Annotated in this window: 50 protein-coding genes (2 of these 50 cut by a window edge); 15 read left to right on the top strand and 35 right to left on the bottom strand. The window is 64.5% G+C overall.

Going from position 1 to position 56865, the window contains the following annotated elements; all coding sequences use genetic code 11:
* Positions 1-1323: the 3' portion of a heavy metal sensor histidine kinase gene (locus P0D80_RS04940; RefSeq protein WP_408281736.1), read on the top strand. Its footprint begins 135 nt before the window's first position; the window shows 1323 of its 1458 coding nt (coding positions 136-1458); its start codon lies off the left edge, out of view; it ends in the stop codon at positions 1321-1323.
* On the opposite strand, the gene dinB is transcribed toward P0D80_RS04940, so the two are convergent.
* The 4 genes from dinB to P0D80_RS04920 form a co-directional block, all read right to left on the bottom strand.
* Positions 1290-2456, bottom strand: a complete 1167-nt coding sequence (gene dinB / locus P0D80_RS04935; RefSeq protein ID WP_408281734.1) for a DNA polymerase IV — start codon at positions 2454-2456, stop codon at positions 1290-1292. The genes P0D80_RS04940 and dinB overlap by 34 nt on opposite strands.
* 367 nt (positions 2457-2823) lie before the next feature.
* Complete coding sequence (locus tag P0D80_RS04930; RefSeq protein WP_132382471.1) at positions 2824-3402, bottom strand: YceI family protein; 579 nt, start codon at positions 3400-3402, stop codon at positions 2824-2826.
* Between the two features lie 45 nt (positions 3403-3447).
* Complete coding sequence (locus P0D80_RS04925) at positions 3448-4023, bottom strand: YceI family protein (protein ID WP_408281732.1); 576 nt, start codon at positions 4021-4023, stop codon at positions 3448-3450.
* Between the two features lie 126 nt (positions 4024-4149).
* Positions 4150-4704, bottom strand: a complete 555-nt coding sequence (locus tag P0D80_RS04920) for a cytochrome b (RefSeq protein ID WP_132382474.1) — start codon at positions 4702-4704, stop codon at positions 4150-4152.
* A gap of 208 nt (positions 4705-4912) precedes the next feature.
* On the opposite strand from P0D80_RS04920, the gene P0D80_RS04915 reads away from it, so the two are divergent.
* Positions 4913-5938 (top strand): sensor domain-containing diguanylate cyclase, encoded by a 1026-nt coding sequence (locus P0D80_RS04915; RefSeq protein WP_408281730.1) that lies wholly within the window; start codon positions 4913-4915, stop codon positions 5936-5938.
* A gap of 133 nt (positions 5939-6071) precedes the next feature.
* Positions 6072-7322 (top strand): arsenic transporter, encoded by a 1251-nt coding sequence (locus P0D80_RS04910; protein WP_408281729.1) that lies wholly within the window; start codon positions 6072-6074, stop codon positions 7320-7322.
* A gap of 48 nt (positions 7323-7370) precedes the next feature.
* Here P0D80_RS04910 and P0D80_RS04905 read toward each other — a convergent pair whose 3' ends face one another.
* Entirely contained in the window at positions 7371-7625 is a 255-nt protein-coding gene (locus P0D80_RS04905; RefSeq protein ID WP_408177105.1) for a hypothetical protein, read from the bottom strand.
* 373 nt (positions 7626-7998) lie between these two features.
* Complete coding sequence (locus tag P0D80_RS04900) at positions 7999-8334, bottom strand: hypothetical protein (RefSeq protein ID WP_132383280.1); 336 nt, start codon at positions 8332-8334, stop codon at positions 7999-8001.
* A gap of 399 nt (positions 8335-8733) precedes the next feature.
* Here P0D80_RS04900 and P0D80_RS04895 point away from each other — a divergent pair, with 399 nt between their 5' ends.
* The 4 genes from P0D80_RS04895 (at position 8734) to P0D80_RS04880 (ending at position 11606) form a co-directional block, all read left to right on the top strand.
* Complete coding sequence (locus P0D80_RS04895; protein WP_132382480.1) at positions 8734-9024, top strand: EF-hand domain-containing protein; 291 nt, start codon at positions 8734-8736, stop codon at positions 9022-9024.
* Between the two features lie 113 nt (positions 9025-9137).
* On the top strand, positions 9138-9524 hold the full coding sequence (locus P0D80_RS04890; RefSeq protein ID WP_408281726.1) for a hypothetical protein: 387 nt from the start codon (positions 9138-9140) through the stop codon (positions 9522-9524).
* 16 nt (positions 9525-9540) lie between these two features.
* On the top strand, positions 9541-10254 hold the full coding sequence (locus tag P0D80_RS04885) for a response regulator (protein ID WP_408177108.1): 714 nt from the start codon (positions 9541-9543) through the stop codon (positions 10252-10254).
* Positions 10251-11606 (top strand): ATP-binding protein, encoded by a 1356-nt coding sequence (locus P0D80_RS04880; protein WP_408281724.1) that lies wholly within the window; start codon positions 10251-10253, stop codon positions 11604-11606. Before P0D80_RS04885 ends, P0D80_RS04880 begins: the two co-directional genes overlap by 4 nt.
* Positions 11607-11651: 45 nt before the next feature.
* Here P0D80_RS04880 and P0D80_RS04875 read toward each other — a convergent pair whose 3' ends face one another.
* The 6 genes from P0D80_RS04875 to P0D80_RS04850 all read right to left on the bottom strand — a co-directional run bounded on the left by P0D80_RS04875 (position 11652) and on the right by P0D80_RS04850 (position 17763).
* A complete protein-coding gene (locus tag P0D80_RS04875) occupies positions 11652-11918 on the bottom strand; it encodes a hypothetical protein (protein ID WP_132382485.1) in 267 nt (88 codons plus the stop codon).
* 106 nt (positions 11919-12024) lie between these two features.
* Positions 12025-12348, bottom strand: a complete 324-nt coding sequence (locus P0D80_RS04870) for a DUF1634 domain-containing protein (protein WP_408281722.1) — start codon at positions 12346-12348, stop codon at positions 12025-12027.
* Complete coding sequence (locus tag P0D80_RS04865) at positions 12345-13217, bottom strand: sulfite exporter TauE/SafE family protein (protein WP_408281954.1); 873 nt, start codon at positions 13215-13217, stop codon at positions 12345-12347. The genes P0D80_RS04870 and P0D80_RS04865 overlap by 4 nt, the downstream gene beginning before the upstream one ends.
* A 14-nt stretch (positions 13218-13231) precedes the next feature.
* The gene (locus tag P0D80_RS04860; protein WP_408281719.1) at positions 13232-13978 is read right to left on the bottom strand and encodes a GntR family transcriptional regulator; all 747 of its coding nucleotides are present in this window, start codon (positions 13976-13978) and stop codon (positions 13232-13234) included.
* Between the two features lie 172 nt (positions 13979-14150).
* Entirely contained in the window at positions 14151-15065 is a 915-nt protein-coding gene (locus tag P0D80_RS04855) for a DUF72 domain-containing protein (RefSeq protein ID WP_408281718.1), read from the bottom strand.
* A 34-nt stretch (positions 15066-15099) separates the two neighbouring features.
* Entirely contained in the window at positions 15100-17763 is a 2664-nt protein-coding gene (locus P0D80_RS04850) for a hybrid sensor histidine kinase/response regulator (RefSeq protein WP_408281717.1), read from the bottom strand.
* 458 nt (positions 17764-18221) lie between these two features.
* On the opposite strand from P0D80_RS04850, the gene P0D80_RS04845 reads away from it, so the two are divergent.
* Complete coding sequence (locus P0D80_RS04845; RefSeq protein ID WP_408281715.1) at positions 18222-19454, top strand: DUF2252 domain-containing protein; 1233 nt, start codon at positions 18222-18224, stop codon at positions 19452-19454.
* A gap of 62 nt (positions 19455-19516) precedes the next feature.
* Here the strand turns inward: P0D80_RS04845 and P0D80_RS04840 are convergent, their stop codons facing one another.
* The 7 genes from P0D80_RS04840 to bcsD all read right to left on the bottom strand — a co-directional run bounded on the left by P0D80_RS04840 (position 19517) and on the right by bcsD (position 32501).
* On the bottom strand, positions 19517-24244 hold the full coding sequence (locus tag P0D80_RS04840; protein WP_408281713.1) for a cellulose synthase subunit BcsC-related outer membrane protein: 4728 nt from the start codon (positions 24242-24244) through the stop codon (positions 19517-19519).
* Positions 24235-25416: a cellulose synthase complex periplasmic endoglucanase BcsZ gene (gene bcsZ, locus P0D80_RS04835; RefSeq protein WP_408281712.1), complete on the bottom strand. Its 1182-nt coding sequence runs from the start codon at positions 25414-25416 to the stop codon at positions 24235-24237. The genes P0D80_RS04840 and bcsZ overlap by 10 nt, the downstream gene beginning before the upstream one ends.
* Positions 25417-25426: 10 nt before the next feature.
* On the bottom strand, positions 25427-27970 hold the full coding sequence (gene bcsB, locus P0D80_RS04830) for a cellulose biosynthesis cyclic di-GMP-binding regulatory protein BcsB (RefSeq protein ID WP_408281711.1): 2544 nt from the start codon (positions 27968-27970) through the stop codon (positions 25427-25429).
* 3 nt (positions 27971-27973) lie between these two features.
* Positions 27974-30178 carry a UDP-forming cellulose synthase catalytic subunit gene (gene bcsA, locus P0D80_RS04825; protein ID WP_132382499.1) on the bottom strand — a complete coding sequence of 735 codons (2205 nt, stop codon included), beginning with the start codon at positions 30176-30178 and terminating at the stop codon, positions 27974-27976.
* The gene (gene bcsQ / locus P0D80_RS04820; protein WP_132382501.1) at positions 30175-30963 is read right to left on the bottom strand and encodes a cellulose biosynthesis protein BcsQ; all 789 of its coding nucleotides are present in this window, start codon (positions 30961-30963) and stop codon (positions 30175-30177) included. Before bcsQ ends, bcsA begins: the two co-directional genes overlap by 4 nt.
* Entirely contained in the window at positions 30960-31841 is an 882-nt protein-coding gene (gene bcsP, locus P0D80_RS04815) for a cellulose biosynthesis protein BcsP (RefSeq protein ID WP_408281709.1), read from the bottom strand. Before bcsP ends, bcsQ begins: the two co-directional genes overlap by 4 nt.
* 204 nt (positions 31842-32045) lie before the next feature.
* On the bottom strand, positions 32046-32501 hold the full coding sequence (gene bcsD, locus P0D80_RS04810; protein ID WP_408281706.1) for a cellulose biosynthesis protein BcsD: 456 nt from the start codon (positions 32499-32501) through the stop codon (positions 32046-32048).
* Between the two features lie 557 nt (positions 32502-33058).
* Here bcsD and P0D80_RS04805 point away from each other — a divergent pair.
* Positions 33059-34204, top strand: coding sequence for a GGDEF domain-containing protein (locus P0D80_RS04805; RefSeq protein WP_408281704.1), 1146 nt, complete (start codon positions 33059-33061; stop codon positions 34202-34204).
* 118 nt (positions 34205-34322) lie between these two features.
* Entirely contained in the window at positions 34323-36656 is a 2334-nt protein-coding gene (locus P0D80_RS04800) for a diguanylate cyclase (protein WP_408281699.1), read from the top strand.
* 48 nt (positions 36657-36704) lie between these two features.
* Here P0D80_RS04800 and hpaI read toward each other — a convergent pair whose 3' ends face one another.
* The 7 genes from hpaI to P0D80_RS04765 all read right to left on the bottom strand — a co-directional run bounded on the left by hpaI (position 36705) and on the right by P0D80_RS04765 (position 42855).
* Complete coding sequence (gene hpaI, locus P0D80_RS04795) at positions 36705-37508, bottom strand: 4-hydroxy-2-oxoheptanedioate aldolase (protein ID WP_408281697.1); 804 nt, start codon at positions 37506-37508, stop codon at positions 36705-36707.
* A gap of 21 nt (positions 37509-37529) precedes the next feature.
* The gene (gene hpaH, locus P0D80_RS04790) at positions 37530-38333 is read right to left on the bottom strand and encodes a 2-oxo-hept-4-ene-1,7-dioate hydratase (protein WP_408281696.1); all 804 of its coding nucleotides are present in this window, start codon (positions 38331-38333) and stop codon (positions 37530-37532) included.
* 20 nt (positions 38334-38353) lie between these two features.
* Positions 38354-38755, bottom strand: coding sequence for a 5-carboxymethyl-2-hydroxymuconate Delta-isomerase (locus tag P0D80_RS04785; RefSeq protein WP_408281695.1), 402 nt, complete (start codon positions 38753-38755; stop codon positions 38354-38356).
* A gap of 21 nt (positions 38756-38776) precedes the next feature.
* On the bottom strand, positions 38777-39640 hold the full coding sequence (gene hpaD / locus P0D80_RS04780) for a 3,4-dihydroxyphenylacetate 2,3-dioxygenase (RefSeq protein WP_408281693.1): 864 nt from the start codon (positions 39638-39640) through the stop codon (positions 38777-38779).
* Between the two features lie 85 nt (positions 39641-39725).
* Positions 39726-41183: a 5-carboxymethyl-2-hydroxymuconate semialdehyde dehydrogenase gene (gene hpaE / locus P0D80_RS04775; protein ID WP_408281691.1), complete on the bottom strand. Its 1458-nt coding sequence runs from the start codon at positions 41181-41183 to the stop codon at positions 39726-39728.
* 143 nt (positions 41184-41326) lie between these two features.
* Positions 41327-42085, bottom strand: a complete 759-nt coding sequence (locus tag P0D80_RS04770; RefSeq protein ID WP_408281688.1) for a fumarylacetoacetate hydrolase family protein — start codon at positions 42083-42085, stop codon at positions 41327-41329.
* On the bottom strand, positions 42082-42855 hold the full coding sequence (locus tag P0D80_RS04765; RefSeq protein WP_408281685.1) for a fumarylacetoacetate hydrolase family protein: 774 nt from the start codon (positions 42853-42855) through the stop codon (positions 42082-42084). The genes P0D80_RS04770 and P0D80_RS04765 overlap by 4 nt, the downstream gene beginning before the upstream one ends.
* A gap of 180 nt (positions 42856-43035) precedes the next feature.
* Here P0D80_RS04765 and hpaR point away from each other — a divergent pair, with 180 nt between their 5' ends.
* On the top strand, positions 43036-43443 hold the full coding sequence (gene hpaR, locus P0D80_RS04760) for a homoprotocatechuate degradation operon regulator HpaR (RefSeq protein WP_042277081.1): 408 nt from the start codon (positions 43036-43038) through the stop codon (positions 43441-43443).
* 22 nt (positions 43444-43465) lie between these two features.
* Here the strand turns inward: hpaR and P0D80_RS04755 are convergent, their stop codons facing one another.
* The 3 genes from P0D80_RS04755 to P0D80_RS04745 form a co-directional block, all read right to left on the bottom strand.
* The gene (locus tag P0D80_RS04755) at positions 43466-44605 is read right to left on the bottom strand and encodes a DSD1 family PLP-dependent enzyme (RefSeq protein ID WP_132382521.1); all 1140 of its coding nucleotides are present in this window, start codon (positions 44603-44605) and stop codon (positions 43466-43468) included.
* A 22-nt stretch (positions 44606-44627) separates the two neighbouring features.
* Complete coding sequence (locus tag P0D80_RS04750; RefSeq protein WP_408177130.1) at positions 44628-45299, bottom strand: HAD family hydrolase; 672 nt, start codon at positions 45297-45299, stop codon at positions 44628-44630.
* 136 nt (positions 45300-45435) lie between these two features.
* Positions 45436-46341 (bottom strand): LysR family transcriptional regulator, encoded by a 906-nt coding sequence (locus P0D80_RS04745; protein WP_408281683.1) that lies wholly within the window; start codon positions 46339-46341, stop codon positions 45436-45438.
* A gap of 200 nt (positions 46342-46541) precedes the next feature.
* Between P0D80_RS04745 and P0D80_RS04740 the strand changes: the two genes are divergently transcribed.
* Positions 46542-47630: a hypothetical protein gene (locus P0D80_RS04740; RefSeq protein WP_408281680.1), complete on the top strand. Its 1089-nt coding sequence runs from the start codon at positions 46542-46544 to the stop codon at positions 47628-47630.
* A 60-nt stretch (positions 47631-47690) separates the two neighbouring features.
* On the opposite strand, the gene aroQ is transcribed toward P0D80_RS04740, so the two are convergent.
* The 3 genes from aroQ to P0D80_RS04725 are packed head-to-tail and all read right to left on the bottom strand — an operon-like array spanning position 47691 to position 50682.
* On the bottom strand, positions 47691-48131 hold the full coding sequence (gene aroQ / locus P0D80_RS04735) for a type II 3-dehydroquinate dehydratase (protein WP_132382529.1): 441 nt from the start codon (positions 48129-48131) through the stop codon (positions 47691-47693).
* 43 nt (positions 48132-48174) lie between these two features.
* Positions 48175-49242 (bottom strand): Gfo/Idh/MocA family protein, encoded by a 1068-nt coding sequence (locus P0D80_RS04730; protein ID WP_408281678.1) that lies wholly within the window; start codon positions 49240-49242, stop codon positions 48175-48177.
* Positions 49243-49275: 33 nt separating this feature from the next.
* Positions 49276-50682 (bottom strand): MFS transporter, encoded by a 1407-nt coding sequence (locus tag P0D80_RS04725; RefSeq protein WP_408177134.1) that lies wholly within the window; start codon positions 50680-50682, stop codon positions 49276-49278.
* Between the two features lie 265 nt (positions 50683-50947).
* On the opposite strand from P0D80_RS04725, the gene P0D80_RS04720 reads away from it, so the two are divergent.
* Both P0D80_RS04720 and P0D80_RS04715 read left to right on the top strand, forming a co-directional pair.
* Positions 50948-51904, top strand: coding sequence for a LysR family transcriptional regulator (locus P0D80_RS04720; protein WP_132382535.1), 957 nt, complete (start codon positions 50948-50950; stop codon positions 51902-51904).
* A gap of 260 nt (positions 51905-52164) precedes the next feature.
* Positions 52165-53688 carry a CoA-acylating methylmalonate-semialdehyde dehydrogenase gene (locus P0D80_RS04715; protein ID WP_408281674.1) on the top strand — a complete coding sequence of 508 codons (1524 nt, stop codon included), beginning with the start codon at positions 52165-52167 and terminating at the stop codon, positions 53686-53688.
* Positions 53689-53771: 83 nt separating this feature from the next.
* Here the strand turns inward: P0D80_RS04715 and P0D80_RS04710 are convergent, their stop codons facing one another.
* The 3 genes from P0D80_RS04710 to P0D80_RS04700 form a co-directional block, all read right to left on the bottom strand.
* The gene (locus P0D80_RS04710; RefSeq protein WP_408281671.1) at positions 53772-55112 is read right to left on the bottom strand and encodes an MFS transporter; all 1341 of its coding nucleotides are present in this window, start codon (positions 55110-55112) and stop codon (positions 53772-53774) included.
* A 64-nt stretch (positions 55113-55176) separates the two neighbouring features.
* On the bottom strand, positions 55177-55740 hold the full coding sequence (locus tag P0D80_RS04705) for an isochorismatase family protein (RefSeq protein WP_408281669.1): 564 nt from the start codon (positions 55738-55740) through the stop codon (positions 55177-55179).
* 16 nt (positions 55741-55756) lie between these two features.
* A complete protein-coding gene (locus tag P0D80_RS04700) occupies positions 55757-56209 on the bottom strand; it encodes a MarR family winged helix-turn-helix transcriptional regulator (RefSeq protein WP_408177138.1) in 453 nt (150 codons plus the stop codon).
* Positions 56210-56496: 287 nt separating this feature from the next.
* Here P0D80_RS04700 and P0D80_RS04695 point away from each other — a divergent pair, with 287 nt between their 5' ends.
* Positions 56497-56865, top strand: partial view of a VOC family protein gene (locus P0D80_RS04695; protein ID WP_408281666.1) — the 5' portion only. The gene runs 93 nt beyond the window's last position; the window shows 369 of its 462 coding nt (coding positions 1-369); its start codon is at positions 56497-56499; the stop codon falls past the right edge of the window.

The following is a 56865-nucleotide window of genomic DNA, read 5'->3' as shown; positions in this document are numbered from 1 at the left end:
GACCGCACGCAGATCGCGCGCATCATCGTCTATCACGCCGTGACGCCGGAGAAGTGGCGCATGGCGCGCGAAAAGCTCACCGACATGACGCCGCACGACGGCAGCACCGTGTATGCGGTGTCGAGCCCCGATCCGTATTTCCATTACGGCACGCCGGTCGACGGTTCGGTGGTGACGAGCTGGGCGGGCGGCTATGCGCGCGTGACGCCGGCCGGCGGCGGCCAGGACATGCTGACCTCCACGGCCACGATTCCAGCCTACGGCGCGCGTCCGGCGGTGCAATTGCAGGTGGCCGCGAGCTATTCGCCCAATGTGCGCACCATGCGCGTGTTCGGCTTCGCGCTTGCCGCGTTGTCGGCGCTGGGCAGCCTCGGCGTCCTGTTGCTCAGCTATTCGGTCACGCGGCTCGGCCTCGCGCCGCTCACGCGCCTCACGCGCGACGCTTCCGCGGTGAGCCCGAACAACCGCTCGCAGCGTCTGAATACGGCCTCGCTGCCGCTCGAACTGAACGACCTGGCCAACTCCTTCAACGGTGCGCTCGAGCGGCTTGACGGCGCGTATGGCCGCCTCGAATCGTTCAATGCGGACGTGGCCCATGAACTGCGCACGCCGGTGACGATTCTGATCGGCCAGACGGAAGTCGCGTTGACACGCAATCGCTCGGTCGACGATCTGCGCCATACGTTGCAATCGAATCTCGAAGAATTCGAGCGCATGCGGGCGATCATCAACGACATGCTGTTCCTCGCCCGCGCCGATCAGGGTGAGCGCGCGACGGGCCTCATCGACGTGTCACTGGCTGCGGAAGTCGCGCATACGCTGGAGTTTCTGGAGATACCGCTCGAAGAAGCGCGGGTGCATGCGCAATTGCGCGGCGACGCCATGGCGCGCGTGAATCGCTCGCTGTTCGGCCGCGCCTGCACGAATCTGTTGATGAACGCGATCCAGCACTGCGAGCCGGGCGCCGAGATCAGCGTGACGATCGTGAGTGATCAGGATCAGGTGCGCGTCGCGGTGGCCAACCCCGGCGAGCCGATCGCGCCGGACGTGCTCGAACATCTGTTCGACCGCTTCTATCGCGCCGAGGTCTCGCGCACGAACAGCCGCGAAAACCACGGGCTGGGTCTGGCGATCGTGAAAGCGATTGCGGAGATGCATAGCGGCACCGTGTCGGCGCAAAGCGCGCACGGCATCAACACCTTTGCGTTCTCGGTTGCGGCGGTCTCGCCGCTCGAAGCCGGCGTGCCGGCGGCGCGCTCGAACACGAGCGCGGCGGCCGAGGGAACCGGTTATTCGTCGCTGGTGAAGGGCAAGTCGGCCTGAACCGGCAGACGTCGCGGCGGTGTCAGCGCGTTGGCCGGCGTCAACGCACTGACGCGCACGCCGAGGAGCCGCAGCTTGCGGTTCAATTCCACTCTGCGCAGGCATTCGGTCGCCGCGCGCCGGATCTCGGCGGCGTCGGCGGTCGGCACGTCCAGCGTCAGATCGCGCGTGACCGTGCGGAAATCGTCGTAACGCAATTTGATGCCCACGGTCCGTCCCACGTAGCCCTTGCGCACCAGATCTTCCGCCACCCGCACGCACAAGCCGGTAAATGAACTCGATAGCGCGGGCCGGTCGTGCCGTGGATGCAGATCGCGCTCGAAGGTCGTCTCGCGGCTCATCGACTTGGGCTCCGATTCGACGACCACCGGCCGCTCGTCGTGGCCTTGCGCGACCTGCATGAGCCACGCCGAGTAGCTGCGCCCGAAGTGGTCCTGCAAGAGCCCCGCGTCCGCCGCCGCCAGATCGCCGACGGTGGCGAGACCGAGCGCGGTCAGCTTCTCCGCGGCCTTCGGTCCGATGCCATTGACCTTGCGCACCGGCAGCGGCCAGACGCGCAAGGGAATGTCAGCGGGCGTGAGGATGGTGAGGCCGTCGGGTTTGTCGAGTTCGGAGCCGATCTTCGCGAGCAGCTTGTTCGGCGCCACGCAAATGGAGCAGGTGAGGCCGGTGGCCTGATTGACCGCCTGCTTGATGCGCGCGGCGATCTCGCGCGGCTCGCCCGGCAGTTCGGTCAGATCGATATAGATTTCGTCGATGCCGCGATCTTCGATGCGCTCGGTGAACGTGGCGACCGCCGCCTTGAACAGGCGCGAATAGTGGCGATAGGAGTCGAAGTCGGTGGGCAGCAGGATCGCATCCGGCGCGAGCACGGCGGCCTTCATCATGCCCATGGCGGAGAACACGCCGAGCGCGCGCGCTTCGTAAGTGGAGGTGGTCACCACGCCGCGGCCCGCGTAATCGCGCAGCTTCGCGAAGCGGCGGGTGCCGTCTTCGAGCGTTTGCGGCACGCCGTTGCGGCCGCCGCCGATCACCACCGCCTGGCCTCGTAGTTCCGGATAGCGCAAAAGCTCGACGGACGCGTAGAACGCGTCCATGTCGAGGTGCGCGATGCGGCGGCTTGCAGAACTCATGGGATGGCAAAAAACGGCTGACGACGACGGTCAAACCGTAATAGTACCTTGCTCTGCCGCCGCCAGGACCGCTCAGAAGCGGTAGCTCACCCCGTACACGGCCGTTGAAACCGCCAATGCGTCGACGCTGGTTTCCGCTAACAGCACGAGCGTGGTGAAAGACGCGCCGACGCTCGGCATCACGGTGACATCGAATGGGCAGACGGGGACTTACACGGAAAGCGCGGATACGTTCCGCTCGCCGGTGAGCGGCTGAGGGAAGAAACGGGCTGGCGTGGAGAGTTGGGAGCGGGTTGCGGCAACGGAAGTCGAGGGACTGGTTGCCGCAACCGCCTGATGCAAACCCGGGAGTCCGGGCGACAGGCAATTACTGCTTGATGCCTTCTGCCTGGATGTGCAGCGTGGTCTGCATCTTGAAGCCGTAGGTCTTGCCGAAGTCGACGCCGAAGTCGTCGCGATTGAACGTCGCGGTCGATTCCGTGCCGCACACTTCACGCTTGAGCATCGGATTCATGATGCACTTGAACGATTCGATCTTCAGATTGACCGGCTTGGTGATGCCGTGCATCGTCAGCGTGCCGATCACTTCCACCGGCTTGTCGCCGTCGAAGCGAATCTGCGTGCCCTTGTAGGTCGCGGTCGGGTACTTCGCGGCGTCGAAGAACTTGTCCGTGACCAGTTCCGCGTCGAGCTTGTCGTTGCCGATATCCACCGAGCTCATGTCGATCGTCACGTCGACCGTGCCGGTCTTCGCCGCGCGATCCAGCACCACGGTGCCGCTGCTCTTCTTGAACTTGCCGCGCCAGATGGACAGGCCGCCGAAGTGATCGGTTTCGAAGCTCGGGTAGGTGTGTGTCGGGTCGAGCTGATACGTATCGGCTGCCATCGCGTTGAACGACAGTGCAGTGGCCAGCGCGCCTGCGGCGAGCAAAAGTTGTTTCTTCAAGTTGTTCTCCAGGTTTCAGAAAGTGCTGTGACGCTTCGTGTCGAGTTATTTCTTCGAAGCGACGATGTGAAATTTGATGACGACTTCATCGGCGACCACCGACGTGTCTTTCCATTCGCCAGTACCGACGTCGAATTGCGAGCGCTTGATCGGCAACGCGCCGTCGAAGGTTTGCGTGGCGCCCTGGCTGGCAATGGTGACGGGCACCACGACGGTTTGCGACTTGCCCTTGATGGTGAGCTTGCCGGTGATCTTGTACTGGTTGCCGCCGGCCGGCGCGATCGCGCTGGAGACGAAGGTTGCGGCCGGGAAGGTGGCGCTGTCGAACCATTCCTTGCCTTGGGCCTGCTTGTTGTAGTCGTCGGCGCCGAGGTCGTAGCTGCCGGTGTCGATCGACACATTGGCGCTGCCCGCGGTGCGCTTGGCCGGATCGAAATTCAGTTGCGCCGAGAATTTCCTGAACTTGCCGTCGACGGGCACGTTCATCTGTTTCGTGGTGGCAATTACGCTGCTCTTGCCCGTGTCGACATCGGCATGCGCGAGGCTTGCGCCCAGCAGCGAAAAGGCCGTGATGCCGGCGAGCGTCACGCGTTGAACGGAGTGGTAAAAGTTTGCTTTCATGGTGGTACGCATCCTATCGAACCCGCGTGCGTTGATTGCGCACCGCTGGGAATTAGATTGCCAACAAGCCGTAGCCAATCGCCGGCTGTCCGCCGCTGTCTGCTGCTGTGTGGCCATCGTCTGCCGTTACTTGAGGAACGGAATCATTCGGGCGAGCAATCCGTCGCGATCGACGAATTGATGCTTGAGCGCCGCCGCCACATGCATCGCCACCAGCGCGAGCAAGGTGTAATTGAGCAGCACGTGGACCGTGCGCAGACTTGCCTTGAGCGCCTGATCCGGGCCGATGAAGGTAGGCAGCGGCACGATGCCGAGATACACCACCTGAATGCCGGCGGCGGAACTATAGAAGTAGCCGGACAGCGGAATCGCCAGCATCAGCACGTACAGCACGCCGTGCACCAGATGCGCGGCGGCCTTCTGCCATGCGGGCGTGGCGCTGTCGAGCGCCGGCGCGCGGTGGGTGGCGCGCCACAGCACGCGGGCCACGGCGAGCACAAATACGGTTACGCCGATCCACTTGTGCCAGGAGAAATACTTCAGCTTGGTCGGCGTGAAGCCGGGGATATCGGTCATGATCCAGCCGATATAGAAGCCGCAGATGATCAACGCCGCGATCAGCCAGTGCAAGGCAATGGCGGCGCCGTGGTAGCGGTCTGAACGGACGGGGCTGGATTTCATTCTTTAACGTTCGTGGGTTATCGGGTATTGCAAGTGAATGCGAATGGTAGGGATGCCAATGAAAACTGAATAGCCGGGGAGAAAGGAACAGATTGTTGTATCCGTGACGCTAATGTCGCTGGAATAAAGCGGCGCGGCGGCCGTAATGGGCCGGTAGGTCGTCCGCTGTGTTAATTTGCCGGCTGAACCGCCAGGAGAGTCGAGACCGATGAACAGGATTGAAAACAACAACATCGCGCTAGGCGCGGATTTTCTGCGCCACGAGGTGGCACCCGTGGCGACTGCCGCGGCCGGGGTGGAAGGCTACATGGAGCACGACGCGGCTGTCTACCGCACGTTGCTCGAATCGACCAAAGCGATTCCGTGGAAGATCGATTGGGCGACCATGGAGTTCGCCTATATCGGCCCGCAGATCGAAGCCCTGCTGGGCTGGGCGCCCTCGAGCTGGAAAACCGTGCAGGACTGGGCCGCGCGCATGCATCCCGAAGACCGCGAGAAGGTGGTCGAATTCTGCGTCGCCCAATCTCAGGCGGGCACCGATCACGAAGCGGACTATCGCGCGTTGACGAGCCGGGGCGAGTACGTGTGGCTGCGCGACGTGGTGCATGTGGTGCGCGACGCGCGCGGCGAGGTGGAGTCGCTGGTCGGCTTCATGTTCGATATCAGCGAGCGCAAGAAGACCGAGGAGAAAGTGGCCGCGCTGCAACGGGAACTCGAGGCGCTCTCGTTCGTGGACGGCCTGACGGGCGTCGGCAATCGCCGCGCGTTCGACGCGCGCCTGCAGCGCGAATGGAGCGCGGCGTTGCGTCATGCGGCGCCGCTCTCGTTGATCATGGTCGATATCGACTTCTTCAAGTCCTACAACGACTACTACGGACACGTGCAGGGCGACGAGTGCCTGAAGCGAGTCGCCGGCGTGTTGAGCAGCGCGGTGCGGCCGGGCGACTTTGTCGGCCGCTTCGGCGGGGAAGAGTTCGTGCTGATCCTGCCGAACACCGGCGCTGACGCCGCCCGCCAGGTGGCCGAGCGTTGCCGCGACCGTATTGCGACCGAAGAGATCGCGCATGAGCGCTCGCCGTTCCGCCAGACGGTGACCGCCAGCTTCGGCGTCGGCACCACGATTCCGGCCGAGGCGGCCGATCCGGTAGCCTTCGTCAATCTGGTGGATACACAGTTGTACTGCGCCAAAGATAACGGCCGCGATTGCATTGCGGCGGTGAACCGCGTGGGATGAAGCGAACGCAACGGCACGGCCATAGGCGCGCAACTTGCTATGTCAGCGCCTGCGACCACCGCAACATGGGCGAGTTCGCCCGGCCATGCCGGACATCGCGCTCGCGCGTCATCAATCATCCTGGGCTCACTTCGTGAATTCCATTTTCCTGTCTTGGGGTATCGCCGCCGCCGCCACGGCGGGCGTCATCACGCGGCCGTTCAAATGGCCCGAAGCCGTGTGGGCCGTGGCCGGCGCGCTGCTGCTGGTCTCGCTCGGTCTGTTGCCGGTCCATCTGGCGCTCGAGGCGATCGGCAAGGGCACCGACGTCTATCTGTTTCTCTTCGGCATGATGCTGCTGTCGGAAGTGGGGCGCCGTGAAGGCCTGTTCGACTGGGTCGCCGTGCTCGCGGTCAACCATGCCGAGGGTTCCCCTCGCAAGCTCTTCCTGCTCGTCTACCTGGTCGGCGTGGTGATCACCGCGTTTCTCTCGAACGACGCCACCGCCGTCGTGCTCACGCCGGCCGTGTTCGCCGCCGCCAAAAAGGCGAAGACGCATCCGCTGCCCTTGCTGTTCGTCTGCGCGTTCATCGCCAATGCGGCGAGCTTCGTGCTGCCGATCTCGAATCCGGCCAACATCGTGCTGTACGGCAATCACACGCCCGCGCTCGGCGCCTGGCTGATGCGCTTCACGCTGCCCTCGCTGCTGTCGATCGTCGCGACCTACGTGATGTTGCGCTGGACCCAGCGTGACGCGCTCGCCGGCGCCTGCGAGGCGAATCTGGAGCCGGTGGAGCTCTCGTCGAGCGGCAAGGTGGCGCTCGCGGGCATCGCGGTGACGGCCGTCGCGCTGCTGACGGTCTCGGCGTTCGATGTTCCGCTCGGCATGCCGACCGCGATTCTCGGCGCGCTGACCGCGCTGGTCGTGCTGATTCAGGAGCGCAAGTCGCCGCTGCCGATGATCCGCGAAATCTCGTGGAGCGTGCTGCCGCTGGTGGCCGCGCTGTTCGTGCTCGTCGAAATGCTCGATCACACCGGCGTGATCACGGCGGCGGCTCAACTGACGCAGCGCGCCGCGCAACATCACGAACTGGCCACGGCGGGCTGGGCAGGCAGCGTCATCGCGATCGGCAGCAATCTGATGAACAACTTGCCGGCGGGTCTGATCGCCAGTTCGACCGTGATGCAGGCGCATAGCCCGGAGCGTGTGATCGACGCGCTGCTGATCGGCGTCGACCTCGGCCCGAATCTGTCCATCACCGGTTCACTCGCAACGATCCTGTGGCTCAACGCGATTCGCCGCGAGGGCGAAGACGTGAGCTTCATGAAGTTTTTGAAGGTGGGCGCGCTGGTGATGCTGCCGGCACTCGTGCTGGCGCTCGGCGCGCGGATCCTGACTGGTTGACGGCGTGAATCGAGCGTCGAGGGCGGCGGTGGCTTCCGGGCCGCCCGGTTACCACCGCGTACCGGTGGGACGCAGCGGCGCTTCGGCGATCGACGCTTCGTCCGCTTCGTCCGCTTCGTTCAGCGAGCGCAGCGTCTCCTCGAGCCGCGCGATACGCTCGCGCTGTGTCGGCATCAACGTCGGCCTGGGCAAATTTCGCAGGCGATTGTGCCAATAGGACAACGGAATGCGATCGTTGCTGGAGATCATCCCGAACACACGTTCGAGGTGGGCGATCTCCTTGTCGAGTTCCTGGTAGTTCATCTGATGTTCCCCCAAAGGGTGGTGGCCGGGCCGACATCTGTCCGCAAGCCACTCGCGAGTCCAATGGTTGGACAGCTATGTCCCACGAATGGACATGCGCCACGTGACAAGCGACATTTAGCCAACGATGTTCCGCACGCGCTGGAACGGAATCGCATCGCATTTGGCCTTCCTCTAGAACCGCGAAACCCACCGCTTTATTCCAAGGGTCCGTTCGGAGTTTTGCAACACGGACTCGCGCTCCGCATCACGTCGCCGGACATGCTTCAGGACAACGGGAATTCACCAGGCGTTCTCCCCAACAGCATGTCCTATGCTGGTTCAGCGGCTTTTGTTGTAACCAGCACATCGGCTGACAAGACGCTGAGCGCGCCTAACGCGGCATCATCATGACGGGCTGAGCGTAGGTCACCGCGGGGGCGGGCACGATCGCGTAGTTGGTTGGCGCGGGTACGACGACGGTGGTGTACAGGGGGACGGGCTTCGGCGCCGTCACCGTTGCCGCGACCGGAACGGCCACGGGAAGGGGAACCGGCGGGGGCGCCACCACATACACTGGATTGACCGGCACGGAGTAGTAGACCGGGCGCGGCGGCGGTGCGTAGATCACGGCGGCGGGCATATAGACGACCACGCGGGCGAACGCCGTCGACGAACAGGCGAGGCCGATGGCGGTGACAGTTGAGGCGCAAACGAGGCGAATAGTCAATTGGTACTCCTGATGCGTTGAGCGGTGCGATGCGTCTTCGGGTGAAGAGGCGGGCCGGCTGGCTCGGGTGACGTGAGAGCTCAGCCGTTGCGACGAGGCGCTGACGGCGCCGGCAGACGAAAGATACGCAAAGCGCCGTGAAAACGGCATCGCAAACTCATTTCATTCCATGTCACGCCGAGGCGGTGTTGCGGCGTGCGTGTGTGTATGGAGCGCATGCTGCATTTGCGGTGGTGGCAAGCGTGGCGGCTTGTGACGCGGTCACGCAAGCCATGACATAAGTCGACATGATTCTGAAGTTGCCTTCAGGCGACGCTTCCCCAAGAATTCGGCCTGTCATCGAAACGGATCGCGGCAAACGGCAGGCGACGCTCGATGGCTCAATCGAAGGAGTCAGTCATGAAGAAGTTGATCGCTATCGTGTTGCTGTGCTGCGCATCCACCGTCACGTTCGCTCAAGCCGCGCCTCAAGGCGGCGACTCGCAGCGCATGGAGCGCATGGTGCAGCAGTTGCAATCGCGCTTTGCGAATGCCAATGCCACGCACGACGGCAAGCTCACCAAGGACCAGGCCGCCGCGGGCATGCCGATGGTCGCCAAGCATTTCGATGAGATCGATACGCAGAAGGCGGGCTACATCACCCTGCCGCAGATCGAGGCATTCATGCAGCAACGCGGGGCAACGCACTGAAGCGCGCGAGCATCGGCGGGACCATGAGGCCGTGGCGCGGCGCGGTGTGCCGCCGGCGCGCGAGCCGTCCTGCCGAACCATCAGCCGTCCTCTGAAACCAATAAAAACGCGCGATGAAACCTGCCACGTCCCGCCATCTGCACGTCGCCGGCGCGTCGATTAGCGGTCGCGTTCGCGTCGGCAAGCCGGCCGCGGGCATCGCCATTTATCAGTTACCCGAAGCGAATGCGCTGGAAGCCGGCATCGTGCTGGACGACGCGATCGTGACGTTCGAGCAGAAAGCCGCGCGCATTCTGCCCGCGGGTATCGGCTATGAATCGACCGCGAGGTCGTATCAGGAGAAGTGCCAGCGCGCACCGTTCGCTCGGGATTGCGGTATTTTCGGGGATGCTCGCTTCCACCTGCATCGCCGTGCTGTTCATTCCGTCGTTCTACGTGCTGTTGCAGCGCCTCTCCGAGCGGCATGCGGCGCGGAAAACGCCGCCCGACGCCTAGCCTGAACCGAGGAGCCTTCGCATGGATCGCCCCGCCAAAATCATCGTGCTCGACGACGAAGTCGAATTGCGTAACATGCTGCAGCGCTTCCTGCGCGGGCACGGCTTCGACGTGCGCGTCGCCGAGGACGGCAAGCGTCTGGACCGCTACCTGGAGCGCGAACCATTCGATCTGCTGGTGCTCGATCTGATGATCGGCGAAGAGGACGGTCTCGCCATCTGCGCCCGCTTGCGCGAGCAGGGGCAGACCTTGCCGATCCTGATGCTGACCGCGAAGGGCGATCCGCTCGACCGGGTGGTCGGCCTCGAAACCGGCGCCGACGACTATCTCGCCAAACCGTTCCTGCCGCGTGAACTGGTGGCGCGCATCAACGCGCTGCTGCGCCGCCAGAAGATCGCCTCGGGCGAAGTCACCGTGACGTCGCAAAGCGTGCGCTTCGGCGATTTTTCGCTCGATGTCGCCAAGCAGCAGCTCTCGCGCGTGGGCGAGTTGCTGGATATTCACTCGGCGCAGATGCTGCTGCTGGTCGCACTCGCGTCGTCGCCGAACCGGCCGGTGAGCCGCGACAATCTGCTCGCGCGCGCACGGGGCCGCGAGCACGATGCGCTCGATCGCAGCATCGACGTGCAGGTGCTGCGGCTGCGGCAGATCGTCGAGGACGATCCGTCCAAGCCGCGCTTCATCAAGACCGTGTGGGGCGTGGGCTACATGCTGGTCGCGGACGTCGACTCATGACGCGCCCGCTGCTGCACAGGTTGCTGCCGAGAACGCTGCTGGCGCGCAATATCGCGCTGCTGATCGCGCTCGTGATGCTGAGCCAGGTGTGTTCGCTCGCCGTGTTGCTGCATTATGTGCAGCGGCCGCGGGTCGAGCGCGCGGCGGCCGTGTTCGCCACTTATGTGACCACACTCGACAATCTGCTCGCCGCCACGCCGCCCAACACGCGTCGAGAATTGACGACGCGCCTCGACATGCGCGCACAGGTTCCGGACGAAGCCGTCGCCGAGCCGCCGCCGAGTTTCATGGGCGCGTATCGCGTCTATCAGCGCCGCATCTTTCTCCAGAGCCTGCGCGCGCACCTGCCCGCCGACATGCCGACGCGTTGGCAATTGGTGGGCGGCCAGCGCCTGTGGATCCGTATGCACGCGCCGGCCGACGCTCCGCAAACGCCGTACTGGATCGCCCTGCCGATTCCCGAAGACGCGCAGGGCAACGGACTCGACGCCGCGATCGTGCTCTCGCTCGGGCTCGGCGCGCTGGCGGCATTGACCGGTTATGTGATCCAGCGCCACCTCAACCGGCCGCTTCAGGAATTGACGCGGGCGGCGCGCCGCGTGAGCGCCGGCGAGACGCCCGCGCCGCTGCCGACAGACGGCCCCACGGAAATCGCTGCGGTGAGCGGCGCCTTCAATCAGATGACGCAGGCGTTGCAGCAAGCCGAGGCGACGCGCGCGCTGATGCTCGCCGGCATCTCGCACGACATCCGCACGCCGCTCACCAAGCTGCGCCTTTCGATGGCCATGGCGATGCCCAGCGGCAGCGACAGCAGCTTCGTGGTCGCCGCCGAATCGTATCTGGATCAGATCGAAACGATCTTGCAGCAGTTCATGGATTACGCGGGCAGCGGCGAGCGCGAGCAGCCGGAGCCCGGCGATCTGAACGCCTTGGTCGAACGGCTCGCGGGGGATTTCGCGGGGCTGGGTCACGAGTTCGATCTGTCGCTCGCGACTTTGCCCGCTGTGCCGTACCGGCCGATCAGCATGATGCGGCTGCTGATGAACCTGATGCAAAACGCGATCGTATACGGCGGAACCGGACTGGCGGTGCGAAGCTGGGCGACGGGCGAGGCGGTGTATGTGGCGGTCGGCGATCGCGGCAAAGGTCTTTCAGCGCAGGAACTGGAGCAACTGAAGGCGCCGTTTCAGCGCGGCCGCAATGCGCGTTCGCATAGCGGCGGCACCGGCTTGGGACTGGCGATCGTCGAGCGGATCGCGCGGCTGCATGGCGGCAGTCTGGAGTTTCATGCGCGCGAGGGCGGCGGGCTGGAGGTGTGGGTGGTGTTGCCCCTTAGCGCCCCGACGCGCTAAAAGTGGCCGTTGCGAGGCGTCGTTGCGCTGCTGCGCGTTCTTCGCTCACTTCCGGTCGAACCATGCATCCAGCCCGACCCGGAACGCCACGCCCGCGATCACCGGCACGGTCAACATGAGGATGATGCCGAAGTTCGGAATCTCGTCGCCGTACGTAATCGGACCGTAAAGCACGACGGTCGCCACGATCGCGAAGACCACGATGCCGACGGCCACCATCAGAAGATTGCGCGCGGCGATGGGCATCACCTTGCGCGGGGCCTTGTCCGGCGTGGCGCTGGCAGCGGGGACTTTGTCGGGTTGGACGGGCATGATGGTTCTCGTGACGATAGGAAGCTGCATGAGGAGCACCGGTGAACCGAACTCCACGGAAGGCGCACGATGGGCATCATACCAGGGCGCGTGCGTGCCGCGCATTTCACGCCGCGCCGACCACCAATCCCGCGGCCACGATCACCAGCACGAGTGCGGCGATCGCGCTGAACCGGTAATCCCGTTGATGCAGGAACACGCCTAACATCAATATAAGCCGCATTACCGGCAGCAGGATAAAAAGCGCGATGCCGATAGTCACGACAGGCATCCCGGCCGATGCCGGATGACTGGCGCCGGGGGTCCGCATGGCGGCCAGGGCGATGGCGAGGCCGAGCGCGGTCGTGCCCGTTGCGATCCACGTGCCGTAATGCAGCAGCGCCGCCAGCCAGTGTTCGAGCCGCGCGCCGGCCCGCGCGATGCGGCTCATGCCGACGCTCCGAACAGGTGAACGCCGAAGGCTTCGAGCAGCATCTGCACGGCAAGCGCCGCGAGCACCGCGACGAACAACACGCGCAGCCGGTCGTTGGAGACGCGCATGAGCACGCGCGCGCCGAGCAGCGCGCCGGCCACCGAGCCCAAGGCCACCGGACCGGCGATCGCGGTCACGATCTCGCCCCTCAGGAAGTACGCGCCGGCGCTGGCCGCCGCCGTCACGCCGATCATGAAGTTGGAGGTCGCCGACGAGACCTTGATCGGCAGCCGCAGCGCGGTATCCATCGCGGGAATCTTGAGCACGCCGCTGCCGATGCCGAGCAGCGCCGAAATCAGACCCGCGCCGTACATCAGCGACAGGCCCAGCGGCACGCGCTGCACACGGTACGCGACGTCGCGTCCGAGCGCGCGGTCCGGATAGCTCGAATCCAGCTGCAACGAGGCGCCCCACGAGTTGGCGCGGGGCGTGCCGGCGGTTGCGGCGGCGCTTGCCGGATCGATACGCCGTGCGAGCATTTGCTGCGCCGACAACAGCAGGATCACGGCGAAAATGAAGTACAGCGCGGGCACGGGAATCAGCCCGCTCAGCAGCACGCCCGACAGCGCGCCGAGCGTGGTCGCCGTTTCCAGCACGAGCGCGAGCCGGACGTTGGTCAGGCGTTCGCGCAGGAAGGGCGCGGCGCCGCCACACGAACAGGCGATCACCGAGACGATGCTGGCGCCGATCGCGACGTGGATATCGACGTGGCCGAACATGGTCAGGACCGGTACGATGAAAATGCCGCTCGCCATGCCGAGCATGCCGCCCAGCGCGCTCGCGCCGAGCGACACCGCGAACAGCCATAACGTGTAGTGCAGATCCATCGCCGCCGTGCCCGTCATTGGCCGCGCGGCTTGCGCCGCGCAAGGCGGGTCACGAACTGGATCTGGTCGCCGCGGTAGTAGAGCTTTTCGTAGTCGACGGGACGGTTGCCGTCGCCATACGAGGTGCGCTCGATGAGAAAGATCGGGCTGCCGGGCGCGATGTCGAGCGCCCGAGCGACGGCTTTGTCGGCGGCGATCGCTTCGAGGCGGTACTCCGCCTCGATCAGCGGCATGCCGTACTTTTGCTCGAGCAGCGTAAAGATCGGCTCGGCCTCCAGATCGTCTTGCATGATCTTTTCGCCGATGTCTTGCGGCAGCCAGGTTTCGTCGAACGAGAGCGGGGTGCCGTCGGCGATGCGCACGCGCCGGATGTGCACGACCGGCGTGCCGGGTGCGAGCGACAGCTTGCCGGCCACCGCTTCGCTGGCCTTTTCGATCTGCTTGCCGACCAGCCGGGCGGTCGGATGACGGCCGTGCGCGCGCATGTCCTCGACGAAGCCGCTCAGTTCGGTGAGCGGCTGGGTCAGGCGCGGCTGCGTGACGAAGGTGCCTTTGCCACGGCGGATTTCGATCAGGCCGCGCGCGATCAGGTTCTGCACCGTCTTCTGCAGGGTGGTGCGGCTGATGTTGAAGCTGGCGAGCAGGCTGGCTTCGTTGGGTAGCTGCGTGCCCGGCGGATAGGTGCCGTCGGCGATGCGTGCGGCGAGGGTCGCTTCGACTTGCGCGTAGAGAGGGAGCTGGTTGCTGCGGTCCGTGGTCATGTTAGACATCATGACGTCATGATGTCTTGGTGTCAAGGGCCGGTTTTGAGGGGCGGCGTCAGTGCCTGGCTGCGATCGTCATGAGGTCAAGGCTGAAGGGATTCGATCGGCAAAGATACTGACGCGCCTCGCGTGGGCGGCGAAACGATCATTGGAGTGTTCAGCGCGATTGCTACGGGAAATCATTTCCCAGAATCTCCATCAACGTCCGCGCATTCCGCTGCCCCTGATCCTCGAAGCAATTATTGAAAATGACATGCGTGCGTCCTGCCCGTCTCGCAATCGCGCGGATCGGGACGGCCAGTTCCGTCAGTTCCGCTTCGTTGTAGTCATAGTCGAAGCGATCCGCGGCGCTCGCCGCGCCTGTCGCGCTCCACGTCTGCGTGTTGCGCCCATGCAGACGCACCATCGCGAGTTCAGGATTCGTCGCCTCCCACACGGTATGCACGCGGTTGCTCACGTCCGGCGGCGCATCGACGATCACATGCACGATGCCCCGCTCGCGCAGAAACTCGAGCGACCAGGCCGCATGCTCGTCATCGAACCACGACTGATTGCGAAATTCCGCCGCCATCATGTAGCCCGCCATGCGCGCCCGGCATTCCTCGACCAGCGCGAGGCCATCCGGCGCGCGCGTGATCCACGGTGCAAACTGGAACAGCACGGCGCCGAGTCGTCCGCTCACGCGCAACGGTTCGAGCGCTTCCAGATAGCGCCGCCACAGTTCATCGCGGATGTCGTCGGGCATGTCGCGGTAGTAGACGTTCTTCTTGCGCGGGCCGGTGATGCCTTCCGGCAGCGCCATTGCGATGTCTCTCGGCAGCGCTTCGGGCGAAGTCTGATGTCCGGTGAAGAGACGAAACGCCTTGAAGTTGAAGGTGAAGCCTTCGGGCGTGCGCTCAAACCACAATTGCGCATTGCTCGCCGATGGCATGGCGTAGTAAGCCGAATCGACTTCGACCAGCGGGAACTGCGATGCATAAAAACGCAGACGTGCTTCAGCGCTGCTGCTGCCGCGCGGATAAAAGCGCTTGCAGGCAATCAGCGTCTTGTCGGTCCAGCCCGCGGTGCCGCAGCGAATGTCCATCGGCGAAGTCGGTTGAATGCGTGGCGTGCGCCGGCTAGGACGCTTCTTCGGTGTGATCGATCCAGTCCGCGAGTTCGCGCCGTAGCTCCGCGATATCGAGCGGTTTGCCGAGCAGCCGCGCGCCGGGAATGGCGTCGCCGATCTGCGCGCTCTTGCCGTAGCCCGACACCAGCAGCACGCGGATACCCGGCTGCTGGCGCAGCATGGCGCGCGCGAGGCTGTCGCCGGACATGCCCGGCAACGTGAGATCAGTAAACAGGATGTCGAAGTGTTGCGCGGGCACGAGCGGCAGCGCTTCTTCGGCGCTCGCGACCGCGGTGCAATCGAGGCCCAGGGCGTTCAGCAGGTCACTGAATGCTTCGCGTGAATCCGCGTCGTCTTCGACCAGCAGCACGCGAGCCGGCGTGCCGGGCGAGCGCGCCGTCCCCCACGGGGCCTTCCTTTGGGATGCAGCCTCGGTAGCGCAATGCTGGCTTTCCTGCCTGGACTCTCTGCCTGGGTCGTACACGGCGGGCGGCACGCAGGCGGCGATCTGTCCATCGGCGACGGACACGGACAAGGACACGCCGGCAGGCGTGGCCGCGCCGGCACGCAACACGCCCCGCACCTTGCGGGCAAGATCGTCACGCCGGTACGGCTTCGAGAGCAGCGTGATGCCGGCGTCGAGTTTGCCGTGATGGACGATTTCATCGCGCGTATAGCCGGAAGTGAAGAGCGTCGGCACCGCGGGCGAGCGCGCCGCGGCACGTTGCGCGAGCTCCACGCTTTTCACCTTGCCGGGCATGACCACGTCCGTGAACAGCAGATCGATCGGCACATCGCTGTCGATGAACTCGATCGCCGCGTCGCCGCTCGACGCGGTCAGCACCTTGTAGCCGAGTTGCGCGAGCATTTCGACGGCGGTCAGGCGCACGTCGGCATCGTCTTCGACGACCAGAACGGTTTCGCCGCCGCCGCTCGGCGCCGCGGTCTCGTCGACGGCTTCCGAGGTTTCGGCTTCGCAGCTGCGCGGGAAAAACAGCGAGACGGTGGTGCCGCGTCCCACTTCGCTGTCGATCAACGTGTGACCGCCGCTTTGCCTGACGAAGCCGAACACCATGCTCAGGCCGAGGCCGGTGCCGTGGCCGTCGGGCTTGGTGGTGAAGAACGGTTCGAACACGCGTTGCAGGATTTCGGGCGGCATGCCGGCGCCGGTGTCGGTGACGGAAAACACCACGTATTCGCCCGGAGAGAGTTCTGGTTTGCCTCGGCAGAACGCGGCATCCAGCACTCGGTTGGCCGCGCGCACGGTGAGCGTGCCGTCCGCCTGCATCGCGTCGCGCGCGTTGATCGCGAGATTGAGCAGCGCGTTTTCCAGTTGATTGCGATCCACCTGCACGTTCCACAGATCGTCGCTCAGGACCGTATCGATCCGGACCGTTTCGCCGAGCGCGCGATGCAGCATTTCGCTCATGCCGCGGAGCAGGCGGCGCGGGTTCAGCACGGTCGGCGAGAGCGGCTGGCGCCGTGCGAAGGCGAGCAGATGCGCAGCCAGTTTCGCACCGCGTTTGACGGCGTCCGTCGCGGCGGACAGGCGGCGCAGCGTGGCCGGGTGCCCGCCGGCGTCGGCGGCAAGCATTTGCAGGTTGCCGTTGATCACCTGCAGCACGTTATTGAAGTCGTGCGCGACGCCGCCCGTGAGGCTGCCGATCGCTTCCATCTTCTGCGCCTGGCGCAATTGCTCCTCGGCCAGCGCGCGTGCCGCGACTGCGTCGGCGACGCGCTGTTCGAGGGTCTCGGTCAACTGGCGCAGCGACTGTTCGGCGATCTTGCGTTCGTGAATGTCGATCAGCACGCCGGGAAAGCGTGTCGGTTCGCCATGCTCGTCGAATTCGCACTGGCCGTTTGCCTGCACCCACATATAGTCGCCATCGGGCCGGCGGATTCGAAACTCGGCGCGAAACGGCTCGCCCGAGCGGATCGCCTCGGCGGTCAGTTGATCGTTGAGCGCCTGATCGTCCGGATGAAGCATCTGGATGGCTGCATCGCGCTCGACGCCCTTTGCGGCTTCTTCCTGCAGAAAGGAAAAGGTGCGCGCGAAACGTTCGTCGCCGCTGACCTTGCCCGTGTGCACATCCAGCACCCATGTACCGAGCACCGTGCCGGTATTGAGCGCGAGTTGCAGCCGTTCGTTGGTCTCGTGCAGTTCGGCCTCGGCGCGCTGCCGCCAGCGTTCGGTGAGCACGCGCGCGGTGGTTTCGACGACCACCGCCAGCACGCCGGCCGGCGCGCCGCTGTCGTCGGCGACCGGGCTGTAGTAGAGATCCATCCACACGTCTTCGGGTTTGCCGTCGCGCAGCAGCACCAGCTCCTTGTCGCGATACGACAGCGTGCCGCCCGCGAGACAGGTGGCCATGACATGCCGGTTGAAGTCGGCGACTTCCGGCCAGCCGTGTTCGACAGGACAGCCGAGCAGATAGGGATGGCGTCCGCCCGCGAAGATCGCGTAGGCGTCGTTGTAGATCATGTAGCCGGGCTTGCCCCACAGCAGCACCAGCGGCACCGGCGAGGCGAGCAGCAACTGGACCGTGGCGGTCAGACTGCGTGGCCAGTTTTCAATGGCGCCGAGGCCGGTGGCGGCCCAGTCGAATGCGCTGATGCGCTGCGCCATCTGCCCGCGCCAGCCGGGGCAGCCGTGGTCTTGTGCCGGAAATGGCATGCTGCGCTCCACAGAGGTCACGTCGATGAAAGTGTCCCCACTCTGCCGGCGCGCGCGACGCGCTTGCACTCTCAGCAGGAGGCGGGATGAATCTTCTGCCGTGCACCGCGAGCCGGCGGATAGCTGACACGCGGTTGCGACAATTGTAGGCCACAACGCCGGGCCGGTGACCCGTCACGCATGGGTTATGGGGTTTAGCCGAAGCCTGTCCGCAACGGGGTTCGCAAGAATTACCTGGACGAAGAACCGAGTGCCCCGGATAGCGGAAAGAAGCTCACAGGTAGGCATTTCATGCGGAAGATGCCGGCGTGATTCCGGCCGCTGCGTGCCGCTTACAGACTGCATTCATCACGCGGGCGCGCATCCTGCTGCCGCCATTTGTTCAACTGCGCCGACCGGCGCACTGTGGGCCTGGACGCCACGCAGAAATTTGAACGTCGATAAAAGCGGACCGCACAATGAGCAAGAAAAACATCACACGAAACAAGCTGCCTAAAGCGGATGTGCGCCAGGCGTTGTTGATCACGCGCCGCAACGCCAGAATGGCGCGCTCGGCACACGCTTATGTACGCGGCAACACCAGCAAGTTCTACGAATGGCTCGAGGGCATCGAAGGCCATGCTTTGCCGGAGGGTCCCGCGATCTGGATTTGCGGCGATTGCCATACCGGTAATCTCGGACCCGTTGCCGACGCGCAAGGGCGCGTCGAAATCCAGATTCGCGATCTCGATCAAACGGTGATCGGCAATCCGGCCCACGACCTGATTCGCCTCGGCCTGTCATTGGCGACCGCCGCGCGCGGCTCGGACCTGCCGGGCGTGACGACGGTACGCATGATGGAAGCGATCGCGGACGGTTACGAGCGCGCCTTCGACGACGCCGCGGGCGACGCCGACATCCACGCGGAAAAGCCCGAGGCGGTGCGAGTGGTGATGAGGGAAGCGGTGCGCCGTTCGTGGCGCCATCTCGCGGAGGAGCGCATCGAGGATCTCGAGCCGAGCATTCCGCTCGGCCCGCGCTTCTGGCCGCTCGCGAAAAGCGAGCGGCGCGAGATCGACGCGCTGTTCGAGAAAGGCACGCTGGCGCGGCTCGCCACGGTGCTGCGCGGCGCGGGCGACGAGGCCGCCGTGGACGTGCTCGACGCCGCTTACTGGGTGAAGGGCTGCAGTTCGCTCGGCAGGTTGCGCTATGCGGTGCTGCTCGACATCGACGGCGCGGCGGTGGAGGGCGACGACTTGTGCCTGATCGATATCAAGGAAGCGGCGCAAGCGGCCGCGCCGCGCTATCCCGGCGTGCGCATGCCGCGCGATAACGCGGAGCGGGTGGTGGAGGGCGCGCGGCATCTGTCGCCCTCGCTTGGCGAGCGGATGCGCTCGGCGCGTCTGGCGGAGCGCGCCGTCGTGATTCGTGAACTGCTGCCGCAGGACATGAAGTTGACCATCGAGCAGTTCACCCGCGACGAGGCGATGAAGGTAGCGCGCTTTCTCGCGATGGTGGTCGGCAAGGCGCACGCGCGGCAGATGGATAGCGCCGAGCGCAAGGGCTGGCTCACCGAGCTACGCAGAAACCGCTCGAAGACGCTCGATGCGCCGGGGTGGCTGTGGACGGGCATCGTCGAATTGGTGAGCAGCCATGCTGCCGGTTATCTGGAGCATTGCCGGCGGTATGCGACCGGTCGCGATGACGGCTGATGCGGTGTGCTCGCGGCGGCGGCAGCCTGAAGCGGGCCGCGCCGTCGTGAGACACGCAAAGATCAATTCGACAACGACAGATACGGCGAAACAAGCGGCGTGGGCGGGAACGGCTGTAACCCGGTCTGCTTGCTGAAGCTATACCGCACATAGACCGCCGCGAGATACTCGCGATATTCATAAGCATTGCCGAGCGAAGCCGTCGCCCCGAACGCCAGTTGCGGCGCGAGTTGATATTCGCCCACTGCGCTGAGCGAATACGACACGCCGGTCTTGCTTTGGCTCGGGTACTGCGCGTTGCTCTGCACGCTCGTACCGAACTGCGCTGCGTTTCCTACCGCCGAACTCTGCCGGTTGGATCCGTCATTGAGCGGGAAATAATTCGACGCATCCTGGCGGTAGTGCTGCACTCCGATCGATCCCTTCACGTCGTACGTGAACGCGCCATTACGTCCTGTCCATTCGATCGGCAAGTTCAGAATGACGTATTCCTGCGGGCTGAAGTAGCCCCCTTGGCCATACGTGAAGTACGACAGATTCTTGTTGTAGCCCATCACCGTCGTATTCACGCCGATCGTAAAGGTCTGGTCGGCATCTTTCAGCAGGCGCGTGTAGACGCCACCCCCTACCTTGACGGCGACATTGCCCTGCACGTTGTCGCCCTTGTAGTACTGAACCGCCCCGTTCACATACAGGCCGCTCGTGCCGTCGTCCCATGCGAGGCTGGCAAGGCCGCCGGTCGATGTGATGCCACCCCATTCGAGGCCGGAACCGGCATCGTGCGCACCGGCATAGGACAGCAGACTGTCGGTCACCGCGCGGCGCGCGACGGCCAGCGAATACGACACCTTGTCGGTAATGCCGCCGTTGTATTGCGCGCCGCCCACGATGTTGGTCTCGCGGAAGCCGATCGGCGTCACGCCGATATCGCCGCTGATGCTGCGGCCTTCGTAGCCGACCGACAGGCCCACGCCGCTCGCCGTCTGGTTGCCGTAGGTGTTGTTGCCCGCCTTGGCAGCCGCGGTGGACGTGTCGTTCGAGAGGCCGGCGCCGAATCGCGCGAGCGTCGAGACATTGCCGGCGGCCGTGCCGGCATCGAGGGTGACAGGCGTCGCCGTGACGACGACGTGGCCGTTGCCCGCCCGGATGCGCCCCTGGATCGGCGCTTCGATGTCGGTGAGGTTGGACAGGCCGTCCTCGCCGCTGCGGTTACGGAACACGATCCCGCCCGAGATGCTGCTCGACTGCTCGCGGTTGACCTGCGCCAACTCTTCGGCCACGCCGAGCGTTTGCGTGTTCGCCACGTTCGACGGTGCGTAAGTGTTGCCGTTGCCGTTCGCGCCGGGTTGTGCCGGATAGTACGGCTGGGCGTAACCGGTGGGCGGCTGCGGAATGTACGGCTGCTGCTGCGCGTAAGCCTGCTGCGGCGGATACGGCTGGTAAGGCTGTTGCTGTTGCGCCGGATAGGGTTGATAGGGTTGCTGCGCGTAGCCCTGCTGCTGCGGATACGCCTGCTGCCCGTAATAAGGCTGCTGTTGCTGCGGATACCCTTGCTGTTGTCCATACGGCTGCTGCGCGTAAGCCGGCGCATTGCGGCTATTCTTCGACGCGCTTTGCTTCTTGCTGGTCGAGCGCTTCGAACTCGTGCTCGCGCCCGGTGCGCCATACGGTTGCGCTTGCATTGAACCGGCAATGGCCTGCGCTTCGCGCGCGGCCGGCGACATCGGCCAGGGCGTGGCCGCATAACCATCCTGCGCGCCGTATTGCGCTTGCTGCGGATAAGGCGCCTGCTGCGGATAAGCCGGGTTGTACTGCGGAGCCTGCTGCATCGGCGGCATCTGCGCCTGCTGTTGCATCGGCGGCTGTCCTTGCCCCGGATAAGGCTGCAATGGCGCACCCGACTGGCTCGACCCGTAAGTCTCCTGGCCGTAGCCACCCGAGTCGGCGCCACGGCGCGGCGCGTTGTACGGCAGGGCGGCGGGCGCCGGGCTCGGCGCATAAGGCTGCGCCGGCGCGGTATAAGGCGCGACGTAAGGCGCGGGTTGCGTAGGCGGCGGATAGTTCGGCACGGTCTGTGTCGGCAAGGAAGACTGCGAATACGGAAGCGCTGCGCGCGCGGCGTTATAGCCGCCGCCGGCATTGTCGGCGTCGGTCGGCGTGACGGTGGCGGTTTTGCCTTCGAACGGATTGGTGCCCGGCAGCGGCGTCGCGCCGATCCGGCGCATCGCCACTTCCCAGCCGCGCGGCACGTTGCTCGCCGGGCTGCGCGGGACGTTGGCCATCAGCGGCGTGTTGGCGGCGACCAGCGAGCGTTGCAGAAAAGTCGACGCTAGCGACAGTTTGCCTTCCGCGCGATACATGCGGCCGACCGTCGCCAGCAAGCCGGGATCGCCGGGCGCCGCGTTCAAGGCCTGCTTCGCGAGCGTTTCGGCATAACTGAACTGCTTCGCGCCGGCCGCGGCAGAGATCGTTGCCTGCAGCAGGTTCAGATCGTCGGGCTTGCGTTGCAGCGCGACGCGATAGCTGGCGAGCGCGTTGCGATCGTCGCCGGCGCTCGAATAGAGGCGGCCGAGCGCGGCCTGCAGATCGGGATTGTCGGGCATCGCCGCGAGCCACGGCGCGATCACGTCGTAGGCGCTGGCGAGGTCGCCGCGCTGACGCACCGCATCGCACTGCTTGATGACGATGCCGAGATTCAGGTTGCCGAAGTCGGTGCGTTGCTGCGGCGTCAATTGCATCGACGCGAGCCGCCGCATCACCATGCCGAGTTCGGCTTCCTGTTGCGTGGCGGACAGAATGCCCGCGTATTGCAGCAGCAGATCGGTGTTGCCGGGCGCCGCGTTCATCGCGGCGCGCACGAGTCCGAGCGCGCGGTTCGGGTCGCCGGCTTGGCTGTAAGCGGCGGCGATCACGCCGATCAGTTCGGGGCTGTTGCCCGCGACCGGCTCGGCGGCGTGCAGCGTGGCGAGTGCCTGTTGCGTCTGCCCGTTGCGCACCATGCGCGTGGCGAGGTCGGCTTGCTGATGCACCCACAAGCGGTGCTGCAAGGTCGCCATCGCATCGGTGCGCTGCGCGACCGGAATGCGGTCGAGTTGCGCGAGACCCGCGGACCAGTCCTGCGTTTCCGCCGACAGCAACGCACTCGCGTACAACGCGTCGGTCATGTCGGGATGCGCGGCGAGCAGGCCGTCCATCATGCTGCGCGCGTTGGCGACCGCGCCCTGGCGCACGTAGATGCGCGCGAGGTCGAGACGCAGCCACGGATCGTCGGGCGTGTTCAGCAGCGCGTCTTCGAAGAGGCTGCGCGCGCTGCCGAGATCGCCGCGCGCTTCGGCCGCGCGCGCTTGCGCGGCCTGCGCTTCGCCACGCAGACGGTTGATGCCGCCGGCCTTCGACTGCTGTTCGGTGTTGAGTTGATTGGCGAACTGCAGCGCCTCGTCGCCGCGGCCTTGCGCGGCAAGTGCGCCGACCAGCCCGCGCACCGCGTCGGGGTTGTCGGCCTGGCGGCGCAGCGCCATCCGGTAAGCCTGTTCGGCGCCGCTCGGATCGCCGTTGGCGAGCAGCATTTCGCCGAGCAGCACCTGCGCGGTGACGTCGGACGGATTGAGCGCGATCGCGCGTTCGAACAGCGACTTCGCCTTCGCGAATTCGCCGTTGCTGCGCGCGCCGATCGCGTCGCTCGTGTAGGTCCAGTAGGTCGCACTGTCGAGCGCGGTTTTCCAGCGCGCCGGATTGCCGTTGCGCGACGCGCGTTCCAGATAGTTGCGGGCTTCGGCGAAATGCTCCTGCTTCAATGCGGCGATGCCCATGCCGCCGAGCGCGTCGGGGTCGTTCGGGCTGGTGGCCAGCACCGAGGAAAACTTCGCGCGCGCCGTCGCCACGTCGTTGCGATCGAGCGCGGCGAAACCGTCGGCGATCGTGCGGCCGCGCGCGTCGACGGCGGCGTTTTCCTGCGAGCGGGCGCGGGCCGTGCTGTCTTGCTGCACCATCGAATCGAAGCGTGCCTTGACGGCGGCGTCGTCGGTGGCGGTTTGCAGATAGGCCTGATAGAGCGGGGCGTCGGAGGGCCGCGCGTCGAGCCACAACAGCGCCTGACGCCAGCTCTTTTTCGCCGACGCGGCGACCGTGCTGTCGCCCGCCAGTTTCTGCAACCGCGCGATGCCGTCGCGGCGCGTCACGTCGCGATAGGTCAGATGCTGCGCGTAGGCGAGGGCGTAACGCGGATCGTCGGGGTTGTCGCGCGCGAGTTGTTCGAGACCGCGGCGCGCCTGATCCCAGCCTTGCGGCGTGGCCGAGAGCGCCTGGTAGTATTCGAGTTGCAATTCGGGGGTGGCCGGTTTGCCGCTCAGCGCGCGCTGGTATTCCTGCACCGCGCTCGCGCTTTGACCGCTTTGCGCGAGCCGCCGCGCGTCGTTCACGGTCTGGTCGCGCAGGCTCGATTCGCCGAGGCGCCGGCCGAGTTCATCCAGATTCGGATAGTTCGGCGCGACCGCTTTCAGGCGCGCCAGATATTGCTGCGCGCCGGCGCCGTCCTTGCGGTCGGCGAGCACCATGCCCATGCCGAACAGCGCGTCGGGCTGCTTGGGATCGATGCGCAGCACCTTCTGCCACGCCTGCTCGGCGAGGTCGCCGCGCTGATGCGATTGCCAGTACTTGCCCTGATCGATCAGCACGTTCAAAGGATCTTTCGACGCCTGCGCCAGCGCGTCCGGCGAAACCGTCGCCACGCAACAGACCGCCGTGAGGCTCAGCGCGAGGCGCAATGACAACGCGAGGGCGCTCAGTCGCATGCGTTTCTCCAACTCGGCACGAGACGTCCGGCTTCGTCGAAACGATAGCGGCCGTCGATGAAACCCGTGCCGAACAAGCCCAGCACACGATCGTAGTAAACCGGTTCGCGGCCCGGCACGCTGGTGTCGAGCGCGGCGAGATGCGTGCGCGCGAGGCCGAGGCCGCGCTCGTCGCCGAGCGCCTTGAAGTACGGCGCGAGCGCGCCCCAGTAGCTGAGCGGTCCTTCGCCGCTGGCCGTGCCGGTGGTCGATGAAACCTTCTCCGGCGGAAAGCCGGTTTGCGCGACGCGGGCGCGCATGCCGCCGAGCGCCGCGAGCCACGGCTTGGCAAGCGGATCGGCGGGCGAGGCGAGGCCGGCCCACAGATAGACGCGGATCGCGTCGTAGCTGCCGGTGTCGCCGTTCTTCGGATCGACCACGAACTGGCCGTTTTGCCAGGCTGCCCAGTCAGGCGCAAAGCCTTGCGGCGCGGTGGTTTTGATGAGCTTGTAGGCGCTGTCGGCGAGCTTGCCCCACGGGCCGTTCGGCATTTCGTGCGCGAGCGAGCGCAGCACGGGCAGCGGCAGATAGCTCGGATTCAGGCGCGTCACGCCGCCGGTTTTGAAGCCTTGCGGTCCGGGCAGCAGCATCGGCCCGACGCCCGGCAAGGTGGTCATTTCCTGACGCGCGATCTGCGTGGCGAGTGCTTCGCCCAGCTGGGTGTAGCCCGCTTCATGCCACAGGCGGCCGGCTTGCAGCAGATCGTAGGCGATCCACAAGTCGGAGTCGGAAGCGGAATTCGGATCGAGCACGCCGTACGAGCCGTCCGCTTTTCTGCCCCATTGCCACGACGGCAGCCGCATGTTTTGCGCGTCGAACTGATTGCCCGCGAGGTTGGTACGGGTCCAGCCGAGCAGCCGGTCGAAGGTCGCGCGGTCGTTCGCGACCAGCGCGAAGAAGAGCGCGTACGACTGGCCTTCTGAGGTGGTTTGCTGCGCCGGCGTGGAATAGTCGATCACGCGGCCGTCGGCCTGCACGAAGCGCTCGACGAACGCGCGATAGCCGCTCCAGTCGCCGCAGGCGCCGGGTGCGGCGGTGGTCTGCGCCACCTTGACGAGATTGGCGAAACTCGCGGACGCCGCCAGCCCGAGCGTCAGCGCCACGCCGATTTTCTTGTTGATTCGAACCCGCATATCAGTCCTATTAGTCCTTCAGGCGGCGCGCGGCGATCGAGCGCAGCGTCCGGTAGAACAGGCCCGCGATGATCAGCGCGGCGAGCACGCCGCCCAGCATCAACAGCAGCGGATGCGACGACAGCGCCCAGCGCAGATACTCCTGCGGCGACAGATGGCCGACGTAATACGCCTCGCCATTCGAAGTGATGGTCACGGTGCGACCGTGGATCACGGCCATCGCGCCTTGAATCTGCGGCAGCACGTCCGAGTCGAGCAGCGCCGTGGACAGATCGGCGTCCGACTGGCCGGCCGCGCTCACCAGCGCGACGGCGCTGCGGTTCTTTTGCAGCGGCGATTCGAAACCGGTCAGGAGCGCGTCGCCGTTCGAACTCACGAGAGTCAGATCGGCGCGTGCGGGCGTGCGCTCGACACCGCGTTCGCCATGCCACCAGTCTTCGAGCTTGAAGACGATGTCGGTGAGCTGGAAGGTGCGCGAGTCGCCGTCGCTGGAGAACGGCATCGACTTCGCCCAGCGCTGCAACAACGGCTGCTTGCCCGGCGCGCCGAAGATCAGCAGGTCCTTGTTGGCGAACTTGTCGGCGTCGTCGGCGGTGCCGACCGTGACGCCCGTGACCGGATAACCGGTGGAGGTGCCCATGCGGCCCATGGTCAGCAGATACAGGCTGTAGTCGCTCGAATCGGCGTCGTTCGGCAGGATCACGGCGGTCTCGGAGAGGTCCGCCATGCGCGTGAACGGGAAGCCGCTATTGGCGAACGCGGCCAGATCGGGCAGCGCCATGTAGTGGGGGAACGACGAGAGGTCGATGGTCGAGTTCGGATCGATCGCGCCGACCACGTTGTCGAGCAGACGCCCGTGACATTCGCCGGTATTCGGAATGTCGTAGTAGAAGTGCAGGCGCACCTGCGCGCGCGGCGTCAGCAGCAGCGGCGGAATATGCAGGGTGCGGCGCGCTTCGGCGGTCTTGTCCGGCAGCACGGTGGCGAAGTAATGGCTCAGCTCGAACACGGAAGCGGACTCGGCCGGAATCGGCAGCGCCTGCACGAAGCCGTTGTTCACGCTCACGTTGAGCGACGAACGATCGCGCAGCGGGCGCACCGTGTAGCGGTAGCGCAGATCGATCGGCGCGCCCTTGGTGTGCCACATGAACAGATCGGGCGGCACGCGCAGATTCACACGCACGGCGTCGGCGTCGTAACCGGACACGGTCAGATCGCGCGGATCGGCGAGTTCGCCGAAGCGCACCGGACGGTTGGTGGGCAGCCAGTTCGGCGCGTCGTACGGCGCGCGCGGCGCGAGTTCGTTCAACTGCGTGATGGTCGCGCTTTGACCCGTCAAGGTGTTCTGGCCGATGCCGAGCGACTTGGCGGCAGTTTTCAGTTCGGCTTCGGTGCGCCCGAGCACGAGCAGCAGCTTGCCGCGCGCCGGCGCCTCGCGATCGACCACCGCGATGGTCGGGCCGGAGATCGCCGGAATGTTGATGCCGGCCGGGCGTTGATCGGAAGTCGCGAAGACCACTGCATTGCCCGACAGCGGAGCGTTGTCCAGTTGCGCCGGAAACAGCGCGCCGCGATAACCGGCGAGCGCGCCGAACCACGAGGCCACGATGCCGCCCGCTTCGAGAGTGGCATTGCCCGGCTTTTGCGGGAACACGAACGGCAGCTCCAGCCGGCGCACGTCGCGGCGGTCGAAGAACGGTTGCGGCAGCGCGGCCAGATCAGGCTTGCTGGCGAGCGACGCGTACGTGAGGTCGAGCGAGCTAGCATTGCTGACCGTGGCCCACAGCGACGAGTTCGCGGGGTCTTCGCAACTCGTCGTGTAATGGCCGATCAACTGCACATTCAGATGGTTGAACTCGGTGATGAAGCGCGGATCGATCGAGACGTCGCGCGCTACCAGCATGCCGGCCTGTTCGTGCGGGACGGGCAGGGTGGCGGCGACTTCGCCGTTCACCAGCACCTTGAGCTGCGAGATGTTCGCGAGCAGCGCGGGCGAGTAGCTATACACCAGATGCAGGACCGCGCCCGTCACCACTTCGTCGCCGCGCACGGAAAACGCCACGCCGTTCTGGCCGTCGGTGCCGCGCAATTGCAGCGGATCGAGCGCGCCGAGATCGGCGAACGTCAGCGTTTGACGGCGGCCGCCCGGCACGAGGGTGCCCGGCTCGGCGGTGGTCGGCGTCCTGATGCCCAACGCCTTCACCGACGACGCGGCGAGCGCCGGCGTCGGTGCCGCCAGTTGCGGTTGCGCCATCGCGTTCGGATCGTAGGGTACGGCCGGACTCGGCGCGCTCACACTGCCGACGCCGGTTGCAGCCGGAGCGGCCGGCGTGCTCTGAACGGCACCCGCCGCGCTTGAACCGCCGCCGGCCGCCACGACTTCAGCCGCCGACGCCAGCGGCGCGGCCAGCGCCGTCTGCAAAGCGAGCCAGCACGCGAGGCCGCGCATCAGCCGTTGCGAGCCGGGGCGAGCCACGCGGCGCATCTGCAATCCGGTCCCACTGCGCTCGTGATTCGAGCGTTCGATGTTGCCCTTCGCCATCCAGTTGCGCATAGATCAGTCTTTCGTTTTTAGCTTCTTGACGTCCATTGGACGGCTTTTCATCGAACTGCGAAGGTCGGCATAGAGATGCTCGAACAGCCCCGCGATGCCACGCGCGCCGACCGTCAGCACATGCGACAGGCCGCGCAGGGGCGTGTCCTGCTGCCGTCCTTCCGCCCAGCCGGTCCAGGCGTCGGCGCGTGCAAAGGTGGTCTTGACGAACTCGTACTCCTGCTCGCGCGTCATCGCCGAGAAGCGCAGGCCCACGCGGCCTGGCGCGGTGAAGCCGACGGTCGCGGGGAACGCGTATTCCTCGTCGCCGCGAAAGAGGGAGACGGTTACGCGTTCGTGCATCGGCACCTGGATCGCGGCGGGCAGCGCCACGCCGACGCCGCCTTCCGAGTAGTCGATGGTTTCGCAGGCGAGCGTGCGGCCGGTCGAGAACTTCAGCATCACGGGCATCTGCATCGCCACGCGGTGCACCGCGCGAATCTGCCGGCGCTCGCTCGCGGCGGCCACGCTCGCGCCGAGAATCAGCATGTTGTACGTGGTCCAGCCGAGGTTGAGGATCGTGGTCTGCACCACGCTGCGCACATGCCAGTTGAAGTAGATGTGCACGACGCCCACGCAGAAGCCGATCAGGTTCAGCAACAGCAGGAACAGATAGGGCCGCGAGATTGCCCAGTCGAAATAGTTCTTCTCGATCTGGCCGCCCTTGGCCGTCACGTTGAACTTGCCGAGCTTCGGGTTGATCAGCGCGAGCAGCGTCGGCGCGGTGATGTACGAGGCCAGCACCGATTCATACACTTCGGCCCAGAACGAATGGCGGAACGAACGCTGCATGCGCGAGTTGGTGATGCTCGCGTGCATCATGTGCGGCAGCGCGTAGATCGCGATCGTGCTGGCGGCGGCTTCGATCACGTGCGCGCCGAAGAACAGATACGACAGCGGCGCGGTCAGGAACACCAGACGCGGGATGCCGTAGAAGAAGTGCATCATCGCGTTCAGATAGCACAGGCGCTGGCCGATTTTCAGGCCCTTGCCGGTGAGCGGATTGTCGATCCGGAAAATCTGCGTCATGCCGCGTGCCCAGCGAATCCGCTGGCCGATGTGGCCGGAGAGACTTTCCGTGGCCAGCCCCGCGGCTTGCGGAATAGCCAGATACGCGGTGGTATAGCCGAGACGGTGCAGCTTGAGCGCGGTGTGTGCGTCTTCGGTCACGGTCTCGACCGCGATGCCGCCGATCTCCTCGACCATGGTCCGGCGCAGCAACGCGCACGAGCCGCAGAAGAACGTGGCGTTCCACAGATCGTTGCCGTCCTGCACGAGGCCGTAGAACAGTTCGCCTTCGTTCGGCACCTTGCGGAAGGTGCCGAGATTGCGCTCGAATGGGTCGGCGGAGAAGAAATGGTGCGGCGTTTGCAGCATCGACAGCAGCTTGTCGCGCAGGAACCAGCCGAGGCCGATCTGCAGGAACGAGCGGGTCGGAATGTGATCGCAGTCGAAGATCGCGAGGTATTCGCCGCTGGTGATCTTCAGCGCTTCGTTGATGTTGCCGGCCTTGGCGTGGCGATTGTGCGTGCGGATCGTCCAGTTGACGCCGACCTCTTCGCAGAACGCCTTGAACTCGGGGCGGCGGCCGTCGTCGAGCACGTGGATCGAGATCTTCTCGGCCGGATAGTCGAGCGCGAGCGCGGCGTAGATGGTCGGCTTCACCACCGAGAGCGGCTCGTTGTAGGTCGGGATGAACACGTCGACGGTCGGCCATTGGTCGCGCGAGGCGGGCAGCGGCATCGGCGTGCGCTTGAGCGGCCAGGCGGTCTGGAAGTAGCCGAGCAGCAGCACGATGGTCGAATAGACTTCGGCGGCCACCAGTAGCAGGCCCCAGCCGGCGTCGAGCGGATGTTCCCAGTACGTGGTCGCGGTCAGCCGCCAGTACATATAGCGGCCCGAGGTCACCACCGACAGCATGATCATCACCATCGTCGCGTACCGGCCTTGCAGGCGGCGGAACATCAGCGCGGTCACGAAGCAGCAGGTCGCGAACGTCAACTGTTCGTAGAAGGCGAGCGGCACGGTGAACACGAAGTACAGCATCACCAGCGCGAACAGCGTGACGAGTCCGGTGACGATGCGGCTGTTCCAGAAACGCGCGTCGACGAAGCGTTCGAGCCGCGAAGGCTCGGCGGGCTCGAGACCCGGCGATGGAGTCGTGCTCATGCGACGTTCCTCGGCGAGACGGCGATCGCGTCGAGCGCCGCCAGCAGCCACGCGCCACACGATTTGAAATCGGCGGCCGCCTGGCTGAGTGGATCGTAGTGAATCAGCGTGGTGTCGCACGCGAGCGCTTCGCTCACGCCTTCGTCGAGATGGATCACGCCGGGGAACAGCTTCGCGCCGAGCATCTGGCGCAGCACCTTGAGGACGTCCTTGGTCAGTTGGCGCGACTGGTCGATCTGGTTGATCACATAGCCTTCGCCGCCGAACTCGGCGCGCGGCGCCGCGTAGGTTTCGATCAGCCGCTCCATCTGCGGAATCGCGGCGTACGACGCGGCGTCGGCGAGCACGACGTTCAGCGTGAAGGTGGCCGCGCACAAGGCGGTGCGGACATAGGCGGACGAACCCGGCGGCGTGTCGATGATCACGATGTCGGATGCATCGAGGCGCAGGTTCTGCAACGACTGCGCGAGCCAGCGCGGCTCCTGGTCGATATGCGCTTCGAAGCGGCGGCGGTCGTCTTCGAGCAACGCGCCGTAGGGCAGCACGGTCACGCCGTCGACGCCGTCGAACATTACCGATTGCCACGGGTCGCCCGTCAGCGTGGCGCGCGACAAACCGTCGATGCTGTCGAGCGGCACGCCGAAGTGCAGACGCAGCGCGTTCTGCGGGTCGAGGTCGAGCGCGATCACGCGCCGGCCGCCGGCGGCCAGCACGGAAGCGAGATTGGCGGCGAGGGTGGTCTTGCCGACCCCGCCTTTGGCGGACACCACCGCGATGACTTTCATGAGCGACGAGGGCCGTTGATCAGCCACGAGTTGGAGGTGGCGGGCGTGGTGACGCGCGCGGCGCCGGCCGGTGCTGCGGTGGATTGAGCGGGTGTGCCGCGCAGGCGGTCGAAGACCGCTTGCAACGGCGCGGATTCGCCACGGGTCGCGGCGGCTTGCGGCGGCGGAGGTGCGGATGCGGGTTCCGGCGCGAAGAGCTTGCCGAGGATCGAAGCGGGTTGCGTTGGCGCGGCGGGTGCGGTTGTTGCGGTTGGTGCAATCGGTGCGGTCGCAGTCGTGTAAGCACGCGCCGGCGCCGGAGTTTGAGTCCAACTCGGCACGGCGGACGAAACCGTTTGCATCACTGGCGGCCGTAAAGGAATGGCGGCGGCCTGGACGGCTTGAGGCGCGGAAGCGACCGGCGCAGTCTGAGCCGGAGCAACAGCCGGCGCGGCTTGTGCGGCCACCGGCGCGACGCCTTCCACTCGGGCGGCGCCGACTGCCGCTTGCGACGTCGCGTCATCTTTCGATTCGAGCTCGCCAAAGCGCGACGCGCCTTTCGGCGCGGTCGCCGGCGCGGCCACGGCAACCGGCGGAATGTCCCGCCGATGCGAACGGGTGAACAGCGGCGCTTTCGCGCGTGTCGCGGAGGCCGCATCTTTTGGCGTGGTGTCCTGACGATCGACGGCGACCGGCGCCTCGACCGTGAGCGGCTGAGGCTTGGCCTCGCGACGCTGCCCGATTGCGGGAATCGTCGGCTGGGTCAGATCGAGCGTCACTAGTAGCGGCCAGCGGGTGCGCGCCGAACGCGCTTCGTTTTCGCGGCCGATTTCCTGGTACGCGCTGGCGTCACCGCCAAAATGATCGAAAAGTTTTTCGATGTCGCTCGATGAGCTCATAGTGCCGCCGTCTTGTTCATGCCTACCCTTGCCCCGATCCCGACTTGCGTTCGCGGCCCTGAAACGCTGGTCCTGCCTGTTCCGCTACTTCACTGCTACTTCACGCGCACCGGTCTGGCGCGTTTCTCTACGGCTCATTGCTACTGTGTCCATTCACAAACGCGGCCCACCAATCCAGGCCACATGTTCATCAACGTGCGGCGTTCAAACAGGATGACGTCCCAGACGGAACTCGATTGCGGTGTCCTCGCTGTACCCACTCGTTTGCGCGACCGACAAGCCTTGCGCGCCCAACGCGCTCAACCAGGTCTGATACACGCCTTCGAGAAACGCCGGCGTCCATGCAAGCGCCGTGCCGCCGAATGCCTGCAACGGCGCGCAGTAGTGAACGATGCGCAATGACTCGGGTTCGTCCGCCAATTCGACGTAGCCCCAATCCATCTCATGCCAGTACAGGTTCAAGGTTCGCGCGAGTTCGGCGGTCGAGTCGCAGGCGGGCAGCGGATGCGCCGCCGCAAACCGGCTGCCGACGCGATGCATCAATTGGCGCAATTCGTCGCGGCCTATCTGCGCTTCGAATTCGTTGGCCAAGGCGGTCAGCATGCCGCGCCACTGCGGCGAGATTTGGCGTTCCAGCAGGTAATCGAGAATTGGGACCATGTTTTCCGGGGAATGGCCGTTGCTTCAGCCGCATAAAAAGTCGGAGGCCCACGGCCGGATGCAAGGAAAAAGTGTTGCGGGAAATCGCGTATTGCACGCGGCCTAGGTTAGTTTTACCGGGTTGTCTAGTCTGTCCACCACACTTCGAAGCAGTCTACTTAAGACATTAACTTTTAGCCACTTTCCATTCGTCTGTTTATACGCGCAATCGATTGCGATGGATGCATTTGCGATTAAGTAATTTTTGCTGCTTGATTCGCCGATTGGCTTATCCAGCGTGGATGTCCGGTAAGAATGCTTCGGTCGTGACTCTATTAACGGCGTGTTTCCGCAGTTGATTTAACGCTTTCGTTTCGTGATAAATGCAACGCTTCGCGATTGCGCGCAAGCAACGGGATCACCGCCCGTCGGTAAGTCTTTCTAAATCTTTCGCGGTGCTTGCGTGCCCATTTTTTGCCCGAGCCGCTAAGCTTGCGAACTTGCAGCGGGTTGCACACAGAAAAAGCACGTGCGTACGTGGCGCATGTTCACGATGCCGTTTGATTCAATTCACTTCAATGCTCAATCCACTCAGTATTCTTCTGGTCACCGTGTTGTCGAGCGCCATGGCGATGGCCGTGCTCGGCTCGTTGTGGCGTGCGGCGATTCCCGGCGTCGGTTACTGGATCTCGGCGAACGCGATCGCGATCGTCGCGCTGCTCGCTTTCGCCTTGCAAGGCCATGCGTCGCGCTGGCTGACTTTTGTGGCGTCCAACGTGTTGCTGGCGGCTTCGCTGCTGCTGGTGGTCGAAGGCTGTTTGCGCTTTCTGGGGCGCCGCACGCGACCGTGGCCGGCTTACGCCGGACTCGTCGTCGTGCTGTTCGGCATCTCGTACTGGACCTTCGCCGCGCCGAACTTCAACGCGCGCGTCGCACTGGTGTCGGCATTTCATGCGGGCCTCTACGCCGCGCTTGCCGTGATCATGCTGCGCGGCCGTCCTGCGAACCGGCCGCGCTACAGCTATTACTTCCTCGCGGTGGCAGGCGTCCTGCTATGTGCCGGGCATACTTCGCGCGGGCTCATGTACGGCTTCGGTTTGCTGACGCAGACCGGGCTCCTGCAAGTGTCGCCGTCCAACATCGTTTTTCTTGCGCTCGGCATTCTTGCGCCGCCCTGTCTTTCGATCGGCGTGGTGATGCTGGCTCACGACCGCCTCGCCGAACGGCTCGAACGGCTCGCCAATGTCGACGACCTGACCGGCGCACTGTCGCGCCGCGCGTTTCTCGCGATCGGCGACGCGCTGCTGAACGCGTCGCTGCGGACCCGCGCGCCGGTGGCGCTCGCGATCATCGACATCGACTCGTTCAAGGCGGTCAACGACAACTACGGCCACGCCGCCGGCGATCAGGTGCTGAACCACTTCGCCACGTTCGTCGCCCGCAACCTGCGGGTCGGCGATGTGTTCGGCCGGCTGGGCGGCGAGGAATTCGGCGTGCTATGCCCGGCCACCGGCACCGCCGAAGCGGTGAAACTGCTCGACCGCCTGCGGGCCCGGCTCGCCGGGGCCACGCCGGACGAGTTGCCGCGTGGGCTGCGCTACACCTTCAGCGTCGGCGTGGACCAACTGCGGCGCGATGAATCGCTCGCTCAACTGATGGCGCGCGCGGACGGCGCGCTGTATGCCGCCAAGGCGTCGGGCCGCAATCGCGTGATGGCGGCGTAGGGCGGAGGGGCCGGGAACGACAATCTTCGTTCTATTTGTGTGGAAGGCATAAATATTTATCAGACATTTGCCGATATCCATTGGCAGAGTGACCGGAACCAGCCTGATACCTATCAATATGCTTTCCAGCTCAACGCAGCACCCGTCCGACACCGGTTTGCGCGATCGCTTCCACCGGCGCTCGCTCGAACATCAGCGTCCGCTGTCCACCATGACCATGGCGTTCACCGTGGTCGCGTTCCTGTGCTTCATCGGGGCGCGCAATCTCGTCGACGGCCCGGCCGCGCCGCTCGCCTACCGGCTCGCGTGCGCGCTGCTGCTCGGCTTACTCGTGCTGGCGATTCCGCGCACAAAGTCGACGTGGACCTTCGGCTTCATCGGCGTCGCTTACTCGCAGGTGCTGCTGGTGGGACTCGCGGTGAACATCGCCGGTGTCGCGCAGCCGCTGCTGTGGACGCTGCCCGCGATGGTCGTGATCCCGATCTGCGCCGCGCCACTGTGGCTCACGCCCGCCCACTTCATCACCGGCAGCGTGCTCTTCTATACGACGGCGTTCGCTCTGCTGTTCGGCGCGCCGCTGCCGCATGACGTCGATACCGTCGTGTGGATGTGGATCGTGGCGATCGGCGTGCCGACTTCCGCGGTGTTTCATTTCGGCTTCTACCGGTTTCGCCGCAACCACTTTCTGCTGGAGAGCCAGCTCGCGCAACTCGCCGCGACCGACCCGCTGACCGGCCTGCAAAACCGCCGTGCGTTCGTCAAGCAGGCCGAGCGCCGCCTCGACACCGTCACGCCGGATACGCGAATCAGCGCGATCTTTCTCGACATCGACAACTTCAAATCCTTGAACGACCGCTTCGGCCATGCGATCGGCGACCACGCGCTCTACCAGGTCGCCCAGGTGCTGATGGAAGAGGTTTCCGCGGACGACAGCGTGAGCCGGATCGGCGGCGAGGAATTCGCGCTGTTGCTGCGCGACAGCCTCACGGGCGCGCTTCATGTGGCCGAACGGCTGCGCCATGCGATTGCAGCGATCGAGCGGCCGGACGGCCGTCTGACCGCGAGCTTCGGCGTGGCGGAGCACCGCAGCGGCGAAAACATCATGGTGCTGCTCGATCGCGCCGACGAAGCCTTGCTGCGCGCCAAGCACTCGGGCAGAAACCGGGTGTGCGCCGAGCGCGCGCTGCCGCGCGAAGCGCTGCAACTGCTGGCCGACGACGGATCCGACGAGAGCGGGGCGGCAGTGCGGCGGCATCGCTGGGAGGAGTACTACCTCACCTCGCATTTCCAGCCGCTCTACAGTCTGTCGCATCAGAAGCAGGTGGGCTTCGAGGCCTTGCTGCGCGGCGAGCAGGACGACGGCACGCTGGTGCCGCCCGCGGTGCTGTTCGCGCCCAGGCCTTCGAGCGACGAAGGCGCGCTCGACCGCGCGAGTCACGTCGTGCATCTGGCCCACGCGCGCAATTCGCTGCCGGACGACGCTTGGCTCTTCCTCAACATTCTGCCGGCCACGTTCATTGCCGAAGGCTACGCCGATCAACTGGCGAAGATCGTGCGGGCCGTGGGGCTCGAACCTGAACGCGTGATTCTGGAGATTCTCGAATCGCACGGCGGCAGCGTCGACGACATGTCGCGGGCGGCGGCGTTGTACCGCGAGCACGGCTTCCTGATCGCCGTCGACGATTTCGGCGCCGGCCAGTCGAATCTCGACCGCCTGTTCAGGATTCGCCCGGACCTCGTCAAGCTCGACGGCGAACTGATTCGCGCGACGGGCCACGGCACCGAGCAGCCGATTCTGCCCAAGCTCGTTTCGCTGCTGCACCTCGCGGGGATGCTGGTGGTCGTGGAGGGCGTGGAGACCACGGAGGAACTGATTCTCGCAGTGGAATCGAATGTGGATTTCGCGCAGGGCTATCTGCTCGGGCGGCCGGCTAAGGAGATCGCGCCGCCGGAGTCGGTGCATCGGCGTATCGACGAAGCTTTCGATGTGATCGCCCAAGGGCGGGCGCATCAGTACGCGTTGTTCGAAACCGAAGTGGAGCCTTACCGGGTCGCCTTGCGGCTCTCCGCCGATGCGTTGCTGGCCGGCGTGGCCATGGAGGAGGCGTTCGCTTCGCTGGCGAGGTTCGAGCGCTGCATCAGCTGTTTCATCCTCGACGACTCGGGCAGGCAGATCGGTCATGAGGTGCAGGGGCCGGCCTGGAGCACGGACGGGGCGTCGCTGCAACCCGTGGCGAATCCGCGCGATGCGCGCTGGGATCATCGGCCGTATTTCCGCAATGCGGTGTTGTTGCCGGGCGTGGCGGTGTCGAGTAATCCCTATCTGTCGCTGGCCAGCGGCAGGCCGTGTATCGCGGTGACGCTGGCGCTGCAGTTCGCCGCCGAGCGATCCGTGATCGGTGTGGAACTGGACTGGTCGGCGTCGGGCTTGCCGTGGCCCGCGGGGGAATAGGGCGTTTCCCGCGCCGCGGCCCCGCGTGTTTCCGCTGAACGGATTCCTTCAATACCCGCCCTTTGGCGACGCCGCCAGCGCTGCGGTCGTTTTATACGACCCCGCCAGATCCGCCGCCGCGCGGCTCAGCAAACCCGTGTCCGTGCCGACCGCCACGAAGGTCGCGCCCGCTTCGAGATAGTCGGCGGCAATCGCGGGATCGGGTGCGAGCACACCTGCCGCTTTGCCCGCGCGCCGCACGGTCTGGATGCCGTTGCGAATCGCTTCGCGCACAGTGGGATGGCCGGGTTTGCCCAGCAGTCCCATCGACGCGCTCAGGTCCGACGGACCGAAAAACACGCCGTCGACGCCGTCCACCGCCGCGATCGCCGGCAGATTTTCCATGCCCTGCACGGTCTCGACCTGCACCAGCACGCACAACTCGTTTGCCGCCGTGGTCAGGTAATCCGGTATCCGGTTCCAGCGCGACGCGCGCGCCAACGCACTGCCCACGCCGCGAATGCCTTGCGGCGGATAACGCGTGGCCGCAGCCGCGTCGGCGGCCTGTTCGGCGGTGTCGATCATCGGCAGCAACAGAGTCTGTGCGCCGATGTCGAGCAATTGCTTGATCAACGCGCTGTCGCTGCGCACCGGACGCACCACCGGATGCGATGCATACGCGGCCACTGCCTGCAATTGGGCGAGCGTGCTGCGCACGTCGTTCGGCGCGTGCTCGTTGTCGATCAGCAGCCAGTCGAAACCGGCGGTGGCCAGCAGCTCGGTCACGTAGGCGTCGGCGAGCGCGGCCCACAGGCCGAATTGCGGTTTGCCTTCGGCGAGGGCGCGCTTGAAAGCGTTTTGCGGTAGAGACATGTCGTGTCGACTCGAATGAGCTCAGATGAAATTCAGACCGATGCCGCCCAACGGACCGTAGTCGACGTGGAAGGTGTCGCCTGCGCGCGCGGGGATCGGACTGGTGAAGGAGCCGCTCAGGATCACATCGTTCGCGTTGAGCGTTTCATCGTATTGGGCGATCTTGTTGGCGAGCCAGGCCACGCCGGTGGCCGGATGATTCAGCACCGCGGCCGCGAGGCCGCTTTCTTCGACCGTGCCGTTCTTGTAGAGCAACGCGCCGACCCAGCGCAAGTCGACATCCAGCGGACGCACGGGACGTCCGCCCAGCACGATGCCCGCATTCGCCGCGAAGTCCGAGATCGTGTCGTAGACCTTGCGCGGCGCCCTGGTTTCGCGGTCGAACTGTTCGATGCGCGCGTCGATGATTTCCACCGCCGGGCTCACGTAAGCGGTTGCGTCCAGCACGTCGAACAGCGTAACGCCGGGGCCCTTCAAGGGTTTGCTCAACACGAACGCCAGTTCGACTTCCACGCGCGGTGCAATGAAGCGGTCCGCGCGAATATCCTGGCCGTTTTCGATGAACATGCTGTCGAGCAGAGGCGCGTAGTCGGGTTCGTCGATCTGCGACGAACGCTGCATCGCGCGCGACGTGAGGCCGATTTTGCGGCCCTTGATCACGTGGCCTTCGGCGAGCTTGAGCTTGACCCATTCGCGTTGAATCGCGTAGCCGTCCTGCACGGTCATCTGCGGATACGCGGCGGAGAAGTGGCGCAGTTGCGTGCGCGTTTTCTCCGCGTGGTCGAGTTGTGCCGCAAGGTCTCGGATAGTCTGTTCGTCTAGCATGATGGATTCTCTCAGTGCCGCTACTCAGCCTTCAGGCGCGCGTGCAAGTTGTTATGTTTCCAGGTGCCGGCTTCGCCGAATTCATTGATCTCCAGCGACAACGCCAGGCCCTTCTGTGCGAATTCGGTGGCGAAGTGCTGCTTGATCAGCGCGAATAGCGCGTCGCCGGTGGCCTTTTTCGCGGCCTCGGAACGGCCTGCGCCGATCTTCAGATTCGCATGCAGGAACGCGGCGTCAGCGCGTCCGTCGGCGATGCAGTACTGTTCGCAGCGCAGCGCGCGCACGCGGATGCCGCCGAGCGGATAGACGCGCTGTTCGTTCTCGCGTTGCGCGTCGAGGCACCGCGCGAGCGCTTGGCACAGTTGACCGATACTTTCTTCGCCGGCGAGATTGGCGCTGTATTCGAGTGTCAGATGCGGCACAGTGATCTCCTTCCTTGGAACTCAGACGGGCAGGGGCGTAACGGGGAAGATCGCGTTGATCTGGCCAGTGCCCGAACTGCCGAAGTAGGGCGTGACGACTTCCACCTTGCCGTCGTAACGATCCCAGCCGAGCGCGCCGAGCAGCATCGCGGTGTCGTGCATGCCGCCTTCGCCCCAGCACTTTTCGTTATAGAGCGGCAGCATCTCGCAGAAGGTTTTCCAGTCGCCGGCTTCCCACAGTTCGACCACCCTGCGGTCCATCTGCTCGAGAAACGGACTCCATACCTTGTGCATGAACTGCTCGGCCGTGCCGTTGTTGGCGAAGTGGTGGCTGAGCGACCCGCTTGCCAGAATCGCCACGGTGCCGTCGTAGCGCTCTTCAATAGCCTTGCGCACCGCGAGGCCGAAGCGCGCGCTGGTGTCGAGGTCGTGCCACATGCACCAGCCTGCGACCGAGACGGTTTTGAAATGCTGATCGCCATTCATGTAGCGCATCGGCACGAGCGTGCCGTATTCGAGTTCGAGCGTGGTCTCGCTGTGCGCGCGGCTTTTCACGCCCATTTCGTTGGCGACTTCCGCGATCAGGTTGCCGAGGCCGACATTGCCCGGATACGCGTACGGCATGTTCTTGATGAAATGCGGCAGTTCGTTGCTCGTATAGACGCCTTCGAAATTCGGCGCGCAATTGATGTGGTATTCGCTGTTCACGAGCCAATGCACGTCGAACACAACGATCGTATCGACGCCCAGCTCGCGGCAACGCCGGCCGATTTCATGATGGCCGTCGATTGCCGGTTGTCGGCAGCCTTTATGCGGACCGTCGAGTTCGGACAGATATAACGACGGCACGTGTGTGACTTTTGCTGCCAATGCGAGTTTGCCCATCGCGGTCTCCAAGTCTGCTGCCGCGCGGCGCATGAGGCGCTCGCGCTGAAAACACACCGGCGCTTCATGCGCCGGCACCGATGGTTCAAACGCCCCAGCGCGGAATGTGATGTGAGCCTAGCGACACGCAAACATTCTTCGGTTCAAGGAACACTTCATAGCTCCATGTGCCGCCTTCACGGCCCACGCCCGATGCCTTGGTGCCACCGAACGGCTGGCGCAGATCGCGCACGTTCTGGCTGTTGACGAAACACATGCCGGCTTCGACGGCAGCGGCAACGCGCAACGCGCGGCCGCTGCTCTCGGTCCAGATGTAGCTCGACAGGCCGTAGGAGATATCGTTGGCGAGTCTGATCGCGTCGGCTTCGTCGTCGAACGGAATCAGGCAGGCGACCGGGCCGAAGATCTCTTCCTGCGCGATGCGCATGCGATTGTCGACATCGACGAACACGGTGGGCTGCACGAAGTTGCCTTTGCGCATGGCGTCGGGCAGCTCCGGCATGTCGAGGCCGCCGCACGCGAGCGTCGCGCCTTCTTTCGGGCCAAGTTCGATGTAGCTGCGCACCTTCGCCAAATGGCCCTGACTGATCATGGGGCCGACAATGGTGCTGTCGGACAGCGGATCGCCCACCGTCAAACGCTTCGCACGCTCGATGAAACGCTCGGCAAAGCGCGTGTAAATAGAGCGTTGCACGAGAATGCGCGAACCCGCCGTGCAGCGTTCGCCGTTGTTCGAGAAGATCATGAACACGGCGGCGTCGAGCGCGCGCTCGAAATCGGCGTCGTCGAAAATGACGAACGGTGACTTGCCGCCTAATTCCATCGAAAACTTTTTCAGCCCCGCGGTTTGCACAATGCGGTTGCCGGTCGCCGTCGATCCGGTGAACGACACGGCATGCACGTCCGGATGCGCGACCAGTGGTTCACCGGTGTCCTTGCCGAAGCCGTGCACCACGTTCAGCACGCCGGCCGGAATGCCGGCTTCGAGCGCGAGGTTGCCGAGCATCGCGGCCGTGAGCGGCGAGAGTTCGCTCATCTTCAGCACCGCGGTGTTGCCGAACGCGAGACAAGGCGCGACTTTCCAGGTGGCCGTCATGAACGGCACGTTCCACGGCGAGATCAGCGCGCACACGCCGACCGGATGGAACAGCGTGTAGTTCAGATGCGTATCGGTGGGATACGTATGGCCGTCGACGCGCGTGCACATCTCGGCGAAGTAGCTGAAGTTGTCGGCGGCGCGCGGTACGAGCTGCTTGCGCGTCTGCGAGATCGTCTGGCCGGTGTCCTTCGTTTCGGTCTCCGAGATCTCCGGCACGTACTTCGCGATTAGTTCGCCGAGCTTGCGCACCAGCTTCGCGCGTTCCGCGGCGGGCTTGCCGGCCCAGGCGGGAAACGCATCTTTGGCGGCGCGCACGGCGGCGTCGACTTCTTCCGCACCGCCTCGCGCGACTTCGGCTAACACTTCCTGCGTGGCCGGATTGACGGTTTCGAAGTAGTCTTTTGCCGCGCCGGCCTTGCCGTTGATCAGATGTTCGATTCGCATTGCCTTGTCCTTTCTCTTTTTCGATCCCATGCACCGTGTCGAGCCGGAGTTAGTGCTTCAGCACTTACTCCGGTCCCATGCACCGCAGTCGAGCCGGAGTTAGTGCTTCAGCACTTACTCCGGTCCCATGCACCGCACCCCGATCAGGCGCGCTTGAAGTCCGCGTCGGATGCAATCGTATTGACGAGACGGCCCAGGCCGTCGATTTCGCAGATCACTTCGTCTCCCGCGTTGACGTTGACGACGCCTTCCGGCGTGCCGGTCAGGATCACGTCGCCGGGCGCGAGCGTCATGAAGCTGCTCAGGTATTCGATCAACGCCGGGATGTCCGTGACGAGATCGCGCGTGTTGCCGTGTTGCTGACGCATGCCGTTCACGAACGTGCGCAATTCGAGTTGCGTGACGTCTTCGATATCGGCGGCGTCGACGAACCAGGGGCCGAGCACCGTGCCGCCGTCGCGATTCTTCACGCGCAGGTTCGGACGGTAGTAGTTTTCGAGGTAGTCGCGGATCGCATAGTCGTTGGCGATCATGTAGCCCGCCACGTATTGCATGGCGTTTTCGCGCTTCACGTTTTTCGCGGTTTGACCGATCACCACCGCCAGTTCGCACTCGTAGTGCATGAAGGTGACGTCGGCGGGGCGGCACGTCACGCCGCGATGACCGACCACCGTGCCCGGTCCCTTGAGAAACACGAGCGGCTCTTCCTGCTTGTTGAACTGCAATTCCTTTGCATGCTCAGCGTAGTTCAGGCCGAGTGCGAAGATCGTGCCGACTTCGATCGGCGCGAGCCACACCACTTCATCCTCGCGACGCACGCGGCCATCCGCGAGGCGCACGCCATCGGCGTCGGGATACGCTTCGTGAATCGCGCCAGCATACGCAACACGGCCGCGCATCATGGCTGTTCTCCTTCTTGTTCTTCGGCACCGACGAACGACACCGTGAGCGGCGGCATCGCGCCGATCGACAGCGTGGCCGTGTCGCCGATATGCGCAACAGGCGAACCATGCGGTACGCCAAGCGTGATGACGTCGCCCGCGCTAAGCGTCATGAAATCGGTCACGTCCGCGAGCAGTTGCGCCACGTTGCGCACCGATGACGCGGTGCTCGCCGTGAACGCCTCCCGTGACCCGAGTTGAACCCGGATCGCCAGATAGTCCGGCGTCGCGACATGACGCGCCGCAACCACCGCCGGTCCGACGACGCAGAAACCGTCACGCGCCCGGAACCGCACCGATGGCCGGTACACGCTCGCATGCGGCACGCTGAGATCGGCGACCAGCGTATAGCCGGCGATGTAGTCGAACGCCTGCGCGACGCTAACCCGTGTTGCAGTGCGGCCGATCACGATGCCGAGCGACGCGCCGACTTCCACGCCCAACGCATCGTCCGGCACGACGACCCGGGAGCGATGCCCGGCGAGCGAATTGCGCGGCTTCAGATAGAGCACCGGCGCTTTCGGCGGCGCTTTATATGGCGCGGCGTGCACCGCGTCGCCCAGCGCTTCGAGCGCGGCGCGGTCGTTCAGCAAGGTTCCATAGACAGCGCCGCCAACCGGCGCGCGGCAGGCCGTGCCGCGTGCGAGCAGCGCGGCCGCGGTGCGCGCATCCACGTCGCGTGGCAACGCTTCGCCTTCGGGATGCAGCAGATGATCGGCTAGTGCAAACATAAATTAGCTGTCTCTCGGCAAAAACACTAACATGTTAGTAGTATTGCGCTTGATATCATCCATGGTCAATAGCCTGTCGGCTGATCGCGGGTTTTCCCTTAAGCTTCGACGGCTGCTTTTTAATCATCTTCCAACATGTCCGCTTCCGCCTCGACCCGAGTTTTGCACCGCAACCTGCCGATGTTGTTGCTGCGCGCCAGAGAAAAAATGATGGAGCGGTTTCGTCCGTTGATTACCGCACATGGATTGACCGAACAGCAGTGGCGCGTGATTCGCGCGCTCAACGAGCACGGTCCGATGGAGCCGCGCCACATCTCCGATATCTGCACGATTTCGAGCCCGAGCATGGCCGGCGTGCTCGCGCGCATGGAGAGCATGGAACTGGTGACCAAGGAGCGTTTCGCCGAAGATCAGCGCCGCGTGCTGGTGTCGCTGACCGATACGAGCGTGGAATTGGTGCGCGTGATTTCGAAGGATCTCGAAGCGCATTACCGCGAACTGGAGCGCAAGGTGGGACCGGAGATCGTCGAGCGCGTGTATCGCGCGGTCGACGATCTGCTGGCGGGTCTGGAGGAAGAGGACGAGTGATGTAGCGGTTCAGATGCTCGCTTCACCAGCCCTGAAAGCGCCGCCACTCCACACTGTTGCCGTCCGGCGCCACCGCGTGATACTCGGGAAACTGCGCGCCGGTGGCGCACGCGTGATTCGGCAGAATGCGCAGTTTCATGCCGATCGGGAAGCGCTGCGTGACATCGTCGGCGGCGTCCGCGTTTTCAACTATCGGCGACAGAATCCCGTGCTCCTGGTTGGCGCCGCTGACCACGTACCCGGGCAGCGGCGTGCCGTTCAGCAAACACGGCTGGCCGTAGCCGAAATCGTGCGACTGCTTCGACGTGCCGCGATCCCGGCTCATCGCCATCCAGCCCGCGTCGAGAATCGCCCAGCCCTTGTCCGCCTGATGACCGATCACGGTGGCGAGCACGCTGAGCGCGATGTCGTCGAGCGCGCACACGCCGATGTTGTGCATGACGAGGTCGAACAGCACGTAGACACCGGCGCGCACTTCCGTGACGCCCTCTAACTGCGTGGCGGCGAGGGCAGTGGGCGTCGAGCCGACGCTGACCGCCGGGCATGCAATACCGGCTTCGCGCAACCGCTGCGCCGCGCGCACGCAGCCCGCGCGTTCCTGCTCAGCGAGCGCGGCGAGCGCTTCCGGCGTATCGAGCTCGTAGCTCGAACCGGCATGGGTCATCACGCCACCCACCTTGACGCCGTTCTCATGCAGAATCCGGCCCACTTCGAGCAGCGTGTCCTGTTCGGGTGTGATGCCTGAGCGGTGCCCGTCCGTATCCACTTCGATCCACACCTCGAAGGTTTCACCGTGCTGATCGCCGTATGCGGCGATGGCCGAGGCGGCGGTCGGATTGTCCACCACGATCTTCAGATTGCAGCCCTGGCGGCGCAGCGCGAGCGCTCTCGGCAGCTTCGACGGAGCCATGCTGACGGCGTAAAGAATGTCGTCGACACCGGCGGCGAAGAACGCCTCCGCTTCCTTCAACGTGGACACCGTGACGCCGCGCGCGCCGGCGGCGATCTGCGCGCGGACCACGTCGATGCACTTGGTGGTCTTCACGTGCGGACGAAACGCGACGCCGAGCGTGTTCATATGCCCTTGCATGCGCGCGATGTTCCTTTGCATCCGTGCGATGTCGATCAACGCGGCTGGGGTTTCAATCTGGTCGAGTTTCATGCTTTCACCGGGGAAAATGGAGTCATGCGGAGTCATGCTGGTTCGTGCCGAAGCGAGCGAGCCACGGAACGAGCGAATCGAGCGTCGGCGACTGGATCTCGGGCGGCCGTGCGCCGCTTACGAGCGGCAGGCCGACGCGGTTGTGCCAATACGTCCGCAAGCCGACGGCGGCGGTGCCGAACATGTCGTAGCTGGAGCCGGCCACGAACGCGGCTTCATGGGCCCGGACGCCGAGTTTTTCGAGCGCGAGGCGGTACGGCAGCGGGTCCGGTTTATATACGCCGGCCTCTTCGGCGGTGACGATCGCGTCCCAGCGGACCGGCAAGAGCTGGGCCGCCTGTGTGCCGAGCCGCGTGGAGCAGTTGGTCACGACCGCTAGCTTGCAATGCGGCGCGAGCGTTTGCAACGTGTCGACGGCGCCGCTCCACGGCGCGAGCGTCAGCCAGTCTGCTTCGAGCGCGAGCGCGGCGGATTCGGGCAGGCCGACTTGTGCGGCGGCTTCGCGCACCAGTTGTTCATACGCAATGTATGAGCCGCAGCCGTAGGTCAGCCGCAGATAGGCGGCGCGCCATGCACGGCCCGCCTGTTCGGAACCGGCCGCGCGATTCCATGAGGTCCATGAGTCGAGCAAGGCGGTCAGGAGGTCGAACAGGACCGCTTTGGGATAGGCGGCAGGCACAGAGGCACGAGTCATGATTGATTTGACCAGCAGCGGACGGTGAGCTGATTATAAAGTTTCATCAGCGGCGCGGCGTTCAGATGGCTTAACTCTTAGATTCAGTCAGAATGAATGATCCAGTTTGCGCCTTCCTGCAAGCGGATTTCGACACTTATCGCCGCCAGGGCGGCTGCGGCCTGAACCTGCTTTGCAGATACTGCATGAAATGACGGGTGCGCGCCGGCAGGCCCGCGCGTTGATGCGTGAGCGCCATGACGTCGGCATCGGGCGCTTTCCATCCTGAAAGCAAACGCACGAGCTTGCCCTTCGCGAGATCGTCGGCCACGTCCCATTCGGAGCGCAGGATCACGCCGCGCCCTTCGCATGCCCACTGGCGGATCACATCGCCATCGTTGCAGCTCAAATGAGCAGACACGCGCACGCTGCGGCGCGTGCGGCCTTTGCTGAACTGCCATAGCGAGACATCTTCGTTGTTCTCGCGCAGCACGATGCAGGGCAGCCTGCTCAATTCATCCGGTGAATCCGGCATGCCCACTCGCTTGATCAGCGCGGGCGCCGCGCAGACGAAACGCGCATTCGGTGCAATCGTGTAGCCGATCAGATTCGACACCGGCAACTCGCCGATATGCACGACGATATCGAAGCGGTCCATCGTCTCGGTCAGAGGCTTGTCGGAGAGCGTAAGCGCGACGTCGACATCCGGATTCCGCTGCTGGAAATCGGCAATCGCGGGCGCGAGGTGCCGCCGCCCGAACCCCAGCGGCGCATTGATTTTGAGCGTGCCGACGAGTCCGCCGCGACGCATCTGCAGGTCTTCGAACAGTGCGTCGAACTGCTGGACGAGGTCGGCGCCGCGTTCGCACAGCAGCGTGCCTTCTTCCGTGAATTGCAGGCGGCGCGCCGTGCGGTTCACCAGTTGCGCGCCCAGTTTCTTTTCCAGTTGCTGAAGTCGCTGCGTGACCGCCGAGGGCGACAAGCCCAGCTTTCGCGCCGCGGCGATCAGGCTGCCGCTTTCGCGCAGCGTCAACAGGAAGCGGATATCGGCCGAATCGTTCATGTGAGCGACGTTTGAGTTCGGAAGTCTGGCAGCTTAAAGCGTTTGGATGCGCGATTCCAGTTCAGTCTGGCACACGCGCCGACGAATGCGGTGCGGCTTGCAAGGTAAAGTGATGCTTCTGTCATGCAGTCGGCGGCGTGAGCCGCTAAAGTATGCGTTTGCGCCGCTTACCTGTTGCTTTCATTTGAAGAGAAGTCCACATGCCGTTGTCCATTGAGCCGTCGAATGGCCCGTCAAACGATGCCGCGCGGAACAGCGCGTTGAAACAGGCGGTGTTTCTGCACACTGGCTGGCGTAGCGCGGGAACGTGGGTCTGGTCGCGTCTGCGCGAACTCGACAGCGTGACCGGCTTTTATGAGCCGCTCAGCAACGTGCTCGCGGACCTGAGCCTGGCCGAGGTGTCCGCGTCGCGTCCCACGCTGACATCGGGCCATCCGCCGCTTGACGCGCCGTATTTCCACGAATATCGCCCGTTTCTGCGCGAAGGCGTTCGCGGTGTGGACGGATATCGCAGGGGTTTCAGTCTCGATCGCTTCGCCAGCGTGCCTGATGCGGAATTTCCGGCATTGCAGGCCTATCTACGCAACCTGTGCGAGCGCACCACCGAACAGGGCAGCGTGCCGGTCTTCAAGTTTTGCCGCTCGTCCGGCCGGCTGCCGTGGCTGAAGCAGGCTTTTCCGCAGGCCATGCATGTGGGCGTGTTGCGAAATCCGGCCTCGCAGTTCGCTTCGGGGTGGCTGCTCAGTCAACAATGGAGCAATCCGTTTTTCGTGGCCGCGCCGTTTCGCGTGCTCGGGCTGAATCAATCGGACCCGCTAGTCAGGCAGGCCATCGAGATCTGCGGCGTGAGCTTGCCGCCCGCGGCGCCCGCTTCGGACGACACTTATGCAATGGCGTGCGAGCACTATGCGCGCACCGCGGAAGGCAATAACGCGTATCGGGCATTCGTCGCGCTGTGGATTCTGTGCGCGTTGCGCATGGCGGACGGTGTCGATCTGCTGATCGATATGGACCGGCTTGGAACCTCGCGCGATTACGCGACGGATCTGCGCAGCCGGTTCGAAACGCAGAGCGGCTTGTCGCCCGACTTCAGCAGCGCGCGCGATCTGGTGGAGGAGACGCGGCGCGGCGCGGCGCGCATGAGCGGAATCGACGGACGGACGATGCGCACCGTGCATTCCGCCGCGCTCAAATTCCTCAAGGCGCAGGGCGCCGCCGACGCCGCCTTTGTCGAAGTGATCCGCGAGAAGATGGTGCTGGCCAACGAGCTGACTGATGCATGGCGCTGATGGAGCATTCGCCGCGCACGGTGAACGACTCTGGGCGCGGCGACGCAAAATCACCGTTATTTAAGCGGCCGTCGCCGATACAGCCGCTCGCAGCCCCAGCAGATAACTCTCGACGCCAAAGCCGCAAATCTGCCCTTTGACGACTTCGGCAAACACGGAAACATGCCGGAACGCTTCGCGCGCGTGGATGTTCGACATGTGAATTTCCACCACCGGCACCGTCAAGATCGCCAGCGCATCGCGAATGCCGTAGCTGTAATGCGTCCATGCTCCGGCGTTGATCATGACACCGTCGGCATTGTCCGTGAAAGCCTGGTGGATGCGTTCGCACATGGCGGCTTCGCTGTTGGTCTGAAAGCTCTCGACCTGCACGCCCAGTTCCTTGCCCAATGCCTGCAGGCTGCTGTCGATTTCGGCGAGCGTCACGGTGCCGTATTGCGCAGGGTCGCGCTTGCCGAACATATTGTGGTTGATGCCGTGAAGCATCACGAACGTTTTCATGGGGCGTTCCTGGAGTAATGGATTCAGTAAAGGCGATGCGATATCAATGCGCTGCTGCGACCGCGGGCGTCATGCTGACCACGGAACCGGCATTGGCCGCTTCGACGATCGCCTCGGTAATGCGCAGATTCTGCAGGCCGTCGCGGGCGCTCACGAGCGGTTTCACTTCTTGTCGAATGACGCGCACGAAATGTTCGAGCTGAAGCTTGAGCGGATCGTCGCGAGTCATCTCGGCAACGCCGACCGCGAACGGCTTCCACCACGAACGGTCCTCGGCCTTGCCATAGGTTTTCAGGCGCATGGTGGGCACAGCGAGCGAGCCGAAGGTGCCTGCGATCACATAGCAGTCTTCGTCCGGATACGACGGATAAGCCTTGTTTTCCTGCGACGTCTGCTCCCAGCTACGAGCACTCGCGGCCGTGTCCGACAGCATGAAGCTGCCGAGCGCGCCGCTCGCGAAGCGCAGGTTGATCGCCACTGTGTCCTCGACCGGAAAGCCGCGTGTGGCATGCGACGAAAACGCCTGCACGGCCACGATATCGCCGCACAGCATGCGCAGGTTGTGCACCTCGTGGATCATGTTCAGCAGGATCGGCCCGCCGCCCGGCTCGCGCCGCCAGGGGGCGTCGGCGTAGTACTCATCCGGTTTGAAAAAGACCGCGCTGCCCATCACCGCGACCAGTTTGCCGAGCCGGCCTTCGTCGATCAGTTGCTTCGCTCGGGCCATGATCGGACTGTGCGCGCGGTGATGCCCGATCAGCAACGGCACGCCGCAGCGCTCGGCTTCGGCGACCAGTGATTCCGCTTCATCGACCGTGGATGCGATCGGCTTTTCGAGCAGTGTCGGCACGCCGGCCGCGAGACAGGTCAGCGCGTGCCCCACATGCAACTGGTTCGGCGTGGCCAGAATCACGCCGTCCGGGCGGTCCCGTTCGAGCAGTTCGTCGAGCGTCCGGTAAAGCGGCACGCCGGTCTGGGTAGCGATCGCCTGTGCCGCCGGCGACGGGTCGACGATCGCCGACAACGAGCACGTGCCGCTCTGCTGCGCGACAGCCATGTGAGCGCGGCCGATGTAGCCCGCGCCGGCCATGGCGATCCGGGTCCTGTTCATGGATCGATTCCTTCGAAGTTCGAGCGAAATGGATTACGCGAGGGCTTTCTTCGTTTCAGCCATGGTCTCGGCCCGCATGCGCTCGTAGCTGACCTTGTCGATCGGCACGGCATTGGGTTCGCCCAGATCGCTCAGCCTGACGCGGTAGTTCTCGCGTGCGCTCCATGCGGTCACCGCGGCAACGATGGTGATGGCGAACGTGATCGTGCCGATGATGAGTGGCACATTGGTCGATCCGGGCGGCGCGACATAGGCGAACAGCGCCGGCAGCAAAGCGGTGATCGTCGTGCCGATGTTCTGGCCGATGGCCATCGCGGAGACCCGTGAACGGGTCGGGAACAGTTCCGGATAGAAGCTCGGGAAAATCGCGTTATACCCTTGATAGACGATGCCCCACATGAGGATCGACATCACCATGGCGAGCGGGACGTTGCGGATGCTGATCGCGTAGAGGTAGCCGAACGAAAGCAGACCCGCGCCAAGCGCGCCGACGACGATGGGCAGGCGCCGGCCGATCCGGTCGGAAAGATTGCCCACATAGGGAATCACCAGCACGGCGACGATATTGCCGATCACCGGAATCCACAGATAGACGCTCTTGGAAAAGCCGATGCCGTATGACGCCTGCACCGCATAGGCCGCGCCGAAGATGGTGGCGACGACCGGGATCACGTTCATCAACGAGCAGAGAATCACGCGCACCATATCGGGCCAGTTGTAGCGGAAGGCTTCGACAATCGGCGACTTGGGCACGTTGCCGCTCGCGTCTTCCTTGGCGAACGCCGGTGTTTCATGGACTTCGCGGCGAATGTAGTAGCCGGCAATCAGCACCACGGCACTCAGCAGGAACGGGATGCGCCAGCCCCACGAATTGAATGAGCTCTCTTCCATGAAGTAGGCGAGCGGCAGGAACACGGCGGCGGCGAGAATCTGGCCCGCCTGCACGCCTTGCAGCGTGAAACTGGCGTAATAGCCGCGCCGCCCGAATGGCGCGTGTTCGAGAATCATCGAACTCGCGCCCGAGATTTCACCGGCCACGGCGAAACCCTGAATCAGGCGCAGCACCACCAGCAGGGCGGGCGCGAGCAGCCCGACGCTGTGATAGGTAGGCAGAAAGGCGACCGCCATCGTCGAGATGCCCATCAGGAACATGCACAGGAGCAGAACGTTCTTGCGGCCGTGGGTGTCGCCCCAATGCCCGAGCACCACCGCGCCGATCGGCCGCGCGACGTAACCCACGCCGTAGGTGGCGAGCGAAGCCACGATGGCGATCTTCGGATTGCCCGAGGGAAAGAACAACTGTGGAAAGATAAGGGCCGCTGCCTGGGCGTAGATAAAGAAGTCGTAGTACTCGAGTGCCGAGCCGATCCAGCCGCTGGCGGTTGCCTTGCGAGCCTGCGAGCGGCGTTCGTGGCCGCCTGCCGATGTATTCGTTTCCATGTTGTCTCCTGAACAGAAATGTTTGGATCAGCTTCTACGGCTGATTCATTGGCGTCCTGAAAGCAAAACTATGCAAGCCAGGACTTTCCGGGACGCGGCCTGTTTCCGGATGCTCGATCGCTGCTGTGCAGCGCACCAATCGAACGGCGGTACAGGGTTAACCAGTGCCTGGGTGTCCCGAGTATTTCATCCGACCGGCATGGCTTGCCCGATCGGCTCGTTAAGGCTAGGGTAATGTGGTTCTGCACGGACACAATGCGGCCAAATGGAAAATCAGAATGCGCTTACAGCCAGCAATGAGTCTTTCCTGCGCGATCTGCAGCTGTTCTGCAACATCGCGCGCCGGGGTAGCTTCGTGGCGGCATCGACGGAAATGGGTTTGTCACCCTCGCATGTCAGCAAGCGGGTTGCCATGCTGGAAGCCAGTCTCGGCGTGAAGCTCTTTCAGCGCACCACGCGCCGGGTCAGTGTGACGAGCGACGGCGAAGCCGCTTTGCAGTGGGCGCAGAAAATACTCGACGACGTGCAGGGCATGGCCGATGCGTTCGCCGATCGCCGCACCGAGTTGCGCGGCTTGCTGCGCATCAGCACGAGCCTGCGACTCGGCCGCAAGCATGTATCGCCGATTCTGGCCTTGCTGCGCCAGCGTCATCCGAATCTCGAGATCTGGCTGGAATTGCTGGACCGGCGCGCCGATCTCGTCGGCGAGAACTTCGATATCGACATTCGCGTGGGCGAAGTGCATGAGCCGCACCTGATCGCGCACAAGATAGTGGAGAGCACGCGAATACTCTGCGCGTCGCCGGACTATCTGGAACGGCGGGGCACGCCGCTCGAACTGGCCGAACTGACCCAGCACGACTGCCTGCTGTTTCGCGGACGCGACGACCGCTTCGGCGTCTGGCGCCTGAGCGGTCCGAACGGCGAAAAGAGCGTGAAGGTGACGGGCACCGTTGCGTCCAATCTCAGCGATATCGTCGTGCAGTGGGCCAAGGACGGCTACGGCGTGGTGATGGTGTCGATCTGGGACGTGGCCGAGAGCCTGCGCGCCGGCGAACTGGTGCGCGTGCTGCCTGACTACATGCAGTCCGCCGACGTGTGGGCCGTGACGGCGGAGCGTTTGTCGTCGTCGGCGAAGATCCAGGTGTGCATCGAATTTCTCCGGGAACAGTTGACGAGCGGGCCGTACGCGCTCGTGACACGCGGCGTGGGCGGGTTTTGACCGAGCCACGCGCGCCGCGCGCCGACGCCTGCACGGGGTTCGCGTTCCAATACAGTTGCCACGCAAAAAACAATACAGTGAGGCGCGGTTTTATTTCGCTGTATCGGGAATATGGCCGGCGCCGTCGATACAGTTGGCAAGTCTCGATGGAGCCTGCCGACGAGCGGATCGCCGCTCTGGCGCTGTGCGACGTAGCCCGATTTTTTGCCTATGGCCCGGTGGTGACGCGCCGCGGTTTATCCCGAACACGAGGTAAAGACATGAATGCAGTGAACGAACAAGCGAAGCTGTCGGTGCAGCAGTTGGGCCACTACATTGGCGGCGCGCCGGCCGCGCCGACTAGCGGCCGCTTCAAGGACGTGTTCAATCCCGCCACCGGCAAGGTGACCGGTTCGGTGGCGCTGGCGTCGGTCGAGGAAGTGGACGCGGCGGTGCAGGCCGCCAAGGCCGCCTTTCCCGCCTGGAGCGAAAGCGCGCCGATCAAGCGCGCGCGCATTCTGTTCAAGTTCAAGGAGCTGCTGAACAAGCATCACGACGAACTGGCGATGCTGATCACGCGCGAACACGGCAAGGTGTTCACGGACGCGCAAGGCGAAGTGGTGCGCGGCATCGAAGTGGTCGAGTTCGCGTGCGGCATTCCGAACCTGCTGAAGACCGATTTCACCGACCAGATCGGCGGCGGCATCGACAACTGGAATCTGCGGCAGGCGCTGGGCGTGGTTGCGGGCATCACGCCGTTCAACTTCCCGGTCATGGTGCCGATGTGGATGTTCCCGGTCGCGCTCGCCTGCGGCAACACGTTCGTGCTGAAGCCGTCGGAGCGTGACCCGTCGGCGTCGCTGCGGATTGCCGAATTGCTGAAGGAAGCCGGTCTGCCGGACGGCGTGTTCAACGTCGTCAACGGCGACAAGGTGGCCGTGGATGCGCTGATCGATCACCCGGATGTCGCGGCGCTGTCGTTCGTGGGCTCGACGCCGATCGCCGAATACATTCATACGGAAGCGTCGAAGCGCGGCAAGCGCGTGCAGGCGCTCGGCGGCGCGAAGAATCATCTGGTGGTGATGCCGGACGCCGATCTGGATCAGGCGGTCGACGCACTGATCGGCGCGGCCTACGGTTCGGCGGGCGAGCGCTGCATGGCGATCTCGGTCGCGGTGGCGGTCGGCAACGTGGCCGACAAGCTGATCGAGAAGCTGGTGCCGCGCGTCAAATCGCTCGTGATCAAGAACGGTGAACATCTCGACGCGGAAATGGGCCCGTTGGTTACCGCCGAACATAAGGCCAAGGTGGCCGGTTATATCGCGTCGGGCGAGGCCGAGGGCGCGAAGTTGGTCGTCGACGGCCGCGCGCATCCGGTTGCGAGCGAAGACGGCTTCTTTATCGGTGGCACGCTGTTCGACAATGTCGGCACGGACATGAAGATCTACAAGGAAGAGATCTTCGGCCCGGTGCTGGCGGTAGTGCGGGTGCCCGACTTCGCGAGCGCCGTGGCGCTGATCAACGCGCACGAGTTCGGTAACGGCGTGTCGCTCTTCACGTCGGACGGCGGTGTGGCGCGCGCGTTCGGCCGGCAGATTCAGGTGGGCATGGTTGGCATCAACGTGCCGATTCCGGTGCCGATGGCATGGCATTCGTTCGGCGGCTGGAAGCGCTCGCTGTTCGGCGACCATCACGCTTACGGCGAAGAGGGTGTGCGCTTCTATACGCGCTACAAGAGCATCATGCAGCGCTGGCCGGACAGCATCGGCAAGGGGGCTGAATTCACGATGCCGGTGGCGAAGTAAGTTATCGGCGGGTTGGTTGTCATTCAGAAAGCCGCGCCTGATTCAGGCGCGGCTTTTTTGCGTGAGGGAGCGGCAACGGCCCCTTAAACGCCCGAAGACGAATCTTCCTCCGCTTCGCTCAAGACAGCGTTTTGCAAGGCAATAGCGGCGCTGACGTATGCGGGCCCCTGACGCGGATCGTCGACGCTATAGCGCAGACGTCTGCCGTCCATATACACGCGGAACTGGCGGTATTTCACCAGGTAGAGCAAGCCGACGACCGCCGCCGCGAATCCCGAAGCCGCGCCTACGCCGAGCGCCCAGCGCGGGCCGAAACGGTCCGCGACCCAACCGACGACCGGCGCGCCGAGCGGCGTGCCGCCCAACGCAATCGCCAGCAGAATCGCGATCACCCGGCCGCGCATGACGGGGTCGGTGGTGAGTTGAACGAGACTGTTGGTGGACGTCGTGAAGGTTTGCGTCGACACGCCGATTACCATGAGTGCAATGCCGAACAGCACGGAAGTCGGCATTAACGAAGCCACGGTGCAGCCCACGCCGAACACGCTCGCCGCGCCGAGCAACAGCGCCATGCGCGGTTTGGCCCGACGCGCGGCGAGCAGCGCGCCGGTCACGGAGCCGATCGCCATGGTCGAGCTCAACACGCCGTATTCGCTCGCACCCGCATGGAATGCAGTGACCGACATCGTCGAGATGAAGATCGGGAAGTTCAGGCCGAATGTGCCGATCAGGAACAGCATCAACAGCGCGGCCTTCAGGTCGGGCCGCGTCCACACATACTTGAAGCCTTCCACGAAACTGCCACGTGAGCGCACCGCACGGGGCTTCAGATGCAGTTCACTCAACCGCAGCATGCGCAGCGAACCAAGCACGGCGACAAAAGACAGCCCGTTGATGAGAAACACCCAGCCGGTGCCCACCGAAGCGATCAGCAGTCCCGCGACCGCCGGCCCGATCATGCGCGCGGCGTTGAACGAGGTGGAATTCAGGCCGACCGCGTTCGACAGATCGTCCTCGCCGACCAGATCCGATACGAAGGTCTGGCGTGCCGGCGAGTCGAACGCGGTGACGCAGCCGAGCAGTCCCGCGAACACATAGACGTGCCACAACTGCACGAGCCCGGTGACGGTCAGAATACCGAGGCCCAGTGCGCAAGTACCCATGGCTGCCTGCGTGGCGAACAGCAGTTTGCGACGGTCGAAGTGATCGGCCGCATAACCGGTGAGCGGCAACAGCAGCATTTGCGGGCCGAACTGCAGCGACATGACGATCCCCACGGAGGTCGCATTGTGACGCGTGAGTTCCGTGAGAACGAGCCAGTCCTGCGCCGTGCGCTGCATCCACGTACCGATGTTGGAGACGATCGCGCCGCTCGCCCAGACCCGGTAATTGAAATTGCGCAGCGAACGGAACGTGCCTTTCACCGGGCTGTTTCCATGTGCGGGGTTAGGCCGGCGCGCAGACTTCCAGCTGTGATCGAAGCCGGCATCATGCGCGCGAGCGCTCGAGCAACTCGAGGACTTCCTGGGTCGTGCCGGTTTCGCCGAGACGCGGAAAGATGCGCGTGATGCTGTTGGTGTGAGCGTCCGCATTGAGATCGGTCATGGCGTCGACGACGAGCGTGACGTTAAAGCCGAGTTCGTTGGCGTAGCGCGCGGTGGATTCGACACCGATGCTGGTGGCCACGCCTACGAGCACCACTTGCGTAACGCCTTGCTCGCGCAGATAGGCTTCGAGATCGGTGTTCGTGAACGCGCCCCAGGTGCGCTTGGTGACCCGATGATCCGACGGCTGCGCGTTGAGTTCAGGCACGAGGTCCGCGAACCCGGCCGGAAAGTCGCCGGCGTGGCGCGCCTGTTCCGCGCGGCCCGGCGCGCCGCCGGTCACGTTGACGAGCACCACGGGCAGGCCGTGGCGGCGAAACGCGTCGGCGATGACGGCCGAGCGCTTGACGACGTCGCCAGTGGGATGCGCGGTGGGCAGCGCGACAATGCCTTGCTGCAAATCGATGACGATGAGTGCGGTCTTTGGGTCGAGCGTAGTGAATGCCATGAGTTGCTCCTGAGAGTTACGAGTCGATGAGGCGTTTGAGTAAGTCGACGCCGGTAGCGAGTTGTCGTTGCTCGGCCGCCGAGAAGCGCGTCTGGATGGTGCGAAACAGCCAGTCTTCGCGAGCCGCGCGGCTTGCCTTGATCTTCTTGCGAAAGGCGGGTGTGAGGGAGAGGACCGTTTGCCGCCCGTCGTTCGGATCGGGCGCGCCGCTGACGAGGCCGGCGGCTTTCAGAACCGAAAGCGTTTCGCCCATGGATTGCGGACGCATGCCGTGAGCACGCGCGAGCGCGGTGACCGTTGCCGGACCTTCGCGCTCCAGCAAGCCGAGGACCTGCACCTGTGAAGGAGTGAAATCGCCCAGATGCGACTCTTCGCGCAAGCGGCGGCGCAGTTTGCCGACCAGCACGCGCAGGTCTTCCGCGATGGCGTGCAGGGTTTCGGTATCGGCCGGTAAATCGGTCTTGCTCATGCCATGACAGATGTGAAGGTTACCTGCGAAGGTTACCTTCGTATCTGGTTGAAGTCAAGGTGAGGGGGTGGCGTGGGGAGAATGAAAGGAGGGCGAAGCGTGCGCCGTCGGAGACGGTATCAGGCTGCAAAGTCAGTCGTGCTCTTTGCGAAGACACGTTCGTACCTGGCGTCCGCATCGACCGACTCATGTGCGAAGGGCAGTGTTATGCATCTCGATCTTGCTTTCTCGATTTGTTTAACTATAGTGTTAAATATCAACCGTCAGGTTTACAAAAGGAGGCAATCATGAGCGAGCCGCTGTATCGTCCTTCGCTGGGATCCGCGGTGTACTACAAAGACCCGTTTGCAGCGCTCGACTGGCTCGAGCGGGCGTTCGGTTTCGAGCGCCAGATGGTCATCACGGACAACGACAGCCAGTTGGGCCACTCGGAAATGCGTTTCGGCGACAGCTACCTGATGGTCTGCCGCGAATGGTCGGAAAACGCGGCCAGTCCGGCGTCGATCGGCGGCAAGAACACGCAGTCGGTGCACGTGCAATTGCGTGACGGCATCGACGAGCATTGCGCCCGCGCGCGTGCCGCGGGTGCCGTGATTACGCGCGAACCGGAGGATCAGTTTTACGGCGACCGTGTCTACGCCGCCCGCGATCCGGAA

The organism is Paraburkholderia sp. RL17-373-BIF-A (genome assembly GCF_046030175.1).
In the GTDB taxonomy this organism is placed as follows: Bacteria; Pseudomonadota; Gammaproteobacteria; order Burkholderiales; family Burkholderiaceae; genus Paraburkholderia.
Note: the sequence above shows the minus strand (reverse complement) of the source record. Positions and strands in the feature narration are given on the sequence as shown.

Excerpts from the sequence above, each read along its gene's own strand:
- dinB (WP_408281734.1), bottom strand. The coding sequence starts at position 2,456 with ATGAGTTCTGCAAGCCGCCGCATCGCGCACCTCGACATGGACGCGTTC.
- P0D80_RS04925 (WP_408281732.1), bottom strand. The coding sequence starts at position 4,023 with ATGAAAGCAAACTTTTACCACTCCGTTCAACGCGTGACGCTCGCCGGC.
- P0D80_RS04920 (WP_132382474.1), bottom strand. The coding sequence starts at position 4,704 with ATGAAATCCAGCCCCGTCCGTTCAGACCGCTACCACGGCGCCGCCATT.
- P0D80_RS04915 (WP_408281730.1), top strand. The coding sequence starts at position 4,913 with ATGAACAGGATTGAAAACAACAACATCGCGCTAGGCGCGGATTTTCTG.
- P0D80_RS04905 (WP_408177105.1), bottom strand. The coding sequence starts at position 7,625 with ATGAACTACCAGGAACTCGACAAGGAGATCGCCCACCTCGAACGTGTG.
- P0D80_RS04895 (WP_132382480.1), top strand. The coding sequence starts at position 8,734 with ATGAAGAAGTTGATCGCTATCGTGTTGCTGTGCTGCGCATCCACCGTC.
- P0D80_RS04890 (WP_408281726.1), top strand. The coding sequence starts at position 9,138 with ATGAAACCTGCCACGTCCCGCCATCTGCACGTCGCCGGCGCGTCGATT.
- P0D80_RS04885 (WP_408177108.1), top strand. The coding sequence starts at position 9,541 with ATGGATCGCCCCGCCAAAATCATCGTGCTCGACGACGAAGTCGAATTG.
- P0D80_RS04880 (WP_408281724.1), top strand. The coding sequence starts at position 10,251 with ATGACGCGCCCGCTGCTGCACAGGTTGCTGCCGAGAACGCTGCTGGCG.
- P0D80_RS04875 (WP_132382485.1), bottom strand. The coding sequence starts at position 11,918 with ATGCCCGTCCAACCCGACAAAGTCCCCGCTGCCAGCGCCACGCCGGAC.
- P0D80_RS04870 (WP_408281722.1), bottom strand. The coding sequence starts at position 12,348 with ATGAGCCGCATCGCGCGGGCCGGCGCGCGGCTCGAACACTGGCTGGCG.
- P0D80_RS04865 (WP_408281954.1), bottom strand. The coding sequence starts at position 13,217 with ATGGATCTGCACTACACGTTATGGCTGTTCGCGGTGTCGCTCGGCGCG.
- P0D80_RS04860 (WP_408281719.1), bottom strand. The coding sequence starts at position 13,978 with ATGACCACGGACCGCAGCAACCAGCTCCCTCTCTACGCGCAAGTCGAA.
- P0D80_RS04855 (WP_408281718.1), bottom strand. The coding sequence starts at position 15,065 with ATGGACATTCGCTGCGGCACCGCGGGCTGGACCGACAAGACGCTGATT.
- P0D80_RS04850 (WP_408281717.1), bottom strand. The coding sequence starts at position 17,763 with ATGCCATTTCCGGCACAAGACCACGGCTGCCCCGGCTGGCGCGGGCAG.
- P0D80_RS04845 (WP_408281715.1), top strand. The coding sequence starts at position 18,222 with ATGAGCAAGAAAAACATCACACGAAACAAGCTGCCTAAAGCGGATGTG.
- P0D80_RS04840 (WP_408281713.1), bottom strand. The coding sequence starts at position 24,244 with ATGCGACTGAGCGCCCTCGCGTTGTCATTGCGCCTCGCGCTGAGCCTC.
- bcsZ (WP_408281712.1), bottom strand. The coding sequence starts at position 25,416 with ATGCGGGTTCGAATCAACAAGAAAATCGGCGTGGCGCTGACGCTCGGG.
- bcsB (WP_408281711.1), bottom strand. The coding sequence starts at position 27,970 with ATGCGCAACTGGATGGCGAAGGGCAACATCGAACGCTCGAATCACGAG.
- bcsA (WP_132382499.1), bottom strand. The coding sequence starts at position 30,178 with ATGAGCACGACTCCATCGCCGGGTCTCGAGCCCGCCGAGCCTTCGCGG.
- bcsQ (WP_132382501.1), bottom strand. The coding sequence starts at position 30,963 with ATGAAAGTCATCGCGGTGGTGTCCGCCAAAGGCGGGGTCGGCAAGACC.
- bcsP (WP_408281709.1), bottom strand. The coding sequence starts at position 31,841 with ATGAGCTCATCGAGCGACATCGAAAAACTTTTCGATCATTTTGGCGGT.
- bcsD (WP_408281706.1), bottom strand. The coding sequence starts at position 32,501 with ATGGTCCCAATTCTCGATTACCTGCTGGAACGCCAAATCTCGCCGCAG.
- P0D80_RS04805 (WP_408281704.1), top strand. The coding sequence starts at position 33,059 with ATGCTCAATCCACTCAGTATTCTTCTGGTCACCGTGTTGTCGAGCGCC.
- P0D80_RS04800 (WP_408281699.1), top strand. The coding sequence starts at position 34,323 with ATGCTTTCCAGCTCAACGCAGCACCCGTCCGACACCGGTTTGCGCGAT.
- hpaI (WP_408281697.1), bottom strand. The coding sequence starts at position 37,508 with ATGTCTCTACCGCAAAACGCTTTCAAGCGCGCCCTCGCCGAAGGCAAA.
- hpaH (WP_408281696.1), bottom strand. The coding sequence starts at position 38,333 with ATGCTAGACGAACAGACTATCCGAGACCTTGCGGCACAACTCGACCAC.
- hpaD (WP_408281693.1), bottom strand. The coding sequence starts at position 39,640 with ATGGGCAAACTCGCATTGGCAGCAAAAGTCACACACGTGCCGTCGTTA.
- hpaE (WP_408281691.1), bottom strand. The coding sequence starts at position 41,183 with ATGCGAATCGAACATCTGATCAACGGCAAGGCCGGCGCGGCAAAAGAC.
- P0D80_RS04770 (WP_408281688.1), bottom strand. The coding sequence starts at position 42,085 with ATGATGCGCGGCCGTGTTGCGTATGCTGGCGCGATTCACGAAGCGTAT.
- P0D80_RS04765 (WP_408281685.1), bottom strand. The coding sequence starts at position 42,855 with ATGTTTGCACTAGCCGATCATCTGCTGCATCCCGAAGGCGAAGCGTTG.
- hpaR (WP_042277081.1), top strand. The coding sequence starts at position 43,036 with ATGTTGTTGCTGCGCGCCAGAGAAAAAATGATGGAGCGGTTTCGTCCG.
- P0D80_RS04755 (WP_132382521.1), bottom strand. The coding sequence starts at position 44,605 with ATGAAACTCGACCAGATTGAAACCCCAGCCGCGTTGATCGACATCGCA.
- P0D80_RS04750 (WP_408177130.1), bottom strand. The coding sequence starts at position 45,299 with ATGACTCGTGCCTCTGTGCCTGCCGCCTATCCCAAAGCGGTCCTGTTC.
- P0D80_RS04745 (WP_408281683.1), bottom strand. The coding sequence starts at position 46,341 with ATGAACGATTCGGCCGATATCCGCTTCCTGTTGACGCTGCGCGAAAGC.
- P0D80_RS04740 (WP_408281680.1), top strand. The coding sequence starts at position 46,542 with ATGCCGTTGTCCATTGAGCCGTCGAATGGCCCGTCAAACGATGCCGCG.
- aroQ (WP_132382529.1), bottom strand. The coding sequence starts at position 48,131 with ATGAAAACGTTCGTGATGCTTCACGGCATCAACCACAATATGTTCGGC.
- P0D80_RS04730 (WP_408281678.1), bottom strand. The coding sequence starts at position 49,242 with ATGAACAGGACCCGGATCGCCATGGCCGGCGCGGGCTACATCGGCCGC.
- P0D80_RS04725 (WP_408177134.1), bottom strand. The coding sequence starts at position 50,682 with ATGGAAACGAATACATCGGCAGGCGGCCACGAACGCCGCTCGCAGGCT.
- P0D80_RS04720 (WP_132382535.1), top strand. The coding sequence starts at position 50,948 with ATGGAAAATCAGAATGCGCTTACAGCCAGCAATGAGTCTTTCCTGCGC.
- P0D80_RS04715 (WP_408281674.1), top strand. The coding sequence starts at position 52,165 with ATGAATGCAGTGAACGAACAAGCGAAGCTGTCGGTGCAGCAGTTGGGC.
- P0D80_RS04705 (WP_408281669.1), bottom strand. The coding sequence starts at position 55,740 with ATGGCATTCACTACGCTCGACCCAAAGACCGCACTCATCGTCATCGAT.
- P0D80_RS04700 (WP_408177138.1), bottom strand. The coding sequence starts at position 56,209 with ATGAGCAAGACCGATTTACCGGCCGATACCGAAACCCTGCACGCCATC.